This window comes from Nocardioides plantarum, from assembly GCF_006346395.1.
In the GTDB taxonomy this organism is placed as follows: domain Bacteria; phylum Actinomycetota; class Actinomycetes; order Propionibacteriales; family Nocardioidaceae; genus Nocardioides; species Nocardioides plantarum.
In genome coordinates this window covers 454,228-509,715 of sequence record NZ_VDMS01000002.1, presented here as the reverse complement: position 1 = coordinate 509,715, position 55,488 = coordinate 454,228, and the positions used below count along the sequence as shown (strand labels likewise).

Below are 55,488 nucleotides of genomic sequence, written 5' to 3'. Positions count from 1 at the left end.
TGCCTGGGTGTGGGACATGTACCGCCCGGCCCGCTTCGCCAAGAACGTCAAGGTGCTGACCTTCAAGGACGTCAACGTCGAGGAGCTCGTGCAGCCCGACGTCGATCCGCCCAAGCCCTGAGCGACCTTCCTGTGGAGCCAGCTGGGTGACCGGCCCCCAGAGCCTCGTGGACAAGATCGGCTACGCCGCCGTCGACGACGCGCTCGACGATCCTGCGCAGGATCCCGCAGGATGCAGACGTGGGAATCGAAGGGACGGTCGTCAGCGAGATGTCTGACGGCTGGCAGTCGATCGACACCGTCGACGAGTTGCGCGATGCCCTCGGAGAATGACGCCGGCGGAGGCGGCGGCCCTCCCTGGCTGACCGGTGTCGGCCTGTCACTTGTCTCGGTGGCTGTGCTCGTGGCCTGTTCGGGTGAGGCCTCGACCGGGTCTGCTGACTGTGATCCTCGGGTTCACCTGGACGGTCGGACCTACGAGTCACTTCCGTACGACGTGAGCCCCGACGAGACGTGGGGCGGTCTGGACGGTGGAACCCTCGATCGCTGCGACGACGACGGCGACGGCGCCCAGTCCGAGCCGGCAGCGAGCCCGGTGGCACTGTCACGCTTCGACGAGATCGCGGTCGACGACGCAGTGGTCGCCGAGCTCGGGCATCGATGGATCGTGTTTGTTCGGGTCGATCTCGACGCGACGAAGCTCGACGAGGTCGAATCAATGGCAAGGGCCCTCAACTAGGCCTGCAGCAGATGCGCCGGGACCGTCAACGACGTCAACGCCGAGGATTTCGTGCAGCCCGACGTCGATCCGCCAAGCCCTGAGGGACCTTCCTGTGGAATCAGCCACGAACCGTCCACAGAGCCCGGTGGTCGTGGCGTCGTCCACAGGGGTGTTCTCGGGCTGAGCGGACCGTGGTCTGCGGGGGAGACGCTGGCCGCAGGAGGTCAGCCGATGACACAGATGAGCACGCCGGTCAGTACGCCGGTCAGTACGCCGGTCAGCACGACGGGCACCACCGTCCCGGGCACGACGGCGCAGGCCAGGCAGGCTCTCGGGGCCTACGGCGAGGACGTGGCCGCGCGGCACCTGGTCGAGGCCGGTCTGGTGGTCCTGGACCGCAACTGGCGCTGCGACGAGGGTGAGATCGACCTGGTGCTGCGCGAGGGTGCGGTGCTGGTGGTGTGCGAGGTCAAGACCCGCACCAGCGTGCTCAGCGGCACGCCCCACGAGGCCGTCACCCCGGCCAAGCTCGAGCGGCTGCACCGGCTCGGCCAGCGCTGGGCGCGGGCCCGCGGCCTGAGCCCCGACGAGACCCGCGTCGACCTGGTGGCGGTGCTGCGCCCGCCGCGCGGTGCGGCGCTGGTCGAGCACGTGCGGGGACTGTGCTGATGCCGTTCGCGACCGCCCGCACCGTCTCCCTGCACGGTGCCCTGGGCCACCTCGTCGACGTCCAGGCCGACGTGTCGCCCGGCGGGTCCAACTTCGTGATCGTGGGTCGGCCCGACCAGTCCCTGCGGGAGGCCGGCGACCGCTGCCGGATGGCGATCGTCAACAGCGAGTTCACCTGGCCGGCCACCACCCGCCGGGTCACCGTCCTGCTGTCGCCGGCCGACCTGGTCAAGCGTGGACCCCACTTCGACCTGGCGGTCGCGGTGGCGATCCTCGCCGCCGACGGGGTCGTGCCCCTCAACGCCCTGGTCGACACGGCGTTCATCGGCGAGCTCACCCTCGACGGCGGCCTGCGATGCGTGCCCGGGGTCCTGCCGATGGTCCTGGCCGCCGCCGACCGCGGGGTGCGCCACGTCTTCGTGCCCGAGCCCGAGGCGCGCGAGGCGGCGATGGTGCCCGGCATGACCGTCTTCGGCGTGCGGTCCCTGTCCCAGGTGGTCGCCGAGCTGCAGGGTGAACCGGTGCCCGAGGCGCCACCCGTGGCGCCGATGAGCGGCTCCCGGCTGCTGTCGTGGCGCGGTGAGGAGCGCCTGGAGGAGGTCGACCTGGCCGACCTGCACGGCATGGCCGACGCCAAGTACGCCGCCGAGGTGGCCGCGGCCGGCGGCCACGCCCTGCTCCTGTCCGGCCCCAAGGGCGCCGGCAAGACGAGCCTGGCCGAGCGCATCCCGAGCCTGCTGCCCGACCTCGGGGCCGAGGAGTCGCTCGAGCTGACCGCCGTCCACTCCCTCGCCGGCGTGCTGGAGCCGGGCGACGGGCTGATCACCCGACCGCCGTTCTCCGCACCCCACCACGACGCCAGCAAGGCGAGCCTCATCGGCGGCGGCAACGGACAGGTGCGGCCCGGCGAGATCAGCCGAGCCCACGCGGGCGTGCTCTTCCTCGACGAGTTCCCGCTCTTCCGCACCGACATCATCGAGGCCCTGCGTCAGCCGCTCGAGAGCGGCGACGTCACCGTCGCGCGGGCCGAGGAGTCGGTGACCCTCCCGGCCCGGGGGATGCTGGTCCTGGCCTGCAACCCGTGCCCGTGCGGCGACTGGTCGGCCGACAACGGCCAGAACCGGTGTCGCTGCAAGGCCACCCAGCTGCGCGACTACCGCAACAAGCTCACCGGCCCGCTGGCCGACCGGGTCGACATCACACGCCTCGTCGGACCGCTGCGCAAGGACCAGCGAGATCCGTTCACGGCACCGGAGACCTCCGCCGAGGTGCGGGTCCGGGTCGCGGCCGCCCGGGCCCGGCAGCAGGCGCGCTACGCCGACTGCAGCTGGCGGCTCAACGCCCACGTGCCGAGCCCGTTGCTGCGCGACCGGTGGCCGCTGAGCGACGCCGGTCAGCGGATGCTCGACCGCGACCTCTACGACGGCCGGCTGAGCAGCCGCGGCGCCGTACGGGTGCAGCGCCTGGCCTGGACCCTGGCCGACCTCGCCTCGGTGGTCTCGGGCCGTGACGTCGTCCCGGGGGTCGCCCAGGTCGCGGTCGCGCTCCAGCTCCGCAAGGGCGAGCCCCTCGCCGTCGCCACGACCGCCCGCCGGGCCGCAGGATGAGTGCCCCGGAGGCCGAGCGCCTGGCGCGGGTGGCCCTCAGTCGTCTCGGCGAGCCCGGCGAGACCAGGATGACCGGGCTGGTGGCCGAGCTGGGCCCGGTCCGGCTGCGCGACCTCCTGCTGGCCGAGTGCGACCTGCAGGGCCTGCAGACCGACGTCGCGACCCGGTTGGCCGCCCTCGACCCGGCCCTCGAGCTCGACCGGGCTGAGCGGATGGGGCTGCGGTTCGTGGTCCCGGGCGATGCGGAGTGGCCGACGACGCTCGACGACCTCGCGGGGGCGGGCACGCTCCACGAGCGGGGCGGCGTACCCATCGGGCTGTGGGTCAAGGGCCCGTTCCGCCTCGACGGCCTCGCCGAGTCGCTGGCCGTGGTCGGCTCTCGCGCCGCCACGGCCTACGGCGACGAGGTGGCCAGCGAGATCGCGGCCGCGGCCGCCGAGGCCGGTCTCCTCGTGGTGTCGGGCGGCGCCTTCGGCATCGACCGGGCGGCCCACCGCGGCGCCGTCTCCACGGGAGCGCCGACGGTCTCCGTGGTTGCCTGCGGGGCCGACCGGGTCTACCCCGTCGCCCACGAGGCGATGTTCGCCCACATCGGCCGCACCGGCGCGATCGTCTCCGAGGCCCCTCCTGGCTGCGCACCCCACAAGATCCGCTTCCTGGCCCGCAACCGGCTGATCGCGGCGCTGACCCGCGGCACGGTGGTCGTCGAGGCGGCCCGGCGCAGCGGCGCCCTCAACACGGCCAACTGGGCGGGTCGGCTCAACCGCCACGTGATGGGGGTGCCCGGGCCCGTCACGAGCGCGGCCTCCGAGGGCGTCCACGAGCAGCTGCGCAGCGGGGCCATGTCACTGGTGACCCGCGGTGCCGACGTCCTCGAGGTCGTGTCGCCCGCCGGCGCCCACCTCGTGGAGCCGCCCCGCGACGTCGTCACCGACCGTGACCGGCTGACCCTGCGTCAGCGTCAGGTGCTCGACGCCGTGCCCGCGGTCAGCGCCGCCGGGTCCGACTCCATCGCCCGCACGGCCGGGCTCGGTCTGCGCGAGGTCCGGGGCGCGTTGGGTGCCCTCGAGGTGGCGGGGTTCGTCACCGGTGACCTCGACGGCTGGCGGCTCACCGAGCTGGCCCGGGCCTGACCCGACGGCTCGACCGGGCTGACTCACCGGGCGAGGTCACGGGTCCGCCGTACCCGCGCTCCTACGATCAGGGGATGACCGACGAGCCCGAGCAGGACCTGCTGCCCGAGGCCATGATGCGGGTCCTGGCCGACTACGAGCGGCACCTGACCTCCGAGCGCGACCTCACGCCCCACACCGTGCGCGCTTACCTCGGCGACGTCGCCGGCATCCTCGAGCACGCCCGCCGCAGGGGCCTGGACGACGTCACCCAGCTCGACCTCCGCACCCTGCGCAGCTGGCTGGCCCAGCAGCAGACCCTCGGCCGCTCCCGTACGACGATCGCGCGCCGCGCCACCGCAGCCCGGGTGTTCACCGCCTGGCTGGCGCGCACCGGTCGGGCGTCGACCGACGTCGGGTCCAGCCTCGGGTCGCCCAAGGCCCACCGCACCCTGCCGTCGGTGCTGCGTGCCGACGAGGCCTCCGACCTGATCGCGGCCGCGGTCGCGGCGGCCGACGACGGCAGCCCGGTGGGGGTGCGCGACATCGCCATGCTCGAGCTCCTCTACGCGACCGGGATCCGGGTCGGCGAGCTCGTGGGCCTCGACGTCGACGACGTCGACCGTGACCGCAACGTGGTGCGGGTGCTCGGCAAGGGGCGCAAGGAGCGCGCCGTGCCGTTCGGCCGCCCGGCCGCTCGGGCCCTGGACTTCTGGGTGCGCCAGGCCCGGCCACTGCTGGTGGCCGACGGGGCGGGCGGTGCGCTGTTCGTCGGCGCCCGGGGTCGCCGGATCGACCAGCGCGCGGTCCGGACCCTGGTGCACCGGCGGATCGCCGAGGTGCCCGGCGCCCCCGACATCGGCCCGCACGGCCTGCGCCACAGCGCCGCCACCCACCTGCTCGAGGGGGGCGCCGACCTCCGGTCGGTGCAGGAGCTGCTCGGTCACGCCTCGCTGGCCACGACGCAGCGCTACACGCACGTCACCACCGACCGACTGCGCCGCGCCTACCAGCAGGCGCACCCACGCGCCTGAGCCCCGTCGTCGCCGGCGCTCAGCCGAACAGGTCGAGCAGGCGTCGCCACGGCTCCGCTGGATCCGGGGGAGTGGGTGCCCGGGCCGCCGGAGGTCCGGCGCCGGAGGGTCGGTCGCGCCACAGCGGCAGGAGACGCACCGGTCCGGAGCCGACGAGACGCAGCGGGTCGAGGTAGGTGTCGGCTCCCTCGATCCAGCCCCAGTGCAGGCAGGCGCGAGGGAAGCAGTGCGACCCGGGGAGCTGCAGGGTGCCGATCGGGGCGCCGGAGGCCACGGTGTCGCCCACGGAGACCGTCGCGCGCACCGGCTGGTAGGTGGTGCGGGTCGTGCCGTGGTCGACGACCACCACGCCACGACCGGCCAGCGGGCCGGCGTACGACACCCGGCCGGGCAGTGCGCTGCGCACCGGCTGGCCGGGGGAGCCGCCGAGGTCGACGCCACGGTGCCCGCTCCCGTAGGGCGAGTCGGGCGGGTCGAACCCGGCCACGACCTCGGGCTCGGGCGCCAGGGGCCACCCGCCGACCGGATCCGACCCCTGCGGACCGCCGGTCGCGCCGGACGCCACCGGCAGGCCCAGGAGGGCCGACAGCAGCGTGCCGAGCACGACCAGGACGACGACAGCGAGCCGCAGGGGCCGGGTCGGGGCGGCGGTGACGCCACCGCCGGGGGAGGGGGACATGGCTCGAGCATCGACCTCGCCGGGGACCCCGCGGCACCCTCGGCGTCGAGCCTGTGGAGGACGGCGCCGACCCACGGTCCTGTGGACGACTCCTGGTCAGGTCGGGGGACCCGGCGCGATTCGTGGGCGGACGCCCCGCTCCCGTAGGCTGGCGGGACCACTCCCCGGAGTGGAATTCGCATGCCCTCACACCACGGTCCGCCGTGGGCGTCGGTCCTCAGTCCCGCCCGGTCACCACGACCTGGCCGGTCGGACCACGCGGGGGCATCAGGGCCAAGGGCACCCGCCTGCGGCGTCGAACTGAAAACAAGTCCCGGACCCACCTCCGGTGCGCCCTGCCCACGCGACGCGATGCTACGCACGCGGTCGAAGGGCGCACGCACGGCGGCGGGTCCGACACCGGAAAGAAGATCACCATGGCAGTCGTGACCATGCGCCAGCTCCTCGAGAGCGGCGTCCACTTCGGGCACCAGACCCGTCGCTGGAACCCCAAGATGAAGCGCTTCATCATGACCGAGCGCAACGGCATCTACATCATCGACCTGCAGCAGTCGCTGGCCTACATCGACCGCTCCTACGCGTTCATCAAGGAGACCGTCGCCAAGGGCGGCACCGTGATGTTCGTCGGCACCAAGAAGCAGGCGCAGGAGGCGATCGCCGAGCAGGCGACCCGCGTGGGCATGCCCTACGTCAACCAGCGCTGGCTCGGTGGCATGCTCACCAACTTCCAGACCGTGCACCAGCGGATCAACCGCCTCAAGGAGCTCGACGAGGTCGACTTCGACGACGTCGCCGGCAGCAGCCGCACCAAGAAGGAGCTGCTGCAGATGCGTCGCGAGCGCGACAAGCTCAACAAGTCGCTCGGCGGCATCCGCGAGATGACCCGCACCCCCTCCGCGGTGTGGATCGTCGACACCAACAAGGAGCACCTCGCCGTCGAGGAGGCTCGCAAGCTCAAGATCCCGATCATCGGCATCCTCGACTCCAACTGCGACCCCGACCTGGTCGACTTCCCGATCCCGGGCAACGACGACGCCATCCGCGCCGTCGGTCTGCTGACCCGCGTGATCGCGGACGCCGTCGCCGAGGGCCTCATCGCCCGCTCCGGCGCCAAGTCCGGCGAGGGCGCGGCCACCGCCGTGCAGGAGCCCCTGGCCGAGTGGGAGCGCGAGCTCCTGGCTGGCGACGCCACCAAGGCTGCCGAGACCGCCACCTCCGCCGAGCCCGAGGCCGCTGCCTCCGAGGCGACCGGTGCGTCGTCCGAGGGTGCCGAGGCCGCTGCGGTCGCGACCGAGTCGACCGACGCTCCCGAGGTCACCGAGGCCCCCGCCGAGTCGGCCGTCCCGGCCGACGAGCCGGCCGCCCCCGCCGAGGCCGAGGCCCCGGTCGAGGCGACCACCGAGTCCTGATCACCCTTCCACCCGTACGAAGGAGTACGCATGGCGAACATCACCGCCGCTGACGTCAAGAAGCTCCGCGAGCAGAGCGGCGCGGGCATGATGGACTGCAAGAAGGCCCTCACCGAGGCCGAGGGCGACTTCGACAAGGCCGTCGAGATCCTGCGGATCAAGGGCGGCAAGAAGATGGCCGAGCGCGCCGCCGAGCGCGAGGCGTCGGCCGGTCTGGTCGCCACCTCCGGTGGCGCCCTGGTCGAGCTCAACTGCGAGACCGACTTCGTCGCCAAGGGCGAGCCGTTCGTCGCGGCCGCCCAGCGGATCGCCGAGGCGGCCGACCAGGCCAAGGCCGCGGACACCGAGGCCCTCAAGGCCGTCGTCCTCGACGGCAAGACGGTCGGCGAGGTCGTCGACGACCTCGCCGTGTCGATCGGCGAGAAGATCGAGCTCGGTCGGGTCGCCTACTTCGAGGGCCCGACGGTCGTCTACATGCACAAGCGTGCCGCCGACCTGCCGCCCGCCGTGGGCGTCCTGGTCGAGTACGACGGCGATGCCGACGCGGCTCGCGCGGCGGCCATGCAGGCCGCGGCCATGCGCCCGCAGTACCTCACCCGCGACGAGGTCCCCGCCGACGTCGTCGCCAAGGAGCGTGAGATCGCCGAGGCGACCTCGCGTGAGGAGGGCAAGCCCGAGCAGGCGATCGCCAAGATCACCGAGGGTCGGCTCAACGGCTTCTTCAAGGACGTCGTCCTGCTGGAGCAGCCGTCGGTGACCGAGAACAAGAAGTCGGTCCAGGCCGTCCTCGACGACTCCGGCACCACCCTGAAGCGGTTCGCCCGCTTCGAGGTCGGCGCCTGACGCTCTCGCGCCGCACCACCTGATCCACCTGTCCAGCAGCGTCGCCCCCGGGCGGCGTTGCTGGCGTTTTCGACGTCGTACGCCGCGGGGCCCGACCGGCAGCACGACCGGCGGTGCGGGAGCGCGGCCCGGCCGGTAGCCTCGCTCCCGACCTGATCCGCGGACGGAAGGACCCGATGACCGGCTACAAGCGAGTCCTGCTCAAGCTCTCGGGTGAGGTGTTCGGTGGCGGCAAGGTCGGGGTCGACCCCGATGTCGTCCAGGGCATTGCCCGGGAGATCGCCGCGGTCGCCCAGAGCGGCGTCCAGGTCGCGATCGTCACCGGCGGCGGCAACTTCTTCCGCGGCGCCGAGCTGCAGCAGCGGGGCATGGACCGGGTCCGAGCCGACTACATGGGCATGCTCGGCATCGTGATGAACTGCCTGGCGCTGCAGGACTTCCTCGAGAAGCTCGGCATCGACACCCGGGTCCAGACCGCGATCACGATGGGCCAGGTCGCCGAGCCCTACATCCCGCGTCGGGCGATCCGCCACATGGAGAAGGGCCGGGTCGTCATCTTCGGTGCCGGCATGGGCATGCCCTTCTTCTCCACCGACACCGTCGCGGTCCAGCGGGCGCTCGAGAGCCGTTGCGACGTGGTGCTGTTCGACAAGAATGGCGTCGACGGCATCTACACCGCCGACCCCAAGGTCGACCCCACGGCCACCCGGATCGAGCAGATCACCTTCGACGAGGCGATCGAGCGCGGCCTGCGGATCATGGACCAGACGGCCTTCACGCTGGCCCGCGAGAACAAGCTGCCCCTGATCGTCTTCGGCCTGGGCGAGCCCGGCAGCATCCTGCGCGCGGTCCAGGGTGAGAGGATCGGGACGCTCGTCACCGCCGACTGACCCCCGGGTCGTCCCCGCCAGCGCCGCGACCGGCCCCGAGCACCAGCAGCCAGCACCACCACCGGAAGGAACACCCGTGATCAAGGACATCCTCGACGAGGCCGACACCAAGATGGACAAGTCCGTCGAGGCGACACGTGAGGAGTTCGCCGCGATCCGGGCGGGCCGGGCGACGCCCGCGATGTTCAGCAAGATCGTCGTCAACTACTACGGGTCGCCGACGCCGCTGCAGCAGCTCGCGTCGTTCACCGCTCCCGAGGCCCGGATCATCATGATCCAGCCCTACGACATGAGCGCCATGAACGACGTCGAGCGCGCCATCCGCGACTCCGACCTCGGCGTCAACCCCGCCAACGACGGCCGGGTGCTGCGCTGCGTGTTCCCCGAGCTCACCGAGGAGCGTCGCAAGGACTACATCAAGCTGGCCCGCACCAAGGCCGAGGACGGCCGTGTGGCCGTGCGCAACCTGCGTCGTACCGCCAAGCAGAACCTCGAGAAGCTCGAGAAGGACGGCGAGGTCGGCAAGGACGACGTCACCGGCGCCGAGAAGCGGCTCGACGGCGTGACCAAGAAGCACACCGACGCGATCGACGAGATGCTGAAGAACAAGGAGTCCGAGCTGCTCGAGGTCTGAGACCTCGCCGCGCCACGCCACATGACGACGGAGTCAGGCCCCACAGCCCCGCCCCAGAAGGACCACGGGCGGGCCGGTCGCGACCTCCGAGCCGCCGTGTTGTCGGCGATCGTGCTGCTCGGCGCGATCGCCGCGTCGCTGGCCGTGTGGAAGCCGGCCTTCATGGCCATCGTCGTCATCGCGGTCGTGGTGGCGATCTGGGAGCTCCGCCAGGGCTTGCTGGCCCACGACGTCGACCTGCCCGAGCAGCCGCTCATGCTCGGCGGTGCGGTGATGGTCGTGGTCGCCTACCTCTGGGGCACCGACGCCCTGGTCACCGCCACGGCGGTCACGGCGCTCGTGGTCATGCTGTGGCTGCTCCACCGGGGCATCGACGGCTACGTCAAGACCGCGACGGCGTCGGTCTTCACGCTGGTCTACGTGCCGTTCCTGGGCTCGTTCGTCGCGCTCATGCTCGCCGAGGGCGGGCGCGACGGCGGCGGGCTCGACAACGACGGCGTCCAGGGCATCCTGGCGTTCATCCTGGTCACCATCTCCTCCGACATCGGCGGCTACATCGCCGGCGTGCTGTTCGGCAAGCACCCGATGGCACCGGTCATCTCGCCCAAGAAGTCCTGGGAGGGGTTCGTCGGCTCGCTGCTGGCCTGCGTCGGCGCCGGCTGGGTGCTCGTCGTCTTCCTGCTCGACGGCGACTGGTGGGTGGGCCTGTGCCTGGGCCTGATCACGGTCGTGATGGCCACTCTGGGCGACCTGTGCGAGTCGGTGATCAAGCGCGACCTCGGTCTGAAGGACATGAGCCAGGTCATCCCGGGCCACGGAGGCCTGATGGACCGGCTCGACTCGCTGCTCGCCACGATCGCGCCGATCTGGCTGCTGCTCCACTACCTCGTCTTCACCTGATGCCCGCCGAGCGTGCCGCCGACCGCGCCGGTCCCCGGGGCACGGTCGACCGCAGCGGGTTCGCGACCGGCCTGCCGATCGGGCCGCTGCTGGTCGTCGTCGCGTACGCCGCCCTGCGCGGCGCCGGGGTGGTCCTCGACGACTGGATGCTGGTGGCGCTGGTCGCCTGGCCGGTGCTGCCCGCCCTGCTCGCGGCGCTGGTCCTGGTCGCCCATCGTCGCTGGTGGCTGTCCCTCGCGATCGGCTGCCTCGTCGGGACCGCGGTCACGGTGGCCGCCGTCGTCGGCCTCGTCGCGGGCCTCGCCTACCTGCTGTCCGAGCCGGCCGGGCGATGACGACCCTCCACCTGGTCCGGCACGGCCGTCCGCTCCTCGAGCGGGGCCGACCAGCCGCGACCTGGTCGCTCGACCCCGCGGGCTTCGACGACGTGTGGGCGCTGCGCGAGCGGCTCCCGCAGCACGCCGCGTGGTACACCTCGCCCGAGCCGAAGGCGGTCGAGACGGCCCAGCTGCTCACCGACGCCCCGGTCGGCATCGTCGAGGGCCTGCGCGAGCAGGAGCGGGGGAGCGCCTGGGTCGACGACCTCCCCGACGCGGTGCGCCGGGCGTTCGCCCACCCACGGGAGCCGGCCGCGCCGGGCTGGGAGCCGATGGACACCTGTCGCGAGCGGGTGGTCGGCGCCGTCGGTCCGGTCCTGGCCGCGCACCCCCGGGAGGACGTCGTGCTCGTCGGCCACGGCACCGCCTGGACCGCCCTGGTCGCCGCCCTCACCGGGGCCGAGCCCGACCTCGAGCGATGGGGGCGACTCGCCATGCCCGACGTCCTGCGGGTCGACGTGCCGTGAGCGTGCGGACCGCGGCCCTACGATCGCCCTGATGAGCACCGACGAGACCGTCCACGCGACCGACGCCGAGGCCGACGCTGGCGACCGGCCGCGCACCCGGCACCGCGACCACCCGGTGTTCACGCCGCTCGCGGGCTTCTTCACCGGCGTGCTGCTCGTCGTCGTCCTCGGTGGCCTGCTCGGAGCAATCCTCGACCTGGTGCTGGGCTACGACGTCGGCGAGCACCCGTGGATCCTGCTCGTCGCCGTCGGGGTGCTGCTCGTGGTCACCCTCGGGCTCGTCGCGGTGCCCCGCACCCGCCGGTTCGCCCGCTACATGCTGTTCGGGGTGCTCACCACCCCGGCCGTCATCGCCGTGGTCGCGTCGCTGACGTTCTGGCTGCTGCTCAAGAACGACGGCTGACCGGGCCGGCCGGCATCGGTCGGCAGCCGGCCAGCAGGGGGGGCTCACCCGGGGTCGCCGTCGACGACCCACCCGAGCGTCCGTTCGACGGCGCGGTCCCAGCCGCTGCGCTCGCGACGCCGCAGGGCCTCGCTCATCGTGGGCTCCCACCGCGCGGCGCGGTGCCAGTTGTCGCGCAGCCCCTCGAGGTCGGGCCAGAACCCGACGGCGAGGCCAGCGGCGTACGCCGCTCCCAGCGAGACCGACTCGGCGACCAGCGGCCGCTCGACCGGGATCGCGAGCACGTCGGCGACGTACTGCATCAACAGGTGGTTGGCCGTCATGCCGCCGTCGACCTTGAGGCCGGTGAACGGCAGACCGGTGTCGGCGACCATCGCCTCGACGACCTCGGCGGTCTGCCAGGCGGTGGCCTCGAGGACGGCGCGGGCCAGGTGGGACCGGGTGACGAACGAGGTCAGGCCCACCACGACACCGCGCGCGTCGGGCTGCCACCGGGGCGCGAACAGCCCGGCGAACGCCGGGACGATGTAGCACCCGCCGTTGTCCTCGACGCGCCGCGCGAGGGTCTCGATCTCGGGCGCGGAGTGGATCATCTCCAGCGAGTCGCGGAACCACTGCACGAGCGCGCCGGCGACGGCGATCGAGCCCTCGGACGCGTAGCGCGGCGGCTGGTCGTCGAGCGCGTAGGCGACGGTCGAGATGAGCCCGTGCTCCGAGGTCGTGATCCGGTCGCCGGTGTTCATCAGCAGGAACGCGCCGGTGCCGTAGGTGCACTTGGCCTCGCCCGCGGCGAAGCAGGTCTGGCCGAACAGGGCGGCCTGCTGGTCGCCGAACGCCCCGCCGATCGGTACGCCGGGCAGGCCGACCGCGCAGGTGCCGTAGACCTGGGCGTTGGGTCGGATCTCGGGCAGGACCTCGCGCGGGATGTCGAGTGCGTCGAGCAGGCGCTGGTCCCACTGGAGGGTCCGGATGTCCATCAGCATGGTCCGGCTGGCGTTGGTCACGTCGGTGACGTGCACCCCGCCGTCGGGACCGCCGGTGAGGTTCCAGATCAACCAGCTCTCGACCGTCCCGAACGCCACCTCGCCCAGGCGTGCGCGCCGCTGCAGGTCGGGGACGTGGTCGAGCAGCCAGCGCAGCCGGGGCGCGGCGAAGTAGCCGGCCGGGGCGAGGCCGCAGACCTCGCGGAACAGGGCCGCTGAGGGCCCGCGGTTGAGCTCCTCGACCATCGCCGAGGTGCGGGTGTCCTGCCAGGTGATGGCCGGGGCGACGGGGCGGCCGGTCGCGCGGTCCCACACGATGGTCGTCTCGCGCTGGTTGGCGATGCCGACGGCGGCCAGCTCGAAGGGTTGCAGACCGGCCTGGGCGAGGGCCTCGGGCAGCACCCGCAGGGTGTTGAGCCAGATCTCCGCGGCGTCCTGCTCGGCCCAGCCGGGCCGCGGGAACGAGGGGTGGTGCTCGTGCTGCGCGACGGCGATCATCCGGCCGCGCCGGTCGAAGATCATGCACCGGGTCGACGTGGTGCCCTGGTCGATCGCGGCGACGTGGGTCCGCGCGCCGGGGTGGAGCCGGGTCACAACCGCTCCTGGAGCCGGGCCGAGACCGCGGCGGCAGCGCCGACGACCTGCTCGACGAGGCCGGGCAGCGGCTCGCCGGAGCCGGTGAGCACGCGCTCGCGCGGGCCGAGGACCGCCAGGGCGCCCACCCCGAGACCGGCGTGGTGCCGGATCGGGGCGGCCAGGGACGCGATCCCCGGGCGGTGGGTGCCGTCGGCCAGGCTCCAGCCGCGCCGCGCGGTCTGCTGCACCGACCGGGTCAGCTCCAGGACGCTGGTGACGGTGGCCGAGGTGTACGACGTCAGCACCAGGTCCCGCGGTCGCGAGGCGGCCGGGGCGAAGGCCAGCAGCGCCAGGCCCAGGGCGGTGGCGTGCAGCGGCTGCCGCTCGCCGACCCGCAGTCGCTGGGGCGAGCCGTCGGGCCGGAAGACGTGGTGGAGCAGCTCGACGGTGCCTCCCGTGAGGATCCCGAGCTCGACCTCGAGGCCCGACAGGGCGACGAGGCCGTCGGCCCAGTTGGCCGCCCGCGAGCGCAGCAGGTGGGGGTCGAGCGTCTCGCCGAGCCGGGTCAGGCCGGTCCCGATCGCGTAGTGGCCGGTCTCGGGGTGCTGCACGACGAAGCCCACCCCGACGAGGGTGCGCACGATGCCGTGCGTCGTGGGCTTCGGCAGCCCCAGCGCGTGGGCGAGCTCGCCGAGGGCGACCGGCTCGGGGACCGCGCCGAGGAAGTGCAGCACGGCCGCGGCGCGCTCGATGGACTGGATGGTGCCGGGCACCGGATCAGCGTAGACGTTCGACGATGACGAACGCGCGTTCGAGACTGTCGAACGACCGCCCTGGGCACGGCGCCCGACCACGGTGCACGGTGTGACGGGCGCCACGGCGGCGCCGGACTGGGAGGAGTCACCCGTGAAGAAACCCCGTAACCCCCTGGTCGGCGAACTCTGCGCCGAGTTCGCCGGCACGATGATCCTGATCCTCTTCGGCACCGCGGTCGTGGCCCAGGTCGCCACGAGCAGCGACGGGTCGCTCGGCGACCACGACTCGATCGCCTGGGCCTGGGGCATCGGGGTGACCCTGGGTGTCTACGTCAGTGCCCGACTCTCCGGCGGCCACCTCAACCCGGCCGTGACGATCGCCCTGGCAGCCTTCAAGGGCTTCTCCTGGGCCAAGGTCGCGCCCTACATCCTGGCCCAGACCCTCGGTGCCTTCGTGGCCGCGCTCATCGTGCGTGCCAGCTACGCCGAGCTGATCGGCACCGTCGACCCCGGACACACCATCAAGACCCAGGGCATCTTCTCCACCCTGCCCGGCAACGGGATCGACGGCTTCAGCATCTCGACGGCCTTCCTCGACCAGGTGGTCGGCACCGCGATCCTGGTCTTCGTCGTCTTCGCCCTCACCACGGCCTGGAACAACCCGCCGCTGGCCAACCTGGGCCCGGTCATCGTCGGGCTGCTCGTCGTCGCGCTCGGCATGGCGTGGGGGGCCAACGCGGGCTACGCGATCAACCCGGCGCGTGACCTCGGCCCGCGGCTGGCCTCGCTCATCACGGGATACGGCGACGCCCTCTCCGACCAGAACGGCGATCTCTACTTCTGGCTGCCGATCGTGGCTCCGATCATCGGTGGGCTGATCGGCGGTGCGCTGTTCAAGGTGCTCGTCGAGATCCACCTGACCGACGACACCGCCCAGGACGAGGAGGCGGTGAGCGAGCCCACCAACGCTCGCGGCTGATCCCTGCCGGCACCAGTCACACCCACACCCGCACGCACGCACACGAAGGAGTCATCGATGGCCGAGTACGTCGGAGCAGTCGACCAGGGCACCACCAGCACCCGCTTCATGATCTTCGACCACGGGGGCAACGAGGTCGCGCGCCACCAGCTGGAGCACGAGCAGATCCTGCCGCAGGCCGGCTGGGTGGAGCACGACCCGGTGGAGATCTGGGAGCGCACCAGCTCGGTGATCCAGTCGGGGCTCAGCAAGGCCAAGCTCAAGGCCAGCGACCTCGTGGCCCTCGGCATCACCAACCAGCGTGAGACCACGGTGGTGTGGGACAAGAACACCGGCCAGCCCTACTACAACGCGATCGTGTGGCAGGACACCCGCACCGACCGCATCGCCAGCAAGCTCGAGCGTGACGGCCACGGCGACCTCATCCGGCGCAAGGCCGGGCTGCCCCCGGCGACGTACTTCTCCGGCGGCAAGATCCAGTGGATCCTCGAGAACGTCGACGGCGTGCGCGAGGCGGCCGAGGCCGGCGACGCCATCTTCGGCAACACCGACTCGTGGCTGATCTGGAACCTCACCGGCGGCACCGACGGCGGCGTCCACGTCACCGAGCCGACCAACGCCAGCCGCACCATGCTGATGGACCTCGAGACCCTCGAGTGGGACGACGAGCTGCTCGCGCTCTTCGACATCCCGCGCGCGATGCTGCCCGAGATCCGGTCCTCCAGCGAGCCCGAGGGCTACGGCACCACCCGCGCCAACGGTCCGCTGCGCGGCGAGGTCAAGCTGACCGGCATCCTCGGCGACCAGCAGGCCGCCACGGTCGGCCAGGTGTGCTTCGCGCCGGGCGAGGCCAAGAACACCTACGGCACGGGCAACTTCATGCTGCTCAACACCGGCACCGAGCTGGTCCGCTCGGAGTCCGGTCTGCTGACCACGGTCTGCTACAAGTTCGGTGACGACGCTCCCGTCTACGCCCTGGAGGGCTCCATCGCCGTCACCGGCTCAGCCGTGCAGTGGCTGCGCGACCAGCTCGGCATCATCAGCGGGGCCGCGCAGAGCGAGTCCCTGGCGCGCCAGGTCGACGACAACGGCGGCGTCTACTTCGTGCCGGCGTTCTCCGGGCTCTTCGCGCCCTACTGGCGCTCCGACGCGCGCGGAGCGATCGTCGGGCTGTCGCGGTTCAACACCAACGCCCACCTGGCGCGCGCCACCCTGGAGTCGATCTGCTACCAGAGCCGCGACGTGGCCGAGGCCATGGAGAAGGACTCGGGGGTGACCCTCGAGGTGCTCAAGGTCGACGGCGGCGTGACCGCCAACGAGCTGTGCATGCAGATCCAGGCCGACGTGCTCGGCGTCGAGGTGAGCCGGCCCGTGGTGGCCGAGACCACCGCGCTCGGGGCGGCGTACGCCGCGGGCCTGGCCGTCGGCTTCTGGAACAACACCGACGAGCTGCGCGAGAACTGGAACGAGGCGAAGCGATGGTCGCCACAGTGGGATGACGAGCAGCGCGAAGCTGGTTACACCCAGTGGAAGAAGGCGGTGACCCGCACGCTCGACTGGGTCGACGTCGACTGAGCGGCCGAGCCCCGGTCGCACCATCCCACGCACGCCACCCGCACCACGAAGCACGAGAGGTTGTCCTGACATGAGGTCCGTCGCCCTGTCGCCCGAGTTCCGCGAGGAGTCCCTCCAGGCCATGGCGGCCGAGGAGCTCGACATCCTGGTGATCGGGGGTGGGGTCGTCGGCGCGGGCAGCGCGCTCGACGCCGCGACCCGCGGTCTCAAGGTCGGGCTGGTCGAGGCGCGCGACTTCGCGTCCGGCACCTCGAGCCGCTCCAGCAAGCTGGTCCACGGAGGCCTGCGCTACCTGGAGATGCTCGACTTCCGGCTGGTGGCCGAGGCACTCAAGGAGCGGGGCCTGCTGCTGCAGGAGCTGGCCCCGCACCTGGTGCACCCGGTGGCCTTCCTCTACCCGCTCAAGCACCGCGGCTGGGAGCGCTTCTACGCCGGTTCGGGCGTCGCCCTCTACGACGCGATGTCGCGGGTCTCGGGCCGCGCGGGGGTGCCGCTCCACCAGCACCTGACCCGCCGTGGTGCCCGCAAGCTGGTGCCGTCGCTGCGCAAGGACGCGCTGGTCGGGGCGCTGAAGTACTACGACGCCCAGGTCGACGACGCGCGCCACACCATGTTCCTGTCCCGTACGGCGGCCGCCTACGGCGCCAGGATCGCCTCGCGGGCCCGGGTCGTCGAGCTGCTACGCGAGGGCGAGCGCGTGACCGGCGCGGTCGTGCGCGACCTCGACAACGACACCACGGTGACGATTCGCGCCAAGCAGATCATCAACGCCACCGGGGTGTGGACCGACGAGACCCAGGACCTCGGCGGGCAGCGCGGCCTCTTCCACGTGAGGGCCAGCAAGGGCGTCCACCTGGTCGTCCCGAAGGACCGGATCCGCTCCGAGGTGGGCCTGATCCTGCGCACCGAGAAGTCGGTGCTCTTCGTCATCCCGTGGGGCCGACACTGGATCATCGGCACCACCGACACCGAGTGGACCCTCGACAAGGCCCACCCCGCCGCCAGCCAGGCCGACATCGACTACATCCTCGACCACGTCAACGCGGTGCTCGACACCCCGCTCACCCGCGCCGACGTCGAGGGCGTCTACGCCGGGCTGCGGCCGCTGCTCGAGGGCGAGTCGGAGGCCACGTCCAAGCTGTCGCGCGAGCACGCGGTCTCCCACCCCGCGCCTGGCCTGGTGGTCGTCGCCGGCGGCAAGTACACGACCTACCGGGTGATGGCCGAGGACGCCGTCGACGAGGCGGTCTTCGGCATGTCCTCGGTCTTCGACCGCAAGGTCGGACCGTCGGTGACGGCCAAGGTGCCGCTCCTGGGCGCCGAGGGCTACGACGCCCTGGTCAACTCCCGCCACGTGCTGGCGGAGTCCTCGGGCCTGCACGAGGTGTGGATCGACCACCTGCTCGGCCGCTACGGCTCGCTGGTCCACGAGCTGCTCGACCTGGTCGCGGCCGACCCGACGCTGGGGGAGCCGCTGGCCGGCACCGCCGACTACCTGCGCGTCGAGGTCGTCTACGCCGCCAGCCACGAGGGCGCACGCCACCTCGACGACGTGCTCACCCGTCGTACCCGCATCTCGATCGAGACCTTCGACCGAGGCGTCGGCGCCGCTGAGGAGAGCGCTGCTCTCATGGCGTCCGTCCTCGGGTGGAGCGACGAGCAGCGCGCGCTGGAGGTCGACCACTACCTCAAGCGGGTGGAGGCCGAGCTCGAGAGCCAGCAGATGCCCGACGACGCCACCGCCGACGCCGCCCGCATGGGCGCTGCCGACGTGGTTCCGCTCAGTTAGGAACGCGTGCGGCCGGGTGGGAGAATCGGTGACGTCATGACCGAGACTCCCGCCCCGCCCGCCGGCACCACCGCCCTGCCGCTGGTCTTCGACGAGCCGCGCGGACGCCGCAAGCCGCCGTCCCACCTCGCCGACCTCGACTCCGCGGGACGCAAGGCCCTGCTCGAGGCCAACGGCCTGCCGGGGTTCCGGGCCAAGCAGCTCTCGACGCACTACTTCGGTCGGCTGGTCGACGACCCCGCCGAGATGACCGACCTGCCGGCCGCGCAGCGCGACGAGCTCGTCGCCACGCTCCTGCCGCGGCTGATGACGCCGCTGCGCACCTCGGAGGCCGACAAGGGCACGACCCGCAAGACGCTGTGGAGGCTCTTCGACGGTGCGCTCGTCGAGTCGGTGCTGATGCGCTACCCCGACCGGGCCACCATCTGTGTCTCCAGCCAGGCCGGCTGCGGCATGGCCTGCCCGTTCTGCGCGACCGGCCAGGGCGGCCTGCAGCGCAACATGTCGACCGCCGAGATCGTCGAGCAGGTCGTCGCCGGTGCCCGCTCCCTGGCCCGCGGCGAGGTCCCGGGCGGTCCCACCCGCATCTCCAACGTCGTCTTCATGGGCATGGGCGAGCCACTGGCCAACTACAAGGCCGTCATCGGCGCCGTACGCCGCATGGTCGACCCGAGCCCCGACGGGCTCGGCATGAGCGCGCGCGGCATCACCGTCTCGACCGTCGGGCTGGTTCCCCGCATGCGCCAGCTGGCCGACGAGGGCATCCCCGTCACCCTGGCCCTGAGCCTGCACGCACCCGACGACGAGCTGCGCAACGACCTGGTGCCGATCAACACCCGCTTCTCCGTCGCCGAGACCGTCGACGCGGCGTTCCACTACGCCGAGACGACCAAGCGACGCGTCAGCATCGAGTACGCCATGATGCGCGACATCAACGACCAGGCCTGGCGGGCCGACCTGCTCGCCGACGTGCTGATGCGCGGTGACTGGGGCTGGGTCCACGTCAACCTGATCCCGCTCAACGAGGTGCCCGGCTCCCGGTTCACGCGCTCGCGCGACGAGGACATGACCGAGTTCGTCCGCCGGCTCGAGGCCAAGGGCATCCCGACGACGATCCGCGACACACGCGGCAGCGAGATCGACGCCGCCTGCGGTCAGCTCGCCGCCGCCGAGTAGTTACGACTTTCGACACCCGGGTCACGACGTTCGGTCGATGTCCCCGGGCCGCGCGCCGGCCTAGCGTCGGTCCGGTGCGAACGACGAGGTGGGCGCCGGCGCTGGCGCTCGTGCTGCTGGCCCCCTGGTTCGCGGAGATGGCCTGGGGCGGCTTCCCGTTCACCGACATCCCGCTCGTCCTGCTGTTCCTGGCCCCGATGTACGGGTCGGCCGCGCTGCTGATCCGCGAGGTCGCCCGTCGGACCGGGCGCGGCTGGCCGACGATCCTGCTGCTCGGTGCCGCGTTCGGTGTCCTGCAGGCCGGCATCGTCGACCAGTCGTTGTTCAACCCGGCGTACGGCCGCTTCGACTTCCAGCACCCGGCGCACGTGGACGGCATCGACGTCAGCCTCTACTACCTGGTCGCCTTCGTCACCGGCCACGTGGTGGCCAGCATGGCCGCCCCGATCGTGGTCGCCGAGTGCTGGTCACGGCGGGCGGCCGAGCCGTGGCTGTCGCGGCGGGCCACCTGGGTCGTGGGCGTCGTCTACGTGCTGGCCTCGGTGCTCAACCACGTGGGGGTCAAGGACGAGGAGGGCCACGGGTTCCAGGCCCGGCCCGTGCAGACCCTCGCCGCCGCCGGTGTCGTCGTCGCGTTGGTGGTCGCCGGCGTGCTGTGGCGACGATGGCCGGTGACCACGACGAGGGTTCCCCCGCCCTGGGTGCTCGTGGCCGTCGGGTTCTTGGGCTACCTGCTCTACCTGCCCGGCGAGACCACGGCCGCGCTGGTGGTCGGCGTCCTCGTGATCGTGGGGGTCGCCACGGTCGTCGGCACCTGGTCGCGCAGCACACACTGGCGGCCGCGCCATGCCGTGGCCCTCGCGACGGGCTCGATCCTCGTCGGCCTGGTGATGCCGTTCTGGTCCGAGCCCTACGACACCTCGGTCACCGCCGACCGCGAGCTCGTGGACGACCTCGTGGCCGCCGCGGTCTGCCTGACGATCGTCCTGACCACGGCGTGGCGACTGCGCTCTCTTCGAGTTCGTCGCTCGCCGGCTGCGGGTCCGGAGCCGGTGCGTGCGACCTGAGGTCCGCGGCTCGTGCTGACGCGTAGTTCGAGCTGGGTGGATGGGGGTTGGGTCATGGAGGGCTCTGCTGATGGCGTCACGGGTCGCGCCGGCGGACACGAGCGCGTCGTCGTACGCATGTCCGCGTACGTGCTCGGCGAGCGGAGTTCGAGCGTGGCGCAAGTGCGCGACATCCGCGGCACCAGCGGGCGGAGCCGCAGCGCGGCATGGTCTGGGTGGCCTTCAGGCTTCGGCGGCATCTCGCAAGATCAGCCGAGGCAGGGGGCCATCCGACAGCGGATCCTGAGGGCTGGGCACGACCCCGTGCGGAAGGATCGGGGCGAGTGCGGTCCAGACCTTTTCGACGGCCTCGTCGGTGTAGTCGCAGAGCCTCTCGGTTGCTCGAAGCACTACGGCTCCCGATGCTGTCTCAGAGACCGTTGAGAACGCCCGCGATGAACCTAGCGAGGCGACTCCTCCCAGACTGCGGGCTTGGCTCGCCGTGATGACCGTAACCCACGAGTACCCGCGTAGGCGGCCAGACTCGAAGGCGCTGAACTCCAGCAGGCCGGGTGTCTCTTCCTCGAAGGCAGTGCCTCCTTGGGTGTCGTGCACGTCGTTGGCGACGTGCCCGTAGAGCACTGGGACGTTGAGTTCGGCCAGGAACGTTGATGCGAAGTCGGCCCAGCGGTTTGCTGTCTCGTCAGGGATCTCGGCGTCGGGCTTCTTGAGCGGGTGGTGGGCGATCAGCCTCAATAGGTCCGGTGGCTCTTCTCCGGACGGATCTTCCAGGTGTGCGAAGAAGTTGAAGCAGTCGCCGGCGTTGGGGGTCCCGAAGTCGCCGAGTCGCGAGAACCTCAGTTCGGCCCGCTCCGGGATCTCGGTGCCGAGACGCTTCAGGAATTTGTCGTAAGTCACCTGGGAGAAGGCGTAGAGGCTGGGGCCTCGCGTTCGTGGGCGCGAGTACGGGGCGATGATGACCGATCCCCAGGGTGTCCCACGTTCGCCCAACCGGCCTTGATGCCGCGAGAGCGACTTCGTAGTGCTCACTGTCGCAAGGGTGTCCCGCACCTGAGGAGCCGCAAGGGCAGCAGGTCCGTCAGTCATCCATCGTCGAGCGATCTCGGCGTAGGTCGACAGTTCTGGGACGGCGATGTCCACTTCGATGTGGATGGCATCCGGGCGAGTCGGAGACGGCAAACCTGGCATCTGCACAGTCTTTCAGCCGATCGGCACTCTCGGCGCGACTTCGAGACCTGGGGTATCAGAACACAATCTGCGGGCCCGATCATCGGCGTCACCGGGTGCAGCCGACCGCGCCGAACCTCATCGCTCAAGACTGTCGGTGGCCGCTGATAAATTCGAAAATATGAAGAACAGGCACGCCGAGACCGCGGCAAGCAGCGACCCGCTGCTCGCCTCGGTGTGCGCCCAGAGTGAGGCCGAGTCCCGCGTCCAGGTGGCCAAGCTGACGGCCGTGCTCGACTGGGCCGCCGCCCACGTCGCCGGCGACGAGGAAGCGGCCGCGCTGTTGGACCCGATGGTCGAGCCGGCGCTGCACCTCGGCGGGTCCGGGTGCCCGGTCATCGGGGAGTTCTCGGCACTCGATCTCGCGCTGTCGTTGGGCGGGTCGTCCGACGCGGGGTTGGCCTACCTCGGCAAGGCCCTCGAGCTGCGCCACCGACTCCCGCGCCTGTTCGCCCGGGTCGTGGCACTCGAGGTGTCGGTGTGGAAGGCGTTCCGGGTTGCCGAGCAGACCATCAGCCTTCCTCCTGGAGGGGCCGAGCACGTCGACCGGGTGATCGCCCCGTTCCTGCACTCCTGCTCCTGGGCCCAGGTCGACCGGGCCGTGGACGCTGCTCGTGCGCAGTTCGATCCCGAGGAGGCGGAGCGGCTCCGCCTCAGTGCTGCTGAGTTCCGTCACGCGACGCTCGACCTACGAGACGCCCGGACCGCTGGGACGATCGACATGCGCGCGACCCTCGACCTGTCCGATGCCCTCGACCTCGAGACCGCGTTGCGCGACGGCGCGCAGACGTTGGCCGACCTCGGATCGACCGAGACCCTGGACGTGCGACGCTCGCAGGCCCTGGGTGAGATGGCCCGCCTGCAACGGACCCTCGACCTGGACACCGGCGAGCTCACCAGCGGCACCGGACGAGGCGTCACCCTGTTCGTCCACCTCGACGGCAACGACCCCGACGACCCCGGTCTGGTCGACAACACCCAGTCCCCGGTCCTCGTCGAGCAGGTCCGGCAGTGGTGCGAGGCCGCCGGGACCACGGTCACGGTCAAGCCGGTCATCGACCTCAGGACCGACCCCAGCACGCCGGCCTACCGGCCCACCGAGGCGATCCGTGAGCACGTCATGCTGCGCGATCGGACCTGCGTCTTCCCCGGCTGCAACCGACGTCACGTCGACCTCGACCACATCGTTCCCTGGCAGGCCGGCGGACCCACCGCGGTCAGCAATCTCGCCATGCTCTGCCGGCGGCATCACCGCGCCAAGACCCACGGCAGGTGGCGATACCGGGTGATCGAGCCAGGCCGCTACGAGTGGACCAGCCCCACCAGCGCGACCTACCTCGTCGACCGGCGCCGACGAACCTGACCGCCCCGAGACCCCGCCGCCCATCCAAGGCAGCGGGGCCATCGGCACGCTCACCCAGCCCTGGGCCCCACGACGAACCAGGACCCACCGGGCAGGATCGCCGCATGACTCCCGACGCCGTGGCGGCCGCCAGCGCCGCCTGGACCTGGTACCCCGCCGATGCCACCACCGTCGAGACCGACGACTACCTGCTCGTGCGGTGGCCCGACTACTTCGTGGCCCGGCCCGGGCTGATCCGCCTCGACCCGGCCTCGGCCGTCGAGGACACCCTCGACGAGGTGGGCGGCCAGGTCCGGGCCTGGGGCTTCGACGAGCTCGTCGTGTGGGTCAAGCTCGACGCGCCGGCCGGACTCGAAGCGGCGCTGCAGGCGCGTGGCGCCGCCCTCGACGAGACGGTCGACGTGTTCGCGCTCGACCTGGCCGGCGGGCCGCCCGTGCTCGGCGTACCCGACGACGTCGAGATGCGGTGGCAGGCCGACGAGGCCACCACCCGCGACGCCATCAGAGTCGGCATCGAGGCCTTCGACGAGGGCTCCATGCCCGACGACGACACGGTGTCCCGGCTCGCGGCCGAAGCGGCCGACGACCTCGCGTCCGGACGCGCGGCGTGCGCGCTGGCCTACCTGGACGGCCGCCCCGTGGGCTCCGGCGGCCTGACTCTGGTCGACGGCGTCGCCCGGCTCTGGGGCGGCGGCGTGGTGCCCGACGCGCGGGGCCGCGGCGTCTACCGCGCCGTTCTCGCCGCCCGGCTCGACCACGCCGTCGAGCACGGTGCGGCACTCGCCCTGGTCAAGGGCCGGGTCGAGACCTCCGGACCGATCCTGCGCCGTGCCGGGTTCGCGGTGTTCGGTCAGGAGCGGTCCTACGTCGTCCCGGTGCCGCCGACCGGCTGAGCGGAGCGACCTGACAGGCAACTTCTGTTCACGCGCGGTCCACGCATCGACCGCCGGTCGTTGACGGAGGATGCCTAGCGTCAGCGTCATGGCCGACGTGCTCCCGCTCGCCCGTCCTGCACATCCCCCCACCTATCCCGTCGGTGAGGCCCGGCTCCGCGTCCTGGTGGTCGCCGAGTCGTTCCTCCCTCAGGTCAACGGCGTGACCGGATCCGTACGCCGGGTCCTGGACCACCTCGCAGCCGAGGGCCACCAGGCCGAGGTCGTGGCCCCCACCGGGCCCGACGTCTACGCCGGGTTCCGCGTGCGACACGCCCGCGGCGCCACCCTGCCGTTCTACAAGGACTTCAAGATCGGCCTCGAGACCCGACGCCGGCTGCGCCGCACGATGCTGCGCTTCGCCCCCGACGTCGTCCACATCGCCTCGCCCGCGACCCTGGGCTACCAGGCCGCCAAGGTGGCGTCCGAGCTCGGCATCCCGAGCGTGGCGATCTACCAGACCGACCTGGTCGGCTTCGCCGAGCGGTACGACGTCCCCGGGGGCGCCGCGGCGATGGCGGCCCTCACCCGCCGCATCCACACCCGGGTCGACCGCACCCTGGCCCCCTCGTCCGCCAGCCTGAGACAGCTGGCCGACCTCGACGTCCCCGGCACCGCCTTGTGGCCGCGCGGCGTCGACCTCGAGCAGTTCCGCCCCGACCGCCGCGATCCCGCCCTGCGGGCCCGCCTCCTCGGCACCGACGACCGGCTGCTCGTCGGCTACGTCGGTCGGCTCGCCCCGGAGAAGGAGCTGGAGCTGCTCACCGTCCTGGCCGACGACCCCCGTCACGCACTGGTGGTCGTCGGCGGGGGACCGGAGGAGCAGCGGCTGCGTGCGCTGCTTCCCCGGGCGCACTTCCTCGGCGTCCTGCACGGCGACGACCTCGGCGCGGCCTACGCCTCGCTCGACGTCTTCGTCCACACCGGACGGCACGAGACCTACTGCCAGTCGGCCCAGGAGGCCCTCGCGTCCGGCGTCCCGGTGGTCGCCCCGCGCCAGGGCGGACCGGTCGACGTGGTGGACGACGGCACGACCGGCTTCCTCTACCGGCCCGGCGACGCGGCCGACCTGGCGTCGTACGTCGACGTCCTGCACGCCGACCCCGCCCGCCGGCGACGGATGGGCATGGCGGCCCGCGCGGCCGTCGCGGACCGGTCGTGGCGCTCGGTCAACGAGGCGCTGATCGGCCACTACCGCGAGGCCATCGCGGCGCGTGCCGAGTGGAACGCGCTGCCCGGCTGAGCGATCAGGCCGTGAGCAGCGCGGCCGCCTCGTCGACGGTGTCGACGAGGTGCACATGGTCCTGCATCGCGCGACCTCGCGCCAGCGACTCCAGCAGCGGCCAGGCCGGGTAGGTGTCGGTCCAGTAGGTCCGTCCCACGAGGACCATCGGCGCGATCGAGGTCTCCTCGGCGTAGTAGTTCTCGCACGCGTCCTGGAACACCTCCTGGACCGTCCCGGCCGCGCCGGGAAGGACGACGATGCCGGCGTTGCAGATCTCGAGCAGGACCGCCTCGCGCACGGCGTTGCCGACGTACTTGGCGATCGTCGTCGCGAAGACGTTGGGCGGCTCGTGGCCGTAGTGCCACGTCGGCACCCCCAGGGTGGCGTGCGGCTCCGGGAGCCCGGCGACGGCGGCCCGGGCGCAGGCCAGCCAGTCGTCGACCGAGGGCCGGTACGACGGCACCTCGGCCAGCGCCACCAGCGCCTGGTCGAGCGCCGACGCGTCGAGGTCCGCGAGGCGGGCGCCGAGGTTGGCGGCCTCCATCGCCCCGGGCCCGCCGCCGGTCGCGACGACGAGCGACCCGCCCAGTGCCCGACCGAGCCGGGCCGCGTCGGCGTAGCCCGGCTCGCCGCGCTGGGCGGCGTGCCCGCCCATCACCCCGGCGATCCGACGCCCCGACACGAACCGGGTCAGGGCGTCGTCGATCGCGTGGTCGTGCAGGGCCGCGGCGAGGGAGTCGTCGCGACCGGGCACGCGCTGGGCCCAGGCGTAGGCGCGCGCGTCGAGGCTGCGCGGGTAGGGCGTCCGGTCGTAGAGCTCGTCGGCGGTGTAGAGGTGGGGGCGGTAGACGTCGAGCGGCGAGGACCCCACCGTCGGCAGCACCAGGGCGCCCGCCGCGACCAGCGCGTCGGCCTCGCCCGGCGCGAAGGAGCAGCCCAGGAACGTCGTCCCGCGCACGTCGTACGCCGCCAGCGCGGCCGCGCGACCGACCAGGTCGAGGCGGTGCAGCCGCCAGGACCCGAGGCGCGTGGCACCCGCGGCGAGCCGGCGGTCGAGCTCGGCCAGCGACTCGACGTGGACCACGCGTCCCCGGGTGCGCTTCACGGCACCGAGGCTACGTCGGCGCTCAGAAGGCGTGGGCCATCAGGTCACCGAACAGCTCTTGCTCGTCGGCGCCCTCGAGCCCCTTGCCGCGGAACCAGGTGCAGATGTTGGTGCAGTCGCGCAGCAGGTAGTCGAAGCCGTTGACGTTGCCCACCAGGTCGACGATCTGCGGCAGGTCGATGATCACCAGGCGCTCGCCGGCGGCCAGGATGTTGTAGGCCGACAGGTCACCGTGCACGACCCCCGCCTGCACCATCGTCGCCAGCGCGTCGCGCAGCTGGTCGAAGTACGACGCCAGCAGGGCCGGCTCGGGCCGTGTCTGGGCGAGCCGAGGGGCGCTGTCGCCGTCGACGGTGATCCACTCCATGAGGATCTCGGTGCCGTCGATCTGCACCGGGTAGGGCACCGGCAGGCCGAGCGACCACAGCCGCTTGAGGGCGTCCCACTCCGAGGCGGCCCACTCGCCGGAGGCGACGAGCCGGCCGAAGGTGGACTTGCGCTTGACCGCGCGCTCGTCGCGCGAGCGCTTCATGGCGCGGCCCTCGGTGTAGCCCGCCGAGCGGTGGAACGTGCGGTGATCGGCCGACCGGTAGCGCTTGGCGGCCATCACGACGCCCCGGTCGGGCTCGAGCGGGTCGGCGCGCTCGAGCAGGAAGACGTCGGCCTCCTTGCCGGTCTTGAGGATGCCGAGCTCGGTGTCGACGGCGCCCTGCGACGTCACGACCCAGTCGGGCCGGGGCTCGGGCCCTCGGGACAGTGGCTCGACGCTGAGCCAGGTCGACCAGCGCTGGGCGCCGTCGTCGACGTCGTCGTAGGTCGTCCAGTCGAGCGCGAAGGGGTGGGAGGGGTCAGGAGTGGAGTCCTGGGAGGTCATGGGTGGTGGTGCTCGTTTCGAGGAGGGGGGCGTGGTCTGCGGGCAGGCCAGGGACAGTCATGGACATGTCAGCTCCTCTCGGACGGCACCGGTGCGCTCACCGACGACTCGGTGCCCAGGATGGACGCCGGTGCCCGGCGCGCGCAACGGGATTGTCATCAGGCCGCGGCGGCGGTGGTCTCGATGTGCAGCTCGCCGACGCGCTCCCAGGCGTCGTCGACGTGGACGACGTCGCGGCCGGCGAGGTGCAGCAGGCGAGCGGCGATCCCGGCGCGGTAGCCGGAGCGACAGTGCACCCACAGCTCGCCCGGCGGCACCCGGCCGCCGGCGGTCTCGACCTCGTGCACCGGCAGGTGCAGCGCGCCGGGGAGGTGACCGTCGAGCCAGTCGTCGTGCGGGCGTACGTCGACGACGAGGGGCGCGCTGGACCCGGCGGCCTCGCTGCGCACGCGGGCCTCGCGGTACGCCGCCCAGTCGGCCCGGCGGTAGCTGCCGGTCGGGGGGTCCTCGCGTTGGTCGGCCACGGTATCTCCTTAAGTCACCAGACTAAGTAGAGATATACCAGAGTGGCCCTGGACGACCCTTCCTAGCGGACGCCCCACGAGTAGGACTGCTTGCGCAGGCCGAGGTACATGAACGTCTCGGTCGCGGCCACGCCGGGGATGGCCCGGATCCGGGTGGAGATCAGGTCGAGCAGGTGGTCGTCGCTCTCGCAGACGATCTCGGCCAGCAGGTCGTAGCGTCCGGCCGTCACCACGACGTAGTCGACCTCGTCGAGCGCGGCCAGGGCGTCGGCGACCGGCTCGAAGGCGCCGGTGACGTTGACGCCGATCATGGCCTGGCGGGCGAAGCCCAGCTGCATGGGATCGGTGACCGCCACGATCTGCATCACGCCGGCGTCGACGAGCTTCTGGACGCGCTGGCGCACGGCGGCCTCCGACAGCCCGACCTGCTTGCCGATGGAGGCGTAGGACTGGCGGCCGTCGTGCTGGAGCTGCTCGATGATCGCCTTGGCGACGTCGTCGAGCGGGGCCGGTGAAGGTGTCACCGCACCGACCTTAGTAGGGCCGGTCGTCTCACATCATCGAGCCGGCCTTGTCCAGGACGGTGCGCAGGATCTGCTCCATCTCGTCGAAGTGCGTCTGGTCGCAGACCAGCGGCGGGGCCAGCTGGATCACCGGGTCGCCGCGGTCGTCGGCGCGGCAGTAGAGCCCCTCGGCGTACAGCTGCTTGGAGACGAACCCGAACAGCAGCCGCTCGCACTCCTCGGCGGTGAAGCTCTCGCGGGTGGTCTGGTCCTTGACCAGCTCGATGCCGTAGAAGAACCCGTCGCCGCGCACGTCGCCGACGATCGGCAGGTCCTTGAGCCGCTCGAGGGTCGACCGGAAGTGGGGCGCGTGGGTGCGCACGTGCTCGAGGACGCCCTCCTCCTCGAAGATCTGCAGGTTCTTGAGCCCGACCGCGGTCGAGACCGGGTGGCCGCCGAAGGTGTAGCCGTGGGCGAACATCGCCTTGTCCTCCAGGAACGGCGCCATCAGCCGGTCGCTGGCGATCATCGCGCCGAGGGGGGCGTAGCCCGAGGTGATGCCCTTGGCGCAGGTGATGATGTCGGGCTGGTAGCCGAAGCGCTCCGCGCCGAACATGTGCCCGAGGCGCCCGAACGCACAGATGACCTCGTCGGAGACCAGCAGCACGTCGTGCTCGTCGCAGATCTCGCGGACCCGCTGGAAGTAGCCGGGCGGCGGTGGGAAGCAGCCGCCGGCGTTCTGGACGGGCTCGAGGAAGACGGCCGCGACGGTGTCGGGGCCCTCGTTCTCGATCGCGACGCCGATCTGGTCGGCGGCCCACCGTCCGAAGGCCTCGTCGTCGTCGCCGTCGGGTCCCGCGGTGCCGGCCGGCGCGCGGTAGATGTTGGTGTTGGGCACTCGGAACGTCGAGGGCACCAGGGGCTCGAACTGCTGCTTGAGCAGCGGCAGGCCGGTGATCGACAGTGCTCCCGCCGTGGTGCCGTGGTAGGCGATGGTGCGGCTGATGACCTTGTGCTTCATCGGCCTGCCGGTGAGCTTGAAGTAGTTCTTGGCCAGCTTCCACGCCGACTCGACGGCCTCGCCGCCCCCGCTGGTGAAGAAGACGCGGTTGAGGTCGCCGGGGGCGTAGGACGCGACCTTCTCGGCCAGCTCGATCGCGCTCGGGTGGGCGTAGGACCACAGCGGCATGAACGCCAGCTGCCTGGCCTGGGCGGCGGCGGCCTCGGCCAGGTCCTCGCGGCCGTGCCCGAGCTGGCTCACGAACAGCCCGGCCAGCCCGTCGAGGTAGCGCTTGCCCTTCGAGTCGAAGAGGTGCACGCCCTCGCCGCGGACCATGATCGGCACGTCGGCGGTGTCGTAGGCGCCGTGGCGGGTGAAGTGCATCCAGAGGTGGTCCTTGGCGGCCCGCTGCAGGTGGCCCTCGTCGAAGGTGCCGGCCGGGCCGTCGGCGAGATGAGAGTCGTGGGACATGCCCCCATCGTGCGCGGTCAAGTGGCGTTGGAGCAAGCGGATCCGTGGTCAGACCGTCGACACGCGACGGAATCCGCAACTAGGGTGCATGTCATGCCAGCCGAGCCGACCTTCCACAACGTCATCGGCGGCGAGCTCGTCGCGGCCGCGTCCGGGACGACGTACGACGTCGTCGACCCCAGCACCGGCGAGGTCTACGCCCGGGCGCCGCTGTCGGGCACCGAGGACGTCGACCGGGCCTACGCCGCCGCCGCGACCGCCTTCGAGACCTGGGGCGAGACCACCCCGCAGGAGCGGGCCCGGGCGCTGCTCCACATCGCCGACGCGATCGACGCCCGCGCCGACGAGATCGTCGACGTCGAGGTGCGCGACACCGGCAAGCCGGTGGGCCTGACCGCCTCGGAGGAGCTGCCGCCCAGCTCCGACCACGTCCGGTTCTTCGCCGGTGCCGCGCGCGTGCTCCAGGGCACGTCGGCGGGGGAGTACCTCGCCGACCACACGTCGTACGTGCGACGTGAGCCGGTCGGCGTCGTCGGGCAGGTGACGCCGTGGAACTACCCGCTGATGATGATGATCTGGAAGATCGCGCCCGCCCTGGCCGCCGGCAACACCGTGGTGCTCAAGCCCAGCGACACCACGCCCGCCAGCTCGACGCTGCTCGCCGAGATCTGCCAGGAGTTCCTGCCGCCCGGCGTGCTCAACGTCGTGTGCGGCGACCGCGACACCGGACGGCTGCTGGTGTCCCACCGCACGCCCCAGATGGTGTCGATCACCGGGTCGGTGCGCGCCGGCATGGAGGTCGCCGGCGCTGCGGCGGCCGACGTCAAGCGGGTCCACCTCGAGCTCGGCGGCAAGGCGCCGGTCGTCGTGTTCGACGACGCCGACGTGGCCAAGGCCGCCGGTGCGATCGCGGAGGCCGGACTCTTCAACGCCGGACAGGACTGCACCGCGGCCGCCCGGGTCCTGGTCGGCTCGGGCGTGCACGACGAGTTCGTCGCCGCGCTCACCGAGGCCGTGCGCGGGCTGCGCACCGGCCCGCCCAGCGACGGGGACGCGTTCTACGGCGCGCTCAACAGCGCCGACCAGCTGGCCCGGGTCACCGCGATGGTCGACCGGCTGCCCGACCACGCCGTGCTCGAGACCGGCGGCGCACGGGTCGGTGACGTCGGCTACTTCTACGAGCCGACCGTCGTGTCCGGCGTACGCCAGGACGACGAGCAGGTGCAGGACGAGATCTTCGGGCCGGTCATCACCGTGCAGCGGTTCGGTGACGAGGCCGAGGCGCTGCGCCTGGCCAACGACGTGCGCTACGGCCTGTCGTCGTCGGTGTGGACCCGCGACCACGGCACCGCGATGCGGATGTCGAAGCGACTCGACTTCGGTGTGGTCTGGGTCAACACCCACATCCCGTTCGTCTCCGAGATGCCACACGGCGGCTTCAAGCACTCCGGCTACGGCAAGGACCTGTCCATGTACGGCTTCGAGGACTACACCCGCGTCAAGCACGTCATGTCGTGGATCGGGACCAACGGTGGTTGAGGTGCGAGCGGAGCGAGCCTCGAAACCACGCACGTAGCAGACCAGGTCGCCGAGATCGGCTGCGGGGTCTCGAGGCTCGTCGCCAGGGCTCCTCGCACCTCGACCGACGTAGGGGACGGGTACGGAACATCGGATCCTGCTGACCGCGACGGCGACCCGCAGGCAGCGCGAGCGGGGCCGCGGTCGGGTAGGTCTAGGTTCGGGCCATGCGTTCTCGGGCCGTCCGGCTGGTGGCCCCGGTCCTGGTGCTGGCCGTGACCGCCCTGGCGGCCCTGGCTCCGTCCAGCGCGGCCAGACCCTCCAACCCGATGCCCCCGGCCCGGCCGCAGGTGGGCGCGTCGGGGATCGGTGACCCCTACTGGCCGCTCGACGGCAACGGTGGCCTCGACGTGCGCCACTACGACATCGCCGTCCGCTATGACTTCGACACCGGTCGGCTGACCGGTACGACGACCCTGCGGGTCCGGCCCACCGCCGACCTGTCGCGCTTCGGTCTCGACCTGCTGCTGCCGGTCTCGACGGTGACGGTCGACGGCAGGCCGGCGACGTTCGACAAGCCCGCACGACACGAGCTGCGGATCACGCCGCAGGAGCCCCTGGTCCGCGGCACGGACGTCGACGTCGTCGTGGGCTACGCCGGGGACCCCAGCCGGATCTCCTACGCGGGCGAGTCGCGCTGGCTGGTGGGGGCCGACGAGGTCGTGACGGTCGGACAGCCGCACATGGCGCCGTGGTGGTTCGCCGCCAACGACCACCCCCGTGACAAGGCGACCTTCGACATCACCGTGACCGGTCCCGCGAGCTACCAGGCGGTCTCCAACGGGCTCCCTGTCCAGCGCACGCTCACGGGCGCCGAGGCGACCACGCACTGGCGCTCGGCGCACCCGATGACCACCTACAGCGCGTTCTTCGCCCTCGGCCGGTACGACGTCGAGCAGACCTCGCGGGCCGGGCTGGCGTCGTACACCGCCGTCTCCAGGTCGCTCCCGTCCTCCGAGCGGTCCCGCGCGGCGACCAGCCTGCGCCGTACCGGCGCGATCACCGCCTGGCTCGAGACGCGGCTGGGTCCCTACCCGTTCGAGTCGACGGGGGGACTGGTCACCTCGCAGCGGGTCGGCTACGCACTCGAGAACCAGACCCGTCCGGTCTATCCCGGCCCGCCCGCGCGAGGCCTGCTCGTGCACGAGCTGGCCCATCAGTGGTTCGGCGACTCGGTGTCGCTGCAGCGGTGGCGCGACATCTGGCTCAACGAGGGGTTCGCGACCTTCATGGAGGTCGCCTACGCCGAGCGCCACGGCGGTCCGAGCGCGCAGCAGTGGCTGCGGGGGGCGCGCGACGACCAGGTCGGCTCGCGCTGGTTCTGGCGCGTCGACCTGACCGACCCCGGCGCCGGGCGGATCTTCGACCCGGCCGTCTACCAGCGCGGTGCGATGACGCTCCAGGCGCTGCGTCACCGCATCGGCGAGCGCCGGTTCTGGCGGCTGCTGCGCACCTGGACCCACGACCGACGACACGGCACCGGCAGCACCTGGGCGTTCCGCACGCTCGCCGAGCGGATCTCGGGCCAGCAGCTCGACGACTTCTTCTCGACCTGGCTCCGCGAGCCGCGCCCGCCCGCACCGACCCGGTCCAACGGCCTTCACTGAGGACGGGCCGACGGGGTAACGTCCGTCACATGAGTCTCGGGAGCTCGGGCGAGCAGCAGCGCCCCGACCGCCAGCACCTCGACGTCCCCCCCACCGACCGGCGCAAGATCGTCGCCGCGTGCGTGTGCCTGGCGATCCCCGTGGTGGCCCTGCTCTGGGTGCCCGCCTACGCCCGCGAGGACCCCAGCATCGGCGGCGTCCCGTTCTTCTTCTGGTACCAGTTCGTCTGGGTGTTCGTCTGCTCGGCACTGACGTGGACCGCCTACAAGCTGGTGCAGAGCGCCCGCGGGGGCAAGCGATGAGCGCGCCGCTGGTCACCGACTCCAGCGTCAACTGGACCGCGCTGGTCGTGCTGATCGCCCTGTTCCTCGTGGTCACCGTGCTGGGCTTCATGGCCTCCCGGTTCCGACGTGGCGAGAAGCTCGACAGCCTCGACGAGTGGGGGCTCGGCGGCCGCAAGTTCGGTACCTGGGTCACGTGGTTCCTGCTCGGGGGCGACCTCTACACCGCCTACACGTTCGTGGCCGTGCCGGCCGCGATGTTCTCGCTCGGTGCGGTCGCGGGGTTCTTCGCCGTGCCCTACACGATCATCCTCTACCCGATCATCTTCGTCTTCATGGCGCGGCTGTGGTCGGTCAGCCACCGCCACGGCTACGTCACGACCGCCGACTTCGTCCGCGGCCGGTACGACGACCGGCAGCTCTCGCTGGCCGTGTCGGTCACCGGGTTCGTGGCGACGATGCCCTACATCGCCCTGCAGCTCGTCGGCATCCAGGCGGTCCTCGAGGTCGCCGGCGTCGGCGGGGGCGACAACGTCCTGGCCAAGGACGCGCCGCTGCTCGTGGCGTTCGCCGTGCTCGCGGCCTACACCTGGTCCTCGGGCCTGCGGGCGCCGGCGGTGATCGCGTTCGTCAAGGACGCCCTGATCTACATCGTGATCATCGTGGCCGTCATCTACCTGCCCTCGCAGGTCGGCGGCTGGGACGAGATCTTCGGGGCGGCCAAGGACAAGATGGCCGCGCCCAACCCCAAGACCGGCGCGCCGACCGGGAGCTTCATCCCCGGCGACGGCCAGATGTGGGCCTACGCGACCCTGGGCCTCGGCTCGGCGATGGCGCTGTTCATGTACCCCCACTCGGTGACCGCCAGCCTGTCCTCCGGCAGCCGCAACACGATCCGCCGCAACGCCGCCATCCTGCCGGCGTACTCCTTCGTGCTCGGTCTGCTCGCGCTCCTGGGCTGGGTGGCCATCGCCGCCGGCACCGACGTGACCGGCCTCGACGGCAAGAAGAACGCCCAGCTCGTCGTGCCCCAGCTCTTCGAGGACTTCTTCCCCGACTGGTTCGTCGGCGTCGCGTTCGCCGCGATCGCCATCGGTGCGCTCGTGCCGGCGGCGATCATGTCGATCGCCGCGGCCAACACCTTCTCGCGCAACATCTACAAGGAGTGGCTCAAGAAGGACGCGACGCCGCAGCAGGAGGCCAAGGTCTCCAAGCTGATGTCGCTGGTGGTCAAGGCGTTCGCGCTGGTCTTCGTGCTGACCCTCGACAAGCAGAACGCGATCAACTTCCAGCTGCTCGGCGGCATCTGGATCCTGCAGACGTTCCCCGCGATCGTGTTCAGCCTCTACACGCGCTGGTTCCACCGCAAGGCGCTGCTGGTGGGCTGGGCCGTCGGCATCGTCTACGGCACCGTCGAGGCCTACGGCGTCGCCAGCACCTCCACGGACCACTTCGGCGGGAGCCTGGCCGAGGTGCCCGGCCTGGGCGACATGGGCTACATCGCGATCACGGCGTTCGGGCTCAACCTGGTCGTCACGGTCCTGCTGACGCTGGTGCTCCACGCCCTCAAGGTGCCCAACGGCACCGACGTGACCGATCCCGGCGACTACCACGCCGACGCCGACGACCCGCGGGTCCAGGCCGACCTCGCGGTCGAGGAGCCGCTGGCCCACCAGCCCGACCGCTGATCCCCGACTCGCGGTCAGCCGGCCAGCCGGCCAGCCGGTCAGCCGCTCAGCAGCTCAGCAGCTCAGCCGGTCGGCCAGTCGGGTCGGTCGCGGAGCGTGAGCCTCAGCGCGTCGGCGACGAAGGCGTCGCGCCCGTCGCGCGGCAGGGCGAGGGCGGCGAGCAGGATGCCGTCGAAGGACGCGACGACGACCGCGGCGTCCGACGCGGGACAGGGCACGTCGCGGGCCCCCAGCGCGCCGGCCACCAGGTCGATCACCCGGGCCCGGCCGGCCCCGACGGCCTCGGCGATGACCGGGTCGCGGCCGGCCTCCAGCGTGAGCTCGATCTTGGCCAGCAGCAACGGGCTCTCGTCGAGCCACCGGGCGAACATCGCGGCGACCGCGTCCAGGGCCTCGGTGCTGCCCGGGTCGTGCTCGGCGGTCTCGCGCAGCACGCTGTCCACGTCGTCGATCAGGCGCTGGGTGATCCGCTCCGCCAGGGCTAGGTGGAGCGCCTGGCGGGTGCGGAAGTAGGCCGAGGTCGTGCCCTCGGCGAGCCCGGTCGACCGGTCGACCGCGCGGTGGGTGAGCCCGCGCAGGCCCTGCTCGACCACGACGTCGAGAGCGGCGTCGAGCAGGAGCGAGCGGCGTTCGGCGGCAGCAGGACGGGCCATGGGTGCTCCTGGTCTCCAGATCGGCGGGTGCGGGCGGTGCGGGCGGGGATGTGGCGCAGGAGACATTGTCCACGTGTTGTCTCCGGGCACCCCCGGGCGTATCTTCTACATAAGTAGTAACTACACCTGTAGAAGGAGATTGTCATGACGTTCGACCTGCTTCCCAACCTGGCCCCCTGGTTCATCGGCTTCGCCATCGTCGTCGCCCTGAGCCTGGTCCTGGCCGCCGTCGCCGTCGTCGACGCGGTCCGCACCTCGCGCCGCGCGCCGCAGGCCCGCCCCGTCGAGGCCACCGACCGCCCGACCCCTCGCGCGACCGCTCGCCTGCACCACGCCTGAGTCGCTCGACCCGGCCTGACAGACTCGCCGGGTGTCGTCCTCGCCCAGCATCGAGCGCCGTGACGTCGTCGTCCTCGGATCGACGGGGTCCATAGGCACCCAGGCCCTCGACCTCTGTCGGCGCAACCCCGACCGCTTCCGGGTGGTGGGGCTCACCGCCGGCGGTGGCAACCGCAGCCTCTACGAGTCACAGGTCGCCGAGTTCGCCCCGGTCGTCCACGGTCTGGGGGAGCAGGCGTCGACCGACGCGGCTGCCTCCCCGTGCGACGTCGTGCTCAACGGCATCACCGGTGCCGTGGGCCTGCGCCCGACGCTGGCCGCCCTCGACGCCGGGACGACGTTGGCGCTGGCCAACAAGGAGTCACTGATCATCGGCGGCCCGCTGGTGCGCGACCGTGCTCGTCCCGGCCAGATCGTGCCGGTCGACTCCGAGCACAGCGCCATCGCCCAGAGCCTGCGCGCCGGCGCGGCCGGCGAGGTGCGTCGTCTGGTCCTGACGGCGAGTGGCGGCCCGTTCCGCGGCCGCACCCGCGCCGAGCTCGCCTCGGTGACCCCCGAGCAGGCCCTGGCCCATCCCAACTTCTCCATGGGCAAGGTCATCACGACCAACTCCGCGACGCTGGTCAACAAGGGACTCGAGGTCATCGAGGCCCACCTGCTCTTCGACGTGCCGCTCGACCGTGTCGACGTGGTCGTGCACCCCCAGCAGCTGATCCACTCGATGGTCGAGTTCGTCGACGGTGCCGTCGTCGCCCAGCTCGGGCTGCCCACCATGCTCGTGCCGATCTCGCTCGGCCTCGGCTGGCCCGACCGGGTCCCCGGTGCGGAGACCCCGATCGACTGGACCCGGGCGGCCGACTGGCGCTTCGAGCCGGTCGACGACGTCGCCTTCCCGGCCGTCGACCTCGCCCGGGAGGCCGGCCTGCGGGGGAGCACCGCCCCCGCGGTCTACAACGCCGCCAACGAGGTGTGCGTCGAGGCGTTCCACGCCGGCCGGCTCGGGTTCGTCGACATCGTCGACCGCGTCGCCGACGTCCTGCGCGCCCACGACGTACCCTCGACGCAGACCCTCACGGTCGACGACGTCCTCGCCGCCGACGCCTGGGCCCGCGACCTGGCGCACCACCTGATCGGAAACTGACTTGACGGTCCTTCTCTACGTGCTCGGCGTCGTGCTGTTCTTCGGCGCGATCCTCACTTCCATCGGCCTGCACGAGCTCGGCCACATGATCCCGGCGAAGAGGTTCGGCGGGAAGGTCACCCAGTACTTCGTCGGCTTCGGACCGACCGTGTGGAGCAAGCAGGTCGGCGAGACCGAGTACGGCGTCAAGGCGATCCCGCTGGGCGGCTACGTCAAGATCGTCGGGATGCTGCCGCCCGGCGCCGGCGACCTCGTCGACAGCGTCGAGACCGACGCCGACGGCAACCAGGTGCAGCGCATCCGCAAGTCCAACACCGGACTGTTCACCCAGCTGGTCAGCGACGCCCGGGCCGCCGAGTGGGAGCTCGTCGAGCCCGAGGACTCCGAGCGCCTGTTCTACAAGATGGCGTGGTGGAAGAAGGTCGTCGTGATGGCCGGCGGGCCGACGGTCAACCTGCTGATCGCCTTCTTCCTGTTCTGGGGCGTGTTCGCCCTGCACGGCGTCGAGGGCGACCCCGAGGTCAACCCCGGCCAGCCCGTGGTCAGCCAGGTCTCCGAGTGCCTCATCCCCTACGCCGAGGGCCGCACGGTGTGTCGGGCCGGCGACCCCGAGACCCCGGCCCACGCGGTGGGGCTGAAGCCCGGCGACACGGTCACGTCGTTCGCCGGCGTCCCCATCACCGACTGGACCCAGCTGCGTGAGCTGATCCGCGACAACGGCAAGGGCGAGGTCCCCATCACGTGGAAGCGTGACGGCCGCACGCTCTCCGGCGAGGTCTCCACCACCGTCCAGGCCCGCCCCGACCCCGACGCCCCCGACGACAAGGTCCTCACCGAGGTCGGCTTCCTCGGGGTGACGCCGGAGTCGACGGTGCCGGTCACCAAGGGCGGCCCGCTGTTCACCCTCGGCCAGATGGGCCACATGACCGTCGACACGGTCAAGGCCATCGGCACCCTCCCGGTCAAGGTCTACGGCGTCGGCGAGGCGATCGTCGGGGTCAAGGACCGCGCCGCCGACAGCCCCGTCAGCATCGTCGGCGGAGGCCGCTTCGCCGGCGAGTCGACCGCGAGCGACCGGCTCGACCTCGGCGAGAAGGTGCTGTTCCTGGTCCTGCTGGTCGCCGGGTTCAACCTCTTCATCGGCCTGTTCAACTTCGTCCCGCTGCTGCCGCTCGACGGCGGCCACATCGCCTCGGCCCTGTGGGAGGCCGTACGCCGCGGCCTGGCCCGGCTGCGACGCCGGCCCGACCCCGGCTACGTCGACGCCGCCAAGCTGCTGCCCGTGGCCTACGTCGTGGCCAGCATCCTGCTGGTGATGGGCGTGGTGCTGATCGTCGGCGACCTCGTCGCTCCCGTCGCCAGCCCCTACTGACCCCACCCGCCCACCACCGATCGGGTGGCGGTGAATCCTGTCGGCGAGGGGCCCCGCAGTAGCCTGGAGGCATGAGCGCGACACCGATCAGCCTGGGCATGCCCGCCGCTCCACCGCCCGTGCTGGCGCCGCGGCGTACGACCCGGCAGATCAAGGTCGGCAAGGTCGGCGTCGGCAGCGAGTCGCCGGTCTCGGTGCAGTCGATGACCACGACGGTGACTGCCGACGTCAACGCCACGCTGCAGCAGATCGCCGAGCTCACCGCGACCGGCTGCGACATCGTGCGGGTCGCCTGCCCCGACCAGGTCGACGCCAACGCGCTGGCCGAGATCGCCCAGCACTCGCAGATCCCGGTCATCGCCGACATCCACTTCCAGCCCAAGTACGTCTTCGCGGCCATCGACGCCGGCTGTGCCGCGGTGCGGGTCAACCCCGGCAACATCCGCAAGTTCGACGACCAGGTCAAGGAGATCGCCCGGGCCGCCCAGGACCGCGGCACCAGCATCCGGATCGGGGTCAACGCCGGCTCGCTCGACAAGCGGATCATGGAGAAGTACGGCAAGGCGACGCCCGAGGCGCTCGTCGAGAGCGCGATGTGGGAGGCCAGCCTCTTCGAGGAGCACGGGTTCCGCGACTTCAAGATCTCGGTCAAGCACAACGACCCGGTCGTCATGGTCCGCGCCTACGAGCTGCTCGCCGCGGCCGGCGACTGGCCGCTCCACCTCGGGGTCACCGAGGCCGGCCCCGCCTTCCAGGGCACCATCAAGTCGGCCACCGCGTTCGGCGCCCTGCTGAGCCAGGGCATCGGCGACACGATCCGCGTCTCGCTCAGCGCCCCGCCGGTCGAGGAGGTCAAGGTCGGCATCCAGATCCTCCAGTCGCTCAACCTGCGGCCCCGCAAGCTCGAGATCGTCAGCTGCCCCAGCTGCGGCCGCGCCCAGGTCGACGTCTACACCCTCGCCGAGCAGGTCACCGCCGGCCTCGACGGTCTCGAGGTGCCGTTGCGCGTCGCCGTCATGGGCTGCGTCGTCAACGGTCCCGGCGAGGCGCGCGAGGCCGACCTCGGCGTCGCGTCCGGCAACGGCAAGGGCCAGATCTTCGTCAAGGGCGAGGTCGTCAAGACCGTCCCGGAGTCCCAGATCGTCGAGACGCTGATCGAGGAGGCGCTGCGCATCGCCGAGGGCATGGAGTCGATCGAGGGCGCCACGGCCGAGGTGTCCGTGTCCTGATCATGGCGACGCCCTAGGGTTGGCGCGTGCCAGCCAGTCGTCACGGGGTCCGGGTCCTGGGGACCCCCGATCTCGAGGCGTTCCTGCAGCTCGCCAACCGCGATCCCGTCGTCAACGTGTTCGCCCTCTACCGGGCCCGGACGACGAGCCTCGAGCCGCGCTGGCTCGGCGGCGAGATGTGGGGCCGCTTCGAGGCCGGTGAGCTGGTCGCCGCGTGTCACGTCGGTGCCAACCTGGTGCCGATCGAGGCGACGCCCGACGACGCCCGCGCCTTCGCCGAGCGCGCCCTGACCCGCAACCGCACCGCGACCACGATCGTCGGGCCCCACGAGGCGGTCCGCACCTTCTGGAACGGCGTCGCCGGCTCGTGGGGCCGGCCCCGCGAAACCCGGTGGATGCAGCCCCACATGGTGATCGACGGTCCGGCCGAGGTCGAGGCCGACCCGTTCGTGCGTCGTACCGAGCGCGCGGACCTGCCACTGCTCTATCCCGCGTGCGTCGCGATGTACACCGAGGAGGTCGGGGTCTCGCCCGAGGCCGGCGGCACCGGCGACCTCTACCGCGCCCGCGTCACCCAGCTGATGTCGCGCGGCTGGTCGTTCGCCCGCTTCGACGGCGGCCGGCTGGTGTTCAAGGCCGAGGTGGCCTGCGCGACGGCCGACGCGGCCCAGATCCAGGGCGTGTGGGTGCCGCCCGACCGCCGCGGCGAGGGCCTGGCCGTCGCCGGCATGGCCGCCGTGGTCGCGATGGTGCGCGCCGACATCGCTCCGCACGTCTCGCTCTACGTCAACGAGTGGAACCAGCCCGCGCGCCGTGCCTACCGGCGGGTCGGCTTCAAGGAGACGGCCCGGTTCTCGACCGTCATGTTCTGACCCGGGAGGTCCGCTGCACGATGCCGACCCACAGGACGAGGGCCACCACCAACGCCATCGAGGAGAGCGCGGACGTCGCGAGGATCCCCGCCGTGGGGTCGCCGGAGTCCTGCCGGTCGTAGAACCCGAGGGAGAGCCGGTCCAGCACGACGGCCAGCAGCCAGAGGGTCCACCACCACCCGAGCGACACGCGGTACCGAGGCTCGACGGCCCGCTCGTGCACCTCCCGCACGACCCGGAACGGCCACACCAGGTTGGCGAACGGGACGACCCACGAGGCGAACGTGCCGGCGGTGCCGTGCGCGAACGACCCGGCCCCACCCAGCCGCTCGCGCTCGGCACGCAGCCAGAGCGACGTCACGACCCACAGGGGCAGCAGGAGCAGCAGCGAGGCGACGACCAGCACGGCCCCGAGCGTCGAGGCGCCGTCGGGGTCCCGGCCGTTGGCCTGGTCGAGGGTGGCGAGGCCCAGCGGGACCTCGGCCAGCACCGTGAGCCCGGTGTAGACCGCGCTCAGGACGACGACCCCGATCGCCAGCATCCGCGCGGTGTCGTGGTGGGGTCGCTCGGCCGATACCGGGGGGAGGCTGATCGGCGGCTTGCCGTGCGGACGGGCCCTCGGGGCGGCGTACGACGGGGTGGGGGGCTCGGTCACGGCGGACACTGTACGAACCGCGACCCGTTGCCGCTCGGGTTTCCTAGGATGTGCCGGTGACCCTCCAGCGCAGCACCCGGTTCCTCGCCCTCGGCTTCCTCGGCAGTGGCCTCGTCCACCTCGTCAAGCCGGAGGTCTACGAGCCGATCATGCCGTCGTGGGTGCCGGCGCACCGCGAGGTGGTCCTCGGCAGCGGAGTCGCCGAGATCGCGCTGGCCGTCGGGCTGCTCACGCCGGCGACCCGACGCCTGGCGGGCTGGGGGAGCGTCGCGCTGCTCGTCGGGGTCTTCCCGGCCAACCTCAAGATGGCGACCGACTCGCTGGCCACCGACAAGACCGCGCTCAAGGTGGGCGCCTTCGCGCGGCTGCCCGGTCAGTGGCCGATGATCAGGGCCGCACTCGCGGCGACCAGGCGCGAGGGCTGACCCCGCGGCCGGTCGCGACCTGCCGGAAGTCGGGGCTGGTGCTCAGGACCGTGGCCCGCACGCAGGTGCTGCCGGTGCAGCGCACGATCGCGGCCTTGTCCTGGCCGAACGTCGCGAGCAGCAACGCCTTCTCGGACTCCCAGCGCATCAGCCCGAAGTGGCCGGACACCCGGTACGTCGCCAGCAGGCTGCCGTGGATGCTGCGCGTCGTGACCCGGTTGGGACCCCGTCCGTCGGTGAGCTTGGCGACCGTGGCGACGCGCTTGCCGTCGGGCGAGAACGCGTCGACCCGCTCCTGGCACGACCTCCACAGCCGGGTCGTGGGCCGAGCAAGGCTCGTGACGAGCGTGCAGCCGCCGTCGTAGGGGTCGCCGTCGAACGTCGCCAGCCGGCCGGCGCCGAGGTCGGCGCGGTAGCCGAAGCGACCGGTGATCTTCTTCACGGTCCCGGCGCCGAGGTCCCAGGAGATCGTGCCGGAGTCGGGACCGCCCACGACGGCCTGGTCACCGAGGATGTCGAGGACGCGCGGCGCCTTGCTGAAGGCCCGCTGGGTGTAGCGGGTCCCGTTGCTGACTCGTAGCACGTCGATCTTGGTGCGGGTCGAGGTCTGTGACCGGGTGATCGCGATCAGCCCGCCGTCGGAGGCCAGGACCACGTCGTCGGGGGTCGTGCCGCGCGCGATGACGCGCTCGCTGCCGCCGGGGCCGACCCGGAGCGTCGACCAGGCGCCCTTGCGCTCGACCAGCACGACGTACTTGCCGGCGTGCTCGCCGAGCAGGTCGACGTAGCTGCCGGGGACCGACACCCTGACGTCGCCGTCGATGATCGTCTTGCTCGCCAGCGAGGCGAGGTGGGCGCCGGCGACCTCGGCCCCGCGGGTGAGGCTCTCGGGGCGGATGGTCACGGTCGAGGCGGCGTGGGCGGGTGCGGGAAGGGCGACGGCTCCGGCCGTCGCGCCGATCGCGACGGCGCAGAGGGTGGTCAGCAGCTTGTTCATGTGGACTTCTCCCGAGTGGATGTCGTGGATGGTGCCTGAGGTGACGTGTGGAGGTCGTACGCCGCGCGTCGGCCTCCGCCCAAGAGACGCAGCGAACGACGGGTTGGTTGCTTCGGGCGGGCGGCCCCGCAGCCTGAGGTCATGATTCCCCGTACGTCGACCCCGGCGCCGTCATCTCGGCCCGGACCCGGGCGATTGGTCGAAAGGACACGGGGCTGCCGCCGGGGGTGGTACTTTCCCGTCGGTCGCCCAGGTGCCGGCTTCGCACGCCGGTCGGGGGCCTGCCGCAGGTCGGCTCCACACGCTGGGGAGGGCTCATGGAACGCAACGGTGGTGCAGGTCCCGCGTCAGGTTGCGAGGAGGCGACGACCGCGCTGACCACGCGGCCTCGGGAGCGAGAGGCACGCACGTCCGACCCAGACCATCGGTCGCCCGTCCCGTCGAGCCCTGGTCTGCTCGTCGGCGAGTCACGCTCGGGTGATGAGCTGATCCATATGCTGGTCGCTCGGCAGGAAGGTGTGCTGCTGACGTGCGAGCCGGCTCCGGTCACGACGGAGGTGGCCGAGCCGGGCAAGACTCGCTTCCGATCGAGAGGACTCAAGCCGATGGCACCGCCGCCCGAGGAGCACGAGGCCCACGACGCCCCGTCAGACCCGTCAGACCCGGCCGACCCGTCAGACCCGGCCGACCTGTCCGCGTCCGACCTGCTGCCGTCAGGGGTCGACTACCCGTGCGTGGACCTGGTCGAGAGGATCACCGACTACCTCGAGGGGGCGCTGGGCCGCGCGGAGGTCGCCGCCATCGAGTCCCACCTCGACGTGTGCGACGGGTGCACCCGCTACCTCGCGCAGATCCGGCAGATCATCGCCACCTCGGCTGCCATCGCCGATCCCGGGCGCAGCGCGGAGCTCGACGACGCCGTGACCGCGATCTTCCGCGACTGGCACGCTCGAGGTCGGTCTCGGTGACCGAAGCCACGCAGGTCACTCGGGACCTGGCCTGCGTTGCCGCACTCCTCGACGGGTCGGACCAGGCGTTCCGCGAGCTGGTGGAGCGGTGTCAACCGGCGATGCTGCGGTTGGCCAACGTCTACTCGCCCTCGGGCGCAGTCGCCGAGGAGATCGTCCAGGAGTCCTGGATGGCCGTGCTCGACGGGTTGGCGTCCTACCAGGGCCAGGCCCAGCTGCGCAGCTGGATCTGCAGCATCGTGGTCAACATCGCCCGCCGCTACTCCGCACGCGAGTCGCGAGCCACCCCGCTGGCCACCCTGGCCCACGCCGAGGGCGAGGGCCACGACTCGTCGGTCGCGATGGACCGCTTCTTCCCACCTGGCTCCGAGTACGCCGGTCACTGGCGTTCGCTGCCGAGCGACTGGTCGGAGCGCCCGGAGACGGCCGCCCTCTCCCAGGAGCTGCGCGACGTCATCTACCAGGCCGTCGAGACGCTGCCCGAGGCCCAGCGGGTCGTCGTGGTCCTGCGCGACCTGGAGGGGTGGGCCCCCGACGAGGTGGCGACGGTGCTCCAGGTCACCGCCGGGCACCAACGGGTGCTGCTCCACCGCGGCCGCGCCAAGGTGCGGACCGCGGTGGAGCACTACGTCGGGACCTGATCGGGGCCCACCCGGCTCGGACCGGGAGCAGGGGTCAGGCGACCTGCTCGAGCCGGCGGCCGACGTCCTGCCCGGAGCCCGCCTCGACGGACCGGGCCGTCTCGAGGACGACGTCCCCGATCACCCCCACGAACCCCTCCCACTCGGCCACCGTCGTGGTGATCGGCGGGAAGAACTTCAGCACCGTGCCGCCACCGCAGGTCTCGGCGATCACGCCGGCGTCGTACAGCCCGCGCTGAGCCGCGCCCGCCTGCTCGCTGCTCGCGAAGCGGAGCCCGCGCATCGCGCCCCGGCCGGCCACGCTGACCTGGTTCGCACCCACCTCGCTGGCCGCCGCCGCCACGGAGCGCAACGAGTCCCCGATGGCCTCACCCAGCGCGGCGACCCGGTCGCCGAGACCGTCGCGCCACAGGTCGAGCGCGGCCACGCCTGCGACGAAGGCCAGGTTGTGGCCGCGGAAGGTGGCGTTGTGACCGCCCGGCTCCCACTGGTCGAGGTGCCGGCGGATCAGCAGCATCGCCATGGGCAGCCCCATCCCGCTCAGCGACTTCGACTGGCACACGATGTCGGGATCGAACTCGAGGATCTCGTCGGTGCTCAGCATGGTGCCGGTACGTCCGCAGCCGGCCTGGATGTCGTCGAGCACGAGCAGCGCCCCCGCCTGCTGGGCGAGCCGTTGGACCCGGCGCAGCCACCCGGGCGAGGCCACGTGCAGGCCGCCCTCGCCCTGCACCGACTCCAGCAGGATCGCGGCCGGCGGTTCCATCCCGCTGCTGGGTCGGAGCATGTGGTCGAGCAGCTCGCTGGAGTCGATCCCGGCAAGACGCCGCTCGTAGGGCAGCATCGTGACGTTGTGCAGCGGTACCCCGGCCCCCCGCCTCAGCGTGGGGTTCGACGTGGCGGACAGCGAGCCCAGGGAGACACCGTGGAAGCCGCCGGTGAAGGCGATGACGTTGGTGCGGCCGGTGACCTGGCGGGCCAGCTTGAGCGCCGCCTCCACGGCCAGCGTGCCGGCTGGCCCGGGGAACTGCATGACGTGGTCCATCCCGCGAGGAGCCAGCACGTCGGTGGCGATCCTGGACATGAACTCCGCCTTGGCCGTGGTGTGCAGGTCCAGGGACTGGACCGGCCCGCCACGGGCCAGGTACTCGGTGACCCGCGCCACCATCTCGGGATGGTTGTGCCCGTAGTTGAGCGCACCGGCGCCGCACAGCAGGTCGACGTACCGCCGCCCCCCGGTGTCCCAGACGTAGGGACCCAGCGCCCGCTCGATCACCAGGGGGAAGTCGCGGCAGTAGCTGCGTACCTGGGACTCGTGTCGCGCGAAGACCTCGGTAGCCGTGGTGTCCATCTCTCGTCCTCTCGTCCTCTCGATCCCCGGCCGGCTCACGCGATCTCGAACGCGGCCAGGGCTCGGCGCTCCAGGTCACGCGCGTGCTCCGCGTCCAGGCCCACGACCATGTAGTCGACGGTGCCGGTGCGAGCCACGTCCTCGATGGCGATGACGACACCGGTGCGCTCGGCCTGGTCGAAGGACAGCCCGGCCTCGTCGAGGACCTTGACCGCTGCCGTGAAGCTGCTGACGCTGGTCCAGTTGTAGGTCAGGACCACCCGCGAGCGCAGGTAGTCCTCGCCCACCAGGGTGCGGGCGAGGTAGTCGATGTTCGTGCAGCAGCCCATCCGGCCGTTCACCTCGTTGAAGAGCAGCTCACCCTGCTCGGTGACGATCGAGTCGATGTTGACGTAGCCCACGAACCCACGCCGGCCAGCCTCTCGGGCCAGCTCCATGCTGTGGGCGGTCATGTCCGCGGCGTGCGCTGCCGCCATCCTCTGTCCGGGGATCTCGAAGCCGATGAACGTCGGCTCCATGCGCATCTCGCCGAAGTTGAGGATCTGCGGGGAGCCCAGCGGCCCCGGCACCCACAGCTCGCTGTAGTAGACCTCGGCGGCCCGGTGGTAGGACTCCACGACGACCCGGGTGGTGCGTTGCACCGACAGCGTGGGCCACACCCCGTCAGCCAGCGCCGCGAGGTCGGTGTCGCCATCGACACCGATCACACGGGAGGCACCGATGAGCCTGTCCTCCTCGAAGGTGGTGACGGCCGTGTTCCCTGCGCCGCCGGAGTTGAGGTCCTGCTTGATGATCACCCGGCCGGTCTCCGGCAGCAGGATCCGCAGGGCACGGGCCAGCTCCGGTGCCGAGGTGGCGATCCTGCCCTCCGGGACCGGCGCCCCGACGGTGGAGGCGAGCTGACGGAAGAGCACCTTGGAGTTGAAGGACTCCGCTCCACCCGAGCGCAGGAAGTCCCTCGTGCTCCGAGCGGTGCCCTCGTCGATGCCGTGGAGGCGTACGCCGAGCTCGTCGGCCAACGCCATCACCGGCCGGTCCACGAAGTAGGCCAGCACGCTCCAGTCGGCGCCGAGCGCGCCGCTCGGGGCACCGGCCCGCTCGCGGATCCGGGCGGCGACGAACCCGTCGTTGAGCGAGTCGTCATTGAGGATCAGCTGGCGGCTGTCGCCCTCGGCAGGGACGACCACGTTGTGCGGCGACAGGTGCCGGCCGAGGAGATGGTTGACGTAGTCGATGAACTCCTCGGAGACCGAGTGCGGCAGGACGACGAGGTCCTCGTCCTGCGCCATGACCAGCAACCGGTCGCAGCACATCGAGCTCAGGGCGTGGATCTCAGGGGTCATGTCGCAGCCGCACATGCTGTCGCTGTCGACGTTGGCGATGATGATCTTGGGCATGGTTCGGGTCCTCTCGAAGCGGGGGGGGGGCTCGGGCACGCGCCTGGTGCGTCGTGCTCGTCACGTGGTGCGGGGTGTCGATCCAGGGGTGGAGACCGGTCAGGACGGGACGGTCTGCGACGCGATCACGTCCTCCAGCGCCAGGGCGAAGCGGTGCAGCAGCACCTCGACGTCGGTCTCGGAGATCGTCAGGGGCGGCGCGACCAGGACGGTGCGCTGCACCGTGCCGGTGCCAGCGGGGTAGAGCACCAGCCCGCGTCGCAGCGCGGCCGCCACCAGCTGGTCGGCTCGTACCTCGACCCCGCCGCCGTCGGTGTCCGGCGCGACGAACTCGATGCCGATCAGCAGCCCGGCACCACGCAGGTCGCGGACCACGTGGGCGTGGGCCGCCAGCAACGTGCGGAGCCGTCGGGTGAGCTGCGCGCCGATCCTCGCCGCCCGCTCGGGCAGCTGGTGGCGGACGGTGTAGTCGACGACAGCCTCGCCGACCGCCATCGCCAACGGGTTGGCGGCGTAGGTGTGGCCCAGCGTGAAGCGAGCACTTCCGTCGCGCAGGCACCGGTGCACCTCCTCGGAGACCAGCAGGGCGCCCAGCGGTACGTAGCCGGCGCTCAGGCCCTTGCCCAGCACCATCAGGTCGGGCTCGATGCCCGCCTCGTCGCACGCGAACCAGTGCCCGGTGCGGCCCAGACCGGTGATGGTCTCGTCGGCGACCAGGAGGACGTCGTGGGTGCGGCAGATCTCGGCCACCGCGCGGAGGTAGCCGGTCGGTGCCGGCACCGCACCGCCTGACGCGCCGACGACCGGCTCGATGACGACGGCGGCGACGCGGTCGGCCCCGGCCTTCACGATCTCCTGCTCGATCGACGCCGCGCACTGCAGGGCACAGCTGTGACGCTGTTGGCCGAAGGGGCAGGCGTGGCAGCTGGCCGCCGCGGCTCGCGGCCACGCTGGGAGCACCGCCTCCACGGTGCGGCGCCGGGCCGGGTGGCCGGACAGCGCGACCGCGCCGAGGGTCGCCCCGTGATAGCTGCCGTCGCGGCTGATCATCAGCTGCTTCCCGGGTCTTCCCCGTTCCTGCCAGTACTGCAGGGCCATCCGGATCGCGGCCTCGATCGCCTCCGAGCCGCTGTTGGTGAAGAAGGCATGGTCCAGCGAGCCCGGCGCCAGGTCGGTCAGCCGCCGGGCCAACCGTTCTGCGGGCGCGCTCGTGAACTGGGTGCGGTAGGTGAAGGTGATGGCCTCGGACTGCCGGTGCATCGCGTCGAGCACCTCGCGCCGACCGTGGCCCAGGTTGACCACCAGGGCGCCGGAGCACCCGTCGAGGTAGTCGCGTCCCTGGTCGTCGCGGATCGTGCTGTCCGAGGCCGAGACAGCGACCGGGTAGGAGGCGTTCAGGTCGGGGTAGAGCACCGCACCCCGTTCGACCACGCTCACCGCACGACCCCCGCGCCGGGACGGGACCAGCGCACCAGGGCACCGCCCGCGCTCATCCCGCCGCCGACGCCGACGAGGGCGACCAGGTCTCCCGGCGCGATCCGGCCGGCCGTCACGGCGTCATGGAGGGTCAACGGGATCGACGCCGCGGCCGTGTTGCCCAGGGTGGGGCAGGTCAGGTGCAACCGCGACCCGGTGATGCCGTGCTCGGCGAAGCACGATCGCAGCAGTCGCGCGTTGGCCTGGTGCGGTACGACGTGGTCGATGTCCTCGAGGTCGAGCCCGGCGTCCTTGAGCAGGTCGGCCAGCACGGCCGGGACGACCTCCTCGACGTAGTCGCGGACCTCGCGGCCCCGCATCGTGAACCGGTCCGCACCCGCGGCCAGGGACCGTGCGGTCAGCGGCTCGCGGCTGCCTCCACCCCGCACCTCGACGAGGTGACTCAGATGGCCGTCGCTGCGCAGCGTGGTCGTGAGGACCCCCTCGTCCTCCGGGACCGGGCCCAGGACCACCGCGCCGGCCCCATCGCCGAACAGCACGCTGCTGCGGTGGTCGGCCGGGTCCACGATGCGGGAGTAGGTGTCGGCGCCGAGCACCAGCGCGAAGCGCCGCCGGGGGTCCGCCTCGAGCATCGACCGGGCCGCGTCGAGGGCGAAGACGAACGAGGTGCACACCGAGTTCACGTCGAAGGCTGCGGCGTTGACCGCTCCCAGTCGACGCTGCACCAGGCAGCCGGTGGCTGGCTGGGGCTGGTCGGGGGTGGAGGTCCCGACCACGATCAGGTCGAGATCGGCGGCACTGAGACCCGCGTCGGCCAGGGCCTCGACGGCCGCCCGGGTCGCCAGGTCACTGGTGGCCACGTCGATGTCGGCGTAGCGGCGTTCCCGCACGCCGGTGCGCTCGCCGATCCAGGCGGCGGTGACCGTCAGGTCCCGGGCCAGCTCCTCGTTGTCGACCACCCGCGGCGGGAGAGCCGCGCCGGTGCCGATGATTCCTGTCTTCATGGACTGTCTCCTGGTGACATCGGGGGACTGGGGGACTGCCAGCCGGACCGGGCTGCTCTGGTTCATCGGGCGGCGATCCCGAAGGGTGCGCCCTGGCCGCCGGCGCCGAAGACCGCCAGGTCGAAGACCTTCTCGGTGCCGAGGTGCGTCAGCCGACCGTCGGACTCCACCCGGAAGCTGTAGAGCAGCCCCTCGAACGAGTTGAGCTGGTAGAGGAACCGGCTGTCCTGGCTGAGCGCGAGGTCGGTGACGCCGTTGGTCACGACGTTGTCGATGACGTCGACACCGTCCTTCGCGGTGGCCGACGGGTGTGCGAGGGTCAGCGCCCCGCCGGAGCTCAGGGAGTACGTCGAGATCGCACCGCCCTCGAACGGGCTCGAGGTGAAGGCGAACCGCTGGTCGTGCGTCACCACGATCCAGCACGTGTCGGTCTGGTTGTTGCCCACCGTCTCGCCCAGGGGGCTGAGCTGCCCGCCGTCCACGTCGTACACCGCGGCACCGCCACCGCCCGGGTTGGCGTAGCCCCCGTTCTGCTCGGTGCTCAGGAGCAGGCCCTGCGGGGTGAAGGTGAAGCCGAACGGGCCGTTGCCGGTGGGGGCCGAGACCGTCTTGTCGCCCAGCGTGCCGTCGTCCTCGACGTCGTAGGAGACCAGGGCGCCGACCGTTCCCTCGTCGACCGAGGCGACCCGCTCGGTGACCACCAGGGTCTCGCCGTCGGGGCTGAAGGAGACCTGGGCACAGCCCGACTCGGCCTGCTCGCTCAGGGATCGGGTCGAGTCAGGGATCGGTGTCAGCACGCCCTCGGCGGAGACCCGGAAACCCGTGATCGACGGCTTGCCACCGTGTGCGCAGTTCTCCAGCGCAGCGCCGCCCCCGAGGAACAGCCGGCGGTCCACCTCGCCGGAGTTGAGCACGTAGAGCATCCCGTTGCGGACGGTCAGGCTGACCGGACGGGCACCGCCGGTCGGGGTCACCGAGAGCCGCTCGAGCCGGTCGGCGTCGACGCGGAACACCGTGATGTCGGCCGTCCCGGCGTTGACGACGAAGAGCAACCGGGCGTCGTCGACGATCTGTGTCGGGGAGGTCTCGCCCTCCTCGGTGCCCAGCACGATGCCCTGGGCACTGTCCTCGAAGCTGCCGCTGCCGGCACCACCGGTCGGGAAGCGGCCGACCTCGGTGAGCCTGCCGCGGGAGTCCCTCCCGAAGGCGACCACCTCGTTCGCGAGGGCGTCGTTGGACTGCAGGAACACCGACCCGGCGCGCAGGTCGACGACACCGCGCGGCGGGCCGTTCGCATCGTTCGCGGCATTGGTCGCCGCGGTGTCCTGGGCCGCCGTACTGGCCAGGACGAGGCTCTCCGACGGCCCGCCGAGGACCCGGCCCAGGAAGGTGGTGGCCAGGACGCTCAGCAGCACCAGCGCCAGCGCACCGGCGGCCAGCCGCGAGGCCCGCCCACGGGGCTGCGGGCGGGAGACGGTCGTGGCCCAGCGAGGGGGCTGCAGACCGCCGCCGGACCCGCCTGGCCCGAGCCCCGCGGGAGGGCCCGAGGAGAGCGGCGTCGTGAGCTGCGCAGAGGGCTGGGCGATCGGCTGGGCGATCGGCTGGGCCATCGGCCGGGCCATCGGCGGGGCGATCGGTCGGGCCATCTCGTGAGCCGTACGGGTGCTCTCGTCCGTCTCGACCGGGTGCGCCGCGGACGTCGGCCCGCCGCACCCGCAGGTGCCGGTCGGGGGCGTGGCGGCCGCCGCGGATCCGAGGCAGTCGGGGCATCCGGCGCCGTGGGCTTCGTCGTGATCGTGCATCGGGCATCTCCTCTGGTGGGGTCCCTCGATCGTTGGCGCCCCGGCGTGACCCGACCGTGACCACCGAGTCACACCGGGTCACTCGGAGACAGCCGGAGTCAGCCGGAGTCAGCCGGAGTCGCAGCCCGATGGCGGGCGGCCACGACACGCCCGGCCCGCAGAAATCTCGGCCCGGCCTGTAACGCCAGCCGCTCCCGGTGCCACTCAACGACAGACCAGGGAGGCGTCCGCGACCCGGGAACACCGGGTGCTGGACGGTCTCGAAGCTCCGAGGAGAAGGACTGACCGTGAAGACAACCAACGAAAGAGTCGACGAGTCGATGCCTGCCCGTCCGGCCCCCGACCACCCAGCCCCCCAGCCCCCCGAGGAGCCCGGGGCGCCCAGCGGCATCCGCGCCTACGGCGAGGTGGTCCGCAGCCCGGGCATGCCGGTCTGGACAGGCGTGGTCCTGTGCCAGCGCCTGCCCATCGCGATGAGCCCCCTGGCACTGGTCTACGTCGGGCACGCGGCCACCGGTTCCTACGTGCTCGGCGCCGTGCTCGCCGGGGTCTTCGCCCTGGCCGAGGCGGTGGCAGCCGGCCCGGGAGGTCGGCGCTTCGACCGTCGACCCGCGGGTCCCGAGCTACGTACCGTCCTGGCCATCCAGTCCGTCGCGCTCGGCCTGCTGGCCCTGCCGCTGGTCGGCACCAGCCCGCTGCCGGTGCCGGTGCTGGTCGCCCTCGCCGCGATCGGTGGCGCCGTCGCCTCCGGTGCACACGGCGGCCTGCGCTCCCTGCTCCTGCGCACCGTGCCGGAGAGCACCCACCAGGCGGCCCTCAGCCTCGAGGCCACGACGACGACCCTGCTGTGGGCCGTCGGCCCCGCAGTCGTCGCCGGTCTCGCTGCCCTCACCTCGGACCTGGTGCCGATGGTCCTCATCGCCGGTACGTCGGCCCTCGGCGCCGTGCTCGCCATCGCCGTGCGCGACCAGGGGCCCGCCGTCGACGAGTCCAGTCACACCAGCATGGGCGCCATCATCGCCATGATCTGGCCCGCGCTGCTCCAGGAGGCCGCGGTGCTGATGTGCGTCGGTGCGGCCTACACCGCACTGCCTCCGCTGCTCGCCGAGAGCTCCACCGACTCCGACTGGGCCGGACCCCTGCTGGCCGCCTTCGCCGCCGCAGGCATCGTCGGTGGGCTCGCCTACGGCGCCCGGACCTGGCCGGGTGCCTACCGGACGCACAGTGCGGTCCTGGTCCTCGCGCTCACCCTGTCGATGCTCGTGGCCGCAGCCCCCATCGGCCTGCCGGGCCTGATCTTCTTCCTGCTCCTCGCCGGGCTGGTCGGCACCCCCGCCCTCACCGCCCGCGCGGCCGGTGTGCAGCAGCTGCTCCCCGAGTCGCGGTGGGCCACGGGCTTCTCCGCGCTCTACGCCGCCGGCGGTGTCGGCTTCGGAATCGCTGGTTTCGTGACCGCTGGCCTGATCGACACCTCCGGCGCTCGGACCGCCCTGGCCGTCAGCGCCCTGCTGGCCACCACGGCCGTGATCGTCAGCGCCCTCGCCGAGCGCAGGTCGACGACATGAGCACCCCCGCCGTCGCGCCGACGATCCACCCCACCTCCCACGAGGGCTGCCCGGGCACGACCACGACCGCGCACGAGCTCGACGCCGCTCGCTCCCTCCTCGACACCCCCGGCCAGGCCCCGGGCGACGGTGTCGTGCTGCACCTGCGGCCTGCGTCGAGATGGACCTGGTGGCCCGAGACCGGCTCCGACCACCTGCGCGCCCAGGCGGACCCGGTACCCGTCACCGTCCTGCCCGGACCCGCCTCCGAGCGGGGGGTCACCCCACCGACGCTGAGCATCGTCGGTGGCTTCCAGCTCGGGTTCCGTGGTCAGCCGGTGCGGGTCAGCCACATGGTGCAGCGACTCCTCGTGCTGCTGGCCTGCCACGGGCCCCACCTGGACCGCTCGCAGGTCGCCGGCACGCTGTGGCCGGAGGTGACCGAGGCTCGCAGCCGCGGCAACCTGCGCACCGTCGCCTACCGACTCCAGCAGCGCGCACCCGGGCTGCTGGTCAACGAGGGGCAGACGATGTCGTTGCACCCCGAGCTGAGGGTCGACATGGACGACGTGACCGTCCTGGCTCGCATCCTGGTCGAGGACCCCAGCGAGGAGCGGGTCCAGGTCATCGACATGCAGCGCTACCTGCTCGACGACGTCCTGCCGGCCTGGGACGAGGACTGGCTCGACGGCGTGCGCTTCCGCTACCGCCAGATGCGGCTGGCCGCGCTCGAGTGCCTGGCGGTCCGTCTCAGTGTGATGCGCCGCTACGTCCAGGCGATGGACGCCGCCCTGGCTGCCGTGCACGCCGACCCGCTGCGCGAGTCAGCCCACGAGGCGGTGATCGTGGTCTGCCTCGCCCAGGGCAACCGCAACGACGCGCTGCGCCACTTCCGCGGCTATCGCAGCCGGCTGCGCGACGAGCTCGGCCTGGATCCGTCGCCCCGGATCGAGAGCCTGCTCTGGGAGGCGGTCTGACCGGCGCCAGCAGCGTGTCCGTCCGTCCTCGAGGGTCGCCCGAGAGCTCCACCGGTGGTTCGTGCCGGTGGAGCTCTCGTGCGTCTCCCGAGCATCGGATCCGCCCGCTGGGGGACCCGCGCGGTCGGTGACGCTGCTGTGACGGAGGTCCGGACAGGCTGTCGAGCACTCGTTGCCGCACCGAGCATCGACCCACGAGAGAGGCCCTGGACAGTGATCGTCGAAGCAACGTCTCGCCACGGCGGCAGCGCCGCGCGTACCCAGGAGCGATCCGCCGTCACCGGTGACCACGCACCCGCAGCGCCGGGGCCGGGCGGTCCCACGCCAGGCGACGTCGTCCGCTGGAGCGACGAGCAGGTGAGTGCGATGGGCCTGCGGATCGACGACGTCCCGTTCGTCTCCGTCGGCGGAGGGATCGGCTCCTTCGTGACCGTCGACTACCTGCGCATCGCCGGAGCCCTCGGTGTCGACGACATCAAGGTCGTCTCGAACCTCGCGCACCCGTGGCAGACCTACGAGTACCTCACCCGCGTCTCGCAGATCCCGCGCTCGGAGCGGATCCGCTCCGACTCGGCCTCTCGCCCCGACAACCTGTGGGGCTTCCCGTCGTACGCCGTCTCCGAGAGCATCCGCACCCGCAGCCTGCGCCCCGCCCTCCAGGTCCTGGTGGAGCCGACCCTGACCGGGTACTACACCCCGAAGCTGGGCTCGGTGCTCGAGGGCATGGAGCGTGAGGCTGCCCGGATCCGCTACCGGGAGATGCTGGTGACGGGGGTGGCGACCACGGTGCGCCATCGCGAGGGCGGCGGCTACTTCGTCCTCGTGGCCGAGGGCCCCGCCGGCGCACCGAACCGGGTGCTGCGCTGCCGCGACGTCCACCTCGCGCTGGGCTACGCCGGGCTGGCCTTCCAGCCCGAGCTCCGGCAGCTGCGAACCGAGAGCGGCGATCACGTGAGCCTGGTCAACGCCTACGAGGACCACGAGCACCTCTACGAGCGACTCCGTCAGGGGCCGGCCACCGTCGTGGTCCGCGGCGGCGGCATCGTCGCGTCGCGGATCCTCGAGCGACTGGTCAAGGAGCGTCGCCAGCACGGCTCGCAGGTTCGGGTCGTGCACGTGCTGCGGACCTACGTGGCCGACTCGCACGGACCGCACCCCTGGGCTCGGCGGCGCGGCAAGGACGGCTTCGCCTACCAGGGCTTCAACTACCCCAAGTCCGTCTGGGGCGGCCAGCTGCGGGCCGAGATGCGTCGGGCCGACGACGACAAGCGCCGCCGGCTCTACGACCAGATCGGCGGCACGACCACCGCGAGCAGACCGTCGTGGCGACGCCAGCTGCGCACGGCGCGACAGGAGGGCTGGTACGACGCCCGTCCAGGCGTGATCAACCAGATCACCCGTCTCGCCGACGGACGCCTGCACCTGCGGTTGGCCGGGACCGAGTCGACGTCGGAGGTCGTCGCCGACGCCGTGATCGACTGCACCGGGCTCAACGCGGACGTCCGCGGGCACCGGGTGCTCGCCGATCTCCTGGACCACGGTGGTGCCCGGCGCAACGTGCTGGACCGGATGGACGTCGGCCCCAGCTTCGAGCTCAGGGGCGCCGAGAGCGGGATGGGGCGCGTCTACGTGACCGGTGCGGCCGCGCTCGGTGGCTACTT

Annotated in this window: 54 protein-coding genes (2 of these 54 cut by a window edge); 37 read left to right on the top strand and 17 right to left on the bottom strand. The window is 71.9% G+C overall.

Annotated features, from left to right (window positions below; genetic code table 11):
* From FJQ56_RS14405 to FJQ56_RS14380, 6 genes are all read left to right on the top strand, one after another.
* Positions 1–121, top strand: partial view of a DUF2469 domain-containing protein gene (locus tag FJQ56_RS14405; RefSeq protein ID WP_140010241.1) — the final stretch only. It extends 188 nt beyond the left edge of the window; only the last 121 of its 309 coding nucleotides appear in the window; the start codon falls outside the window, past its left edge; it ends in the stop codon at positions 119–121.
* Positions 122–496: 375 nt separating this feature from the next.
* Positions 497–739 carry a hypothetical protein gene (locus tag FJQ56_RS14400; protein ID WP_140010240.1) on the top strand — a complete coding sequence of 81 codons (243 nt, stop codon included), beginning with the start codon at positions 497–499 and terminating at the stop codon, positions 737–739.
* 213 nt (positions 740–952) lie between these two features.
* The gene (locus tag FJQ56_RS14395; protein WP_281284683.1) at positions 953–1,390 is read left to right on the top strand and encodes a YraN family protein; all 438 of its coding nucleotides are present in this window, start codon (positions 953–955) and stop codon (positions 1,388–1,390) included.
* On the top strand, positions 1,390–2,997 hold the full coding sequence (locus FJQ56_RS14390) for a YifB family Mg chelatase-like AAA ATPase (RefSeq protein ID WP_140010239.1): 1,608 nt from the start codon (positions 1,390–1,392) through the stop codon (positions 2,995–2,997). Before FJQ56_RS14395 ends, FJQ56_RS14390 begins: the two co-directional genes overlap by 1 nt.
* Positions 2,994–4,130, top strand: coding sequence for a DNA-processing protein DprA (gene dprA / locus FJQ56_RS14385; protein ID WP_140010238.1), 1,137 nt, complete (start codon positions 2,994–2,996; stop codon positions 4,128–4,130). The genes FJQ56_RS14390 and dprA overlap by 4 nt, the downstream gene beginning before the upstream one ends.
* Positions 4,131–4,204: 74 nt before the next feature.
* Positions 4,205–5,143, top strand: coding sequence for a tyrosine recombinase XerC (locus FJQ56_RS14380; protein WP_140010237.1), 939 nt, complete (start codon positions 4,205–4,207; stop codon positions 5,141–5,143).
* Positions 5,144–5,162: 19 nt separating this feature from the next.
* On the opposite strand, the gene FJQ56_RS14375 is transcribed toward FJQ56_RS14380, so the two are convergent.
* The gene (locus FJQ56_RS14375) at positions 5,163–5,822 is read right to left on the bottom strand and encodes a murein hydrolase activator EnvC family protein (protein ID WP_140010236.1); all 660 of its coding nucleotides are present in this window, start codon (positions 5,820–5,822) and stop codon (positions 5,163–5,165) included.
* Between the two features lie 416 nt (positions 5,823–6,238).
* Between FJQ56_RS14375 and rpsB the strand changes: the two genes are divergently transcribed.
* The 8 genes from rpsB (at position 6,239) to FJQ56_RS14335 (ending at position 11,745) form a co-directional block, all read left to right on the top strand.
* Entirely contained in the window at positions 6,239–7,231 is a 993-nt protein-coding gene (gene rpsB / locus FJQ56_RS14370) for a 30S ribosomal protein S2 (protein ID WP_140010235.1), read from the top strand.
* Between the two features lie 30 nt (positions 7,232–7,261).
* A complete protein-coding gene (tsf, locus tag FJQ56_RS14365) occupies positions 7,262–8,074 on the top strand; it encodes a translation elongation factor Ts (RefSeq protein ID WP_140010234.1) in 813 nt (270 codons plus the stop codon).
* Positions 8,075–8,250: 176 nt separating this feature from the next.
* Positions 8,251–8,964, top strand: a complete 714-nt coding sequence (gene pyrH / locus FJQ56_RS14360; protein ID WP_140010233.1) for a UMP kinase — start codon at positions 8,251–8,253, stop codon at positions 8,962–8,964.
* Positions 8,965–9,043: 79 nt separating this feature from the next.
* Positions 9,044–9,598, top strand: coding sequence for a ribosome recycling factor (frr, locus tag FJQ56_RS14355; protein WP_140010463.1), 555 nt, complete (start codon positions 9,044–9,046; stop codon positions 9,596–9,598).
* A 21-nt stretch (positions 9,599–9,619) separates the two neighbouring features.
* A complete protein-coding gene (locus FJQ56_RS14350) occupies positions 9,620–10,498 on the top strand; it encodes a phosphatidate cytidylyltransferase (protein ID WP_140010232.1) in 879 nt (292 codons plus the stop codon).
* Positions 10,498–10,833, top strand: a complete 336-nt coding sequence (locus FJQ56_RS14345; protein WP_140010231.1) for a hypothetical protein — start codon at positions 10,498–10,500, stop codon at positions 10,831–10,833. Before FJQ56_RS14350 ends, FJQ56_RS14345 begins: the two co-directional genes overlap by 1 nt.
* Positions 10,830–11,342 (top strand): histidine phosphatase family protein, encoded by a 513-nt coding sequence (locus FJQ56_RS14340; RefSeq protein WP_140010230.1) that lies wholly within the window; start codon positions 10,830–10,832, stop codon positions 11,340–11,342. Before FJQ56_RS14345 ends, FJQ56_RS14340 begins: the two co-directional genes overlap by 4 nt.
* Positions 11,343–11,373: 31 nt before the next feature.
* A complete protein-coding gene (locus FJQ56_RS14335) occupies positions 11,374–11,745 on the top strand; it encodes a hypothetical protein (RefSeq protein WP_140010229.1) in 372 nt (123 codons plus the stop codon).
* A 44-nt stretch (positions 11,746–11,789) separates the two neighbouring features.
* On the opposite strand, the gene glpK (FJQ56_RS14330) is transcribed toward FJQ56_RS14335, so the two are convergent.
* Both glpK (FJQ56_RS14330) and FJQ56_RS14325 read right to left on the bottom strand, forming a co-directional pair.
* On the bottom strand, positions 11,790–13,322 hold the full coding sequence (glpK, locus tag FJQ56_RS14330; protein WP_281284681.1) for a glycerol kinase GlpK: 1,533 nt from the start codon (positions 13,320–13,322) through the stop codon (positions 11,790–11,792).
* Positions 13,319–14,077 carry an IclR family transcriptional regulator gene (locus FJQ56_RS14325; RefSeq protein WP_170215414.1) on the bottom strand — a complete coding sequence of 253 codons (759 nt, stop codon included), beginning with the start codon at positions 14,075–14,077 and terminating at the stop codon, positions 13,319–13,321. The genes glpK (FJQ56_RS14330) and FJQ56_RS14325 overlap by 4 nt, the downstream gene beginning before the upstream one ends.
* Positions 14,078–14,210: 133 nt before the next feature.
* Here FJQ56_RS14325 and FJQ56_RS14320 point away from each other — a divergent pair, with 133 nt between their 5' ends.
* From FJQ56_RS14320 to FJQ56_RS14300, 5 genes are all read left to right on the top strand, one after another.
* Complete coding sequence (locus tag FJQ56_RS14320) at positions 14,211–15,038, top strand: MIP/aquaporin family protein (RefSeq protein WP_246084163.1); 828 nt, start codon at positions 14,211–14,213, stop codon at positions 15,036–15,038.
* Between the two features lie 57 nt (positions 15,039–15,095).
* Positions 15,096–16,613, top strand: coding sequence for a glycerol kinase GlpK (gene glpK, locus FJQ56_RS14315; RefSeq protein ID WP_140010226.1), 1,518 nt, complete (start codon positions 15,096–15,098; stop codon positions 16,611–16,613).
* A gap of 70 nt (positions 16,614–16,683) precedes the next feature.
* A complete protein-coding gene (locus FJQ56_RS14310; RefSeq protein ID WP_140010225.1) occupies positions 16,684–18,402 on the top strand; it encodes a glycerol-3-phosphate dehydrogenase/oxidase in 1,719 nt (572 codons plus the stop codon).
* Between the two features lie 36 nt (positions 18,403–18,438).
* A complete protein-coding gene (gene rlmN / locus FJQ56_RS14305) occupies positions 18,439–19,578 on the top strand; it encodes a dual-specificity RNA methyltransferase RlmN (protein ID WP_140010224.1) in 1,140 nt (379 codons plus the stop codon).
* A gap of 74 nt (positions 19,579–19,652) precedes the next feature.
* Positions 19,653–20,645: a hypothetical protein gene (locus tag FJQ56_RS14300; RefSeq protein WP_140010223.1), complete on the top strand. Its 993-nt coding sequence runs from the start codon at positions 19,653–19,655 to the stop codon at positions 20,643–20,645.
* Between the two features lie 222 nt (positions 20,646–20,867).
* Here the strand turns inward: FJQ56_RS14300 and FJQ56_RS14295 are convergent, their stop codons facing one another.
* Positions 20,868–21,542, bottom strand: a complete 675-nt coding sequence (locus tag FJQ56_RS14295; protein WP_140010222.1) for a hypothetical protein — start codon at positions 21,540–21,542, stop codon at positions 20,868–20,870.
* A gap of 451 nt (positions 21,543–21,993) precedes the next feature.
* On the opposite strand from FJQ56_RS14295, the gene FJQ56_RS14290 reads away from it, so the two are divergent.
* The 3 genes from FJQ56_RS14290 to FJQ56_RS14280 all read left to right on the top strand — a co-directional run bounded on the left by FJQ56_RS14290 (position 21,994) and on the right by FJQ56_RS14280 (position 25,410).
* A complete protein-coding gene (locus tag FJQ56_RS14290; RefSeq protein ID WP_140010221.1) occupies positions 21,994–23,235 on the top strand; it encodes an HNH endonuclease signature motif containing protein in 1,242 nt (413 codons plus the stop codon).
* 104 nt (positions 23,236–23,339) lie between these two features.
* Positions 23,340–24,128, top strand: coding sequence for a GNAT family N-acetyltransferase (locus FJQ56_RS14285; protein ID WP_140010220.1), 789 nt, complete (start codon positions 23,340–23,342; stop codon positions 24,126–24,128).
* Between the two features lie 88 nt (positions 24,129–24,216).
* A complete protein-coding gene (locus FJQ56_RS14280; RefSeq protein ID WP_140010219.1) occupies positions 24,217–25,410 on the top strand; it encodes a glycosyltransferase family 4 protein in 1,194 nt (397 codons plus the stop codon).
* A gap of 4 nt (positions 25,411–25,414) precedes the next feature.
* Here the strand turns inward: FJQ56_RS14280 and FJQ56_RS14275 are convergent, their stop codons facing one another.
* From FJQ56_RS14275 to FJQ56_RS14255, 5 genes are all read right to left on the bottom strand, one after another.
* Positions 25,415–26,497, bottom strand: a complete 1,083-nt coding sequence (locus FJQ56_RS14275) for an LOG family protein (protein ID WP_140010218.1) — start codon at positions 26,495–26,497, stop codon at positions 25,415–25,417.
* Positions 26,498–26,519: 22 nt separating this feature from the next.
* Positions 26,520–27,371 carry a serine protein kinase RIO gene (locus FJQ56_RS14270; protein WP_140010217.1) on the bottom strand — a complete coding sequence of 284 codons (852 nt, stop codon included), beginning with the start codon at positions 27,369–27,371 and terminating at the stop codon, positions 26,520–26,522.
* Positions 27,372–27,529: 158 nt separating this feature from the next.
* Positions 27,530–27,895, bottom strand: coding sequence for a rhodanese-like domain-containing protein (locus tag FJQ56_RS14265; protein ID WP_140010216.1), 366 nt, complete (start codon positions 27,893–27,895; stop codon positions 27,530–27,532).
* A 62-nt stretch (positions 27,896–27,957) separates the two neighbouring features.
* Entirely contained in the window at positions 27,958–28,419 is a 462-nt protein-coding gene (locus tag FJQ56_RS14260) for an Lrp/AsnC family transcriptional regulator (RefSeq protein WP_140010215.1), read from the bottom strand.
* A 28-nt stretch (positions 28,420–28,447) separates the two neighbouring features.
* On the bottom strand, positions 28,448–29,869 hold the full coding sequence (locus FJQ56_RS14255) for an aspartate aminotransferase family protein (RefSeq protein WP_140010214.1): 1,422 nt from the start codon (positions 29,867–29,869) through the stop codon (positions 28,448–28,450).
* Positions 29,870–29,962: 93 nt separating this feature from the next.
* Between FJQ56_RS14255 and FJQ56_RS14250 the strand changes: the two genes are divergently transcribed.
* The 4 genes from FJQ56_RS14250 to mctP all read left to right on the top strand — a co-directional run bounded on the left by FJQ56_RS14250 (position 29,963) and on the right by mctP (position 35,023).
* Positions 29,963–31,408 carry a gamma-aminobutyraldehyde dehydrogenase gene (locus tag FJQ56_RS14250; RefSeq protein WP_140010213.1) on the top strand — a complete coding sequence of 482 codons (1,446 nt, stop codon included), beginning with the start codon at positions 29,963–29,965 and terminating at the stop codon, positions 31,406–31,408.
* A gap of 206 nt (positions 31,409–31,614) precedes the next feature.
* Positions 31,615–33,054 (top strand): M1 family metallopeptidase, encoded by a 1,440-nt coding sequence (locus FJQ56_RS14245; protein ID WP_140010212.1) that lies wholly within the window; start codon positions 31,615–31,617, stop codon positions 33,052–33,054.
* Between the two features lie 29 nt (positions 33,055–33,083).
* The gene (locus tag FJQ56_RS14240) at positions 33,084–33,356 is read left to right on the top strand and encodes a DUF3311 domain-containing protein (RefSeq protein WP_140010211.1); all 273 of its coding nucleotides are present in this window, start codon (positions 33,084–33,086) and stop codon (positions 33,354–33,356) included.
* Complete coding sequence (gene mctP, locus FJQ56_RS14235) at positions 33,353–35,023, top strand: monocarboxylate uptake permease MctP (RefSeq protein WP_140010210.1); 1,671 nt, start codon at positions 33,353–33,355, stop codon at positions 35,021–35,023. Before FJQ56_RS14240 ends, mctP begins: the two co-directional genes overlap by 4 nt.
* A 62-nt stretch (positions 35,024–35,085) precedes the next feature.
* Here mctP and FJQ56_RS22200 read toward each other — a convergent pair whose 3' ends face one another.
* Positions 35,086–35,676, bottom strand: coding sequence for a TetR/AcrR family transcriptional regulator (locus tag FJQ56_RS22200; protein ID WP_170215413.1), 591 nt, complete (start codon positions 35,674–35,676; stop codon positions 35,086–35,088).
* A 144-nt stretch (positions 35,677–35,820) separates the two neighbouring features.
* Here FJQ56_RS22200 and FJQ56_RS14225 point away from each other — a divergent pair, with 144 nt between their 5' ends.
* The 5 genes from FJQ56_RS14225 to FJQ56_RS14205 all read left to right on the top strand — a co-directional run bounded on the left by FJQ56_RS14225 (position 35,821) and on the right by FJQ56_RS14205 (position 40,629).
* Positions 35,821–36,015, top strand: a complete 195-nt coding sequence (locus tag FJQ56_RS14225) for a hypothetical protein (RefSeq protein ID WP_140010209.1) — start codon at positions 35,821–35,823, stop codon at positions 36,013–36,015.
* A gap of 31 nt (positions 36,016–36,046) precedes the next feature.
* Positions 36,047–37,156, top strand: coding sequence for a 1-deoxy-D-xylulose-5-phosphate reductoisomerase (gene dxr / locus FJQ56_RS14220; protein ID WP_246084162.1), 1,110 nt, complete (start codon positions 36,047–36,049; stop codon positions 37,154–37,156).
* Between the two features lies 1 nt (position 37,157).
* The gene (locus tag FJQ56_RS14215; protein WP_140010208.1) at positions 37,158–38,528 is read left to right on the top strand and encodes a M50 family metallopeptidase; all 1,371 of its coding nucleotides are present in this window, start codon (positions 37,158–37,160) and stop codon (positions 38,526–38,528) included.
* Positions 38,529–38,599: 71 nt separating this feature from the next.
* Entirely contained in the window at positions 38,600–39,757 is a 1,158-nt protein-coding gene (ispG, locus tag FJQ56_RS14210; protein WP_140010207.1) for a flavodoxin-dependent (E)-4-hydroxy-3-methylbut-2-enyl-diphosphate synthase, read from the top strand.
* 26 nt (positions 39,758–39,783) lie between these two features.
* Positions 39,784–40,629 (top strand): GNAT family N-acetyltransferase, encoded by an 846-nt coding sequence (locus FJQ56_RS14205; RefSeq protein WP_140010206.1) that lies wholly within the window; start codon positions 39,784–39,786, stop codon positions 40,627–40,629.
* Here the strand turns inward: FJQ56_RS14205 and FJQ56_RS14200 are convergent.
* Positions 40,619–41,284, bottom strand: a complete 666-nt coding sequence (locus FJQ56_RS14200; protein WP_140010205.1) for a DUF4328 domain-containing protein — start codon at positions 41,282–41,284, stop codon at positions 40,619–40,621. The two genes, FJQ56_RS14205 and FJQ56_RS14200, sit on opposite strands and share 11 nt — an antisense overlap.
* A 56-nt stretch (positions 41,285–41,340) precedes the next feature.
* Here FJQ56_RS14200 and FJQ56_RS14195 point away from each other — a divergent pair, with 56 nt between their 5' ends.
* Complete coding sequence (locus FJQ56_RS14195) at positions 41,341–41,709, top strand: DoxX family protein (protein ID WP_140010204.1); 369 nt, start codon at positions 41,341–41,343, stop codon at positions 41,707–41,709.
* Here FJQ56_RS14195 and FJQ56_RS14190 read toward each other — a convergent pair.
* Positions 41,672–42,706, bottom strand: coding sequence for a hypothetical protein (locus FJQ56_RS14190; RefSeq protein ID WP_140010203.1), 1,035 nt, complete (start codon positions 42,704–42,706; stop codon positions 41,672–41,674). The two genes, FJQ56_RS14195 and FJQ56_RS14190, sit on opposite strands and share 38 nt — an antisense overlap.
* A 605-nt stretch (positions 42,707–43,311) precedes the next feature.
* Here FJQ56_RS14190 and FJQ56_RS22195 point away from each other — a divergent pair.
* Both FJQ56_RS22195 and FJQ56_RS14180 read left to right on the top strand, forming a co-directional pair.
* Positions 43,312–43,674 (top strand): anti-sigma factor family protein, encoded by a 363-nt coding sequence (locus tag FJQ56_RS22195; RefSeq protein WP_170215412.1) that lies wholly within the window; start codon positions 43,312–43,314, stop codon positions 43,672–43,674.
* Entirely contained in the window at positions 43,671–44,315 is a 645-nt protein-coding gene (locus FJQ56_RS14180; protein ID WP_140010201.1) for an RNA polymerase sigma factor, read from the top strand. Before FJQ56_RS22195 ends, FJQ56_RS14180 begins: the two co-directional genes overlap by 4 nt.
* A gap of 34 nt (positions 44,316–44,349) precedes the next feature.
* Here FJQ56_RS14180 and FJQ56_RS14175 read toward each other — a convergent pair whose 3' ends face one another.
* From FJQ56_RS14175 to FJQ56_RS14155, 5 genes are all read right to left on the bottom strand, one after another.
* Positions 44,350–45,666 carry a diaminobutyrate--2-oxoglutarate transaminase gene (locus tag FJQ56_RS14175; RefSeq protein ID WP_140010200.1) on the bottom strand — a complete coding sequence of 439 codons (1,317 nt, stop codon included), beginning with the start codon at positions 45,664–45,666 and terminating at the stop codon, positions 44,350–44,352.
* 35 nt (positions 45,667–45,701) lie between these two features.
* Positions 45,702–47,063 carry a preATP grasp domain-containing protein gene (locus FJQ56_RS14170; RefSeq protein ID WP_140010199.1) on the bottom strand — a complete coding sequence of 454 codons (1,362 nt, stop codon included), beginning with the start codon at positions 47,061–47,063 and terminating at the stop codon, positions 45,702–45,704.
* A gap of 99 nt (positions 47,064–47,162) precedes the next feature.
* Positions 47,163–48,500: an aminotransferase class III-fold pyridoxal phosphate-dependent enzyme gene (locus FJQ56_RS14165; protein WP_170215411.1), complete on the bottom strand. Its 1,338-nt coding sequence runs from the start codon at positions 48,498–48,500 to the stop codon at positions 47,163–47,165.
* Entirely contained in the window at positions 48,497–49,504 is a 1,008-nt protein-coding gene (locus FJQ56_RS14160; RefSeq protein ID WP_140010197.1) for a 3-oxoacyl-ACP synthase III family protein, read from the bottom strand. The genes FJQ56_RS14165 and FJQ56_RS14160 overlap by 4 nt, the downstream gene beginning before the upstream one ends.
* 62 nt (positions 49,505–49,566) lie before the next feature.
* Positions 49,567–51,306 carry a lactonase family protein gene (locus FJQ56_RS14155; protein ID WP_140010196.1) on the bottom strand — a complete coding sequence of 580 codons (1,740 nt, stop codon included), beginning with the start codon at positions 51,304–51,306 and terminating at the stop codon, positions 49,567–49,569.
* A gap of 320 nt (positions 51,307–51,626) precedes the next feature.
* Between FJQ56_RS14155 and FJQ56_RS14150 the strand changes: the two genes are divergently transcribed.
* The 3 genes from FJQ56_RS14150 to FJQ56_RS14140 form a co-directional block, all read left to right on the top strand.
* Positions 51,627–52,871, top strand: a complete 1,245-nt coding sequence (locus FJQ56_RS14150; protein ID WP_140010195.1) for an MFS transporter — start codon at positions 51,627–51,629, stop codon at positions 52,869–52,871.
* Entirely contained in the window at positions 52,868–53,827 is a 960-nt protein-coding gene (locus FJQ56_RS14145) for an AfsR/SARP family transcriptional regulator (protein ID WP_140010194.1), read from the top strand. The genes FJQ56_RS14150 and FJQ56_RS14145 overlap by 4 nt, the downstream gene beginning before the upstream one ends.
* Before the next feature lie 366 nt (positions 53,828–54,193).
* Positions 54,194–55,488: the 5' portion of a hypothetical protein gene (locus tag FJQ56_RS14140; protein WP_211351037.1), read on the top strand. The gene runs 145 nt beyond the window's last position; 1,295 of the gene's 1,440 nt are visible here — the first part of the coding sequence; the start codon lies at positions 54,194–54,196; its stop codon lies off the right edge, out of view.

Excerpts from the sequence above, each read along its gene's own strand:
- FJQ56_RS14170 (WP_140010199.1), bottom strand. The coding sequence starts at position 47,063 with ATGCCCAAGATCATCATCGCCAACGTCGACAGCGACAGCATGTGCGGC.
- FJQ56_RS14155 (WP_140010196.1), bottom strand. The coding sequence starts at position 51,306 with ATGCACGATCACGACGAAGCCCACGGCGCCGGATGCCCCGACTGCCTC.
- FJQ56_RS14345 (WP_140010231.1), top strand. The coding sequence starts at position 10,498 with ATGCCCGCCGAGCGTGCCGCCGACCGCGCCGGTCCCCGGGGCACGGTC.
- ispG (WP_140010207.1), top strand. The coding sequence starts at position 38,600 with ATGAGCGCGACACCGATCAGCCTGGGCATGCCCGCCGCTCCACCGCCC.
- FJQ56_RS14280 (WP_140010219.1), top strand. The coding sequence starts at position 24,217 with ATGGCCGACGTGCTCCCGCTCGCCCGTCCTGCACATCCCCCCACCTAT.
- FJQ56_RS14245 (WP_140010212.1), top strand. The coding sequence starts at position 31,615 with ATGCGTTCTCGGGCCGTCCGGCTGGTGGCCCCGGTCCTGGTGCTGGCC.
- pyrH (WP_140010233.1), top strand. The coding sequence starts at position 8,251 with ATGACCGGCTACAAGCGAGTCCTGCTCAAGCTCTCGGGTGAGGTGTTC.
- FJQ56_RS14190 (WP_140010203.1), bottom strand. The coding sequence starts at position 42,706 with ATGAACAAGCTGCTGACCACCCTCTGCGCCGTCGCGATCGGCGCGACG.
- rlmN (WP_140010224.1), top strand. The coding sequence starts at position 18,439 with ATGACCGAGACTCCCGCCCCGCCCGCCGGCACCACCGCCCTGCCGCTG.
- FJQ56_RS14350 (WP_140010232.1), top strand. The coding sequence starts at position 9,620 with ATGACGACGGAGTCAGGCCCCACAGCCCCGCCCCAGAAGGACCACGGG.
- FJQ56_RS14255 (WP_140010214.1), bottom strand. The coding sequence starts at position 29,869 with ATGTCCCACGACTCTCATCTCGCCGACGGCCCGGCCGGCACCTTCGAC.
- FJQ56_RS14380 (WP_140010237.1), top strand. The coding sequence starts at position 4,205 with ATGACCGACGAGCCCGAGCAGGACCTGCTGCCCGAGGCCATGATGCGG.
- FJQ56_RS14375 (WP_140010236.1), bottom strand. The coding sequence starts at position 5,822 with ATGTCCCCCTCCCCCGGCGGTGGCGTCACCGCCGCCCCGACCCGGCCC.
- FJQ56_RS14240 (WP_140010211.1), top strand. The coding sequence starts at position 33,084 with ATGAGTCTCGGGAGCTCGGGCGAGCAGCAGCGCCCCGACCGCCAGCAC.
- dprA (WP_140010238.1), top strand. The coding sequence starts at position 2,994 with ATGAGTGCCCCGGAGGCCGAGCGCCTGGCGCGGGTGGCCCTCAGTCGT.
- FJQ56_RS14175 (WP_140010200.1), bottom strand. The coding sequence starts at position 45,666 with ATGGACACCACGGCTACCGAGGTCTTCGCGCGACACGAGTCCCAGGTA.
- FJQ56_RS14340 (WP_140010230.1), top strand. The coding sequence starts at position 10,830 with ATGACGACCCTCCACCTGGTCCGGCACGGCCGTCCGCTCCTCGAGCGG.
- FJQ56_RS22195 (WP_170215412.1), top strand. The coding sequence starts at position 43,312 with ATGGCACCGCCGCCCGAGGAGCACGAGGCCCACGACGCCCCGTCAGAC.
- FJQ56_RS14225 (WP_140010209.1), top strand. The coding sequence starts at position 35,821 with ATGACGTTCGACCTGCTTCCCAACCTGGCCCCCTGGTTCATCGGCTTC.
- FJQ56_RS14290 (WP_140010221.1), top strand. The coding sequence starts at position 21,994 with ATGAAGAACAGGCACGCCGAGACCGCGGCAAGCAGCGACCCGCTGCTC.
- rpsB (WP_140010235.1), top strand. The coding sequence starts at position 6,239 with ATGGCAGTCGTGACCATGCGCCAGCTCCTCGAGAGCGGCGTCCACTTC.
- FJQ56_RS14145 (WP_140010194.1), top strand. The coding sequence starts at position 52,868 with ATGAGCACCCCCGCCGTCGCGCCGACGATCCACCCCACCTCCCACGAG.
- FJQ56_RS14390 (WP_140010239.1), top strand. The coding sequence starts at position 1,390 with ATGCCGTTCGCGACCGCCCGCACCGTCTCCCTGCACGGTGCCCTGGGC.
- mctP (WP_140010210.1), top strand. The coding sequence starts at position 33,353 with ATGAGCGCGCCGCTGGTCACCGACTCCAGCGTCAACTGGACCGCGCTG.
- FJQ56_RS22200 (WP_170215413.1), bottom strand. The coding sequence starts at position 35,676 with ATGGCCCGTCCTGCTGCCGCCGAACGCCGCTCGCTCCTGCTCGACGCC.
- FJQ56_RS14150 (WP_140010195.1), top strand. The coding sequence starts at position 51,627 with ATGCCTGCCCGTCCGGCCCCCGACCACCCAGCCCCCCAGCCCCCCGAG.
- FJQ56_RS14395 (WP_281284683.1), top strand. The coding sequence starts at position 953 with ATGACACAGATGAGCACGCCGGTCAGTACGCCGGTCAGTACGCCGGTC.
- FJQ56_RS14285 (WP_140010220.1), top strand. The coding sequence starts at position 23,340 with ATGACTCCCGACGCCGTGGCGGCCGCCAGCGCCGCCTGGACCTGGTAC.
- tsf (WP_140010234.1), top strand. The coding sequence starts at position 7,262 with ATGGCGAACATCACCGCCGCTGACGTCAAGAAGCTCCGCGAGCAGAGC.
- FJQ56_RS14160 (WP_140010197.1), bottom strand. The coding sequence starts at position 49,504 with ATGAAGACAGGAATCATCGGCACCGGCGCGGCTCTCCCGCCGCGGGTG.
- FJQ56_RS14335 (WP_140010229.1), top strand. The coding sequence starts at position 11,374 with ATGAGCACCGACGAGACCGTCCACGCGACCGACGCCGAGGCCGACGCT.
- FJQ56_RS14250 (WP_140010213.1), top strand. The coding sequence starts at position 29,963 with ATGCCAGCCGAGCCGACCTTCCACAACGTCATCGGCGGCGAGCTCGTC.
- FJQ56_RS14270 (WP_140010217.1), bottom strand. The coding sequence starts at position 27,371 with ATGACCTCCCAGGACTCCACTCCTGACCCCTCCCACCCCTTCGCGCTC.
- FJQ56_RS14310 (WP_140010225.1), top strand. The coding sequence starts at position 16,684 with ATGAGGTCCGTCGCCCTGTCGCCCGAGTTCCGCGAGGAGTCCCTCCAG.
- glpK (WP_140010226.1), top strand. The coding sequence starts at position 15,096 with ATGGCCGAGTACGTCGGAGCAGTCGACCAGGGCACCACCAGCACCCGC.